50 protein-coding genes and 3 pseudogenes are annotated in these 57671 nt (G+C 67.4%); 22 read left to right on the top strand and 31 right to left on the bottom strand.

Annotated features, from left to right (window positions below):
- Window positions 1-285: 285 nt before the first annotated feature.
- Window positions 286-756, top strand: a complete 471-nt coding sequence (locus tag V8688_RS06250; protein WP_218719034.1) for an Rrf2 family transcriptional regulator — start codon at window positions 286-288, stop codon at window positions 754-756.
- Window position 757: 1 nt separating this feature from the next.
- Window positions 758-1981 carry a globin domain-containing protein gene (locus tag V8688_RS06245; RefSeq protein ID WP_342800397.1) on the top strand — a complete coding sequence of 408 codons (1224 nt, stop codon included), beginning with the start codon at window positions 758-760 and terminating at the stop codon, window positions 1979-1981.
- 58 nt (window positions 1982-2039) lie between these two features.
- On the opposite strand, the gene V8688_RS06240 is transcribed toward V8688_RS06245, so the two are convergent.
- The 5 genes from V8688_RS06240 to V8688_RS06220 form a co-directional block, all read right to left on the bottom strand.
- Window positions 2040-2810: a metalloregulator ArsR/SmtB family transcription factor gene (locus tag V8688_RS06240; protein WP_316574461.1), complete on the bottom strand. Its 771-nt coding sequence runs from the start codon at window positions 2808-2810 to the stop codon at window positions 2040-2042.
- Window positions 2811-2816: 6 nt separating this feature from the next.
- Entirely contained in the window at window positions 2817-3257 is a 441-nt protein-coding gene (locus V8688_RS06235) for an SRPBCC domain-containing protein (protein ID WP_218719031.1), read from the bottom strand.
- A 129-nt stretch (window positions 3258-3386) separates the two neighbouring features.
- A complete protein-coding gene (locus V8688_RS06230) occupies window positions 3387-4115 on the bottom strand; it encodes a metallophosphoesterase (RefSeq protein ID WP_342800396.1) in 729 nt (242 codons plus the stop codon).
- Window positions 4116-4839: 724 nt separating this feature from the next.
- Window positions 4840-5217, bottom strand: a complete 378-nt coding sequence (locus V8688_RS06225; protein WP_218719023.1) for a DUF4267 domain-containing protein — start codon at window positions 5215-5217, stop codon at window positions 4840-4842.
- 92 nt (window positions 5218-5309) lie between these two features.
- Window positions 5310-5951: a hemerythrin domain-containing protein gene (locus tag V8688_RS06220; protein WP_218719022.1), complete on the bottom strand. Its 642-nt coding sequence runs from the start codon at window positions 5949-5951 to the stop codon at window positions 5310-5312.
- Window positions 5952-6065: 114 nt separating this feature from the next.
- On the opposite strand from V8688_RS06220, the gene V8688_RS06215 reads away from it, so the two are divergent.
- From V8688_RS06215 to V8688_RS06205, 3 genes are all read left to right on the top strand, one after another.
- Entirely contained in the window at window positions 6066-9329 is a 3264-nt protein-coding gene (locus tag V8688_RS06215) for a BTAD domain-containing putative transcriptional regulator (protein ID WP_342800395.1), read from the top strand.
- Window positions 9330-9376: 47 nt separating this feature from the next.
- Entirely contained in the window at window positions 9377-10297 is a 921-nt protein-coding gene (locus tag V8688_RS06210; RefSeq protein ID WP_342800394.1) for an NADP-dependent oxidoreductase, read from the top strand.
- 539 nt (window positions 10298-10836) lie between these two features.
- Window positions 10837-12876: an erythromycin esterase family protein gene (locus V8688_RS06205; protein ID WP_342800393.1), complete on the top strand. Its 2040-nt coding sequence runs from the start codon at window positions 10837-10839 to the stop codon at window positions 12874-12876.
- 256 nt (window positions 12877-13132) lie between these two features.
- Here the strand turns inward: V8688_RS06205 and V8688_RS06200 are convergent, their stop codons facing one another.
- The 5 genes and pseudogenes from V8688_RS06200 to V8688_RS06180 all read right to left on the bottom strand — a co-directional run bounded on the left by V8688_RS06200 (window position 13133) and on the right by V8688_RS06180 (window position 18299).
- Window positions 13133-13393 carry a DUF1918 domain-containing protein gene (locus tag V8688_RS06200; protein WP_218719018.1) on the bottom strand — a complete coding sequence of 87 codons (261 nt, stop codon included), beginning with the start codon at window positions 13391-13393 and terminating at the stop codon, window positions 13133-13135.
- A 505-nt stretch (window positions 13394-13898) separates the two neighbouring features.
- Window positions 13899-14564: pseudogene (locus tag V8688_RS06195) on the bottom strand (DUF4389 domain-containing protein); the annotation flags it as partial.
- A 107-nt stretch (window positions 14565-14671) separates the two neighbouring features.
- Entirely contained in the window at window positions 14672-15001 is a 330-nt protein-coding gene (locus V8688_RS06190) for a spore germination protein GerW family protein (protein WP_218719016.1), read from the bottom strand.
- A gap of 301 nt (window positions 15002-15302) precedes the next feature.
- A complete protein-coding gene (locus V8688_RS06185) occupies window positions 15303-17054 on the bottom strand; it encodes a class I adenylate-forming enzyme family protein (protein ID WP_342800392.1) in 1752 nt (583 codons plus the stop codon).
- Between the two features lie 54 nt (window positions 17055-17108).
- Window positions 17109-18299, bottom strand: a complete 1191-nt coding sequence (locus tag V8688_RS06180) for an acetyl-CoA C-acyltransferase (protein ID WP_342800391.1) — start codon at window positions 18297-18299, stop codon at window positions 17109-17111.
- 101 nt (window positions 18300-18400) lie between these two features.
- Here V8688_RS06180 and V8688_RS06175 point away from each other — a divergent pair, with 101 nt between their 5' ends.
- The 3 genes from V8688_RS06175 to V8688_RS06165 all read left to right on the top strand — a co-directional run bounded on the left by V8688_RS06175 (window position 18401) and on the right by V8688_RS06165 (window position 22183).
- Window positions 18401-19618 carry an acetyl-CoA acetyltransferase gene (locus V8688_RS06175; protein WP_342800390.1) on the top strand — a complete coding sequence of 406 codons (1218 nt, stop codon included), beginning with the start codon at window positions 18401-18403 and terminating at the stop codon, window positions 19616-19618.
- A 19-nt stretch (window positions 19619-19637) separates the two neighbouring features.
- Window positions 19638-21170, top strand: coding sequence for a carotenoid oxygenase family protein (locus tag V8688_RS06170; protein WP_342800389.1), 1533 nt, complete (start codon window positions 19638-19640; stop codon window positions 21168-21170).
- 62 nt (window positions 21171-21232) lie between these two features.
- Entirely contained in the window at window positions 21233-22183 is a 951-nt protein-coding gene (locus V8688_RS06165; RefSeq protein WP_342800388.1) for a helix-turn-helix domain-containing protein, read from the top strand.
- 85 nt (window positions 22184-22268) lie between these two features.
- On the opposite strand, the gene V8688_RS06160 is transcribed toward V8688_RS06165, so the two are convergent.
- The 7 genes from V8688_RS06160 to V8688_RS06130 form a co-directional block, all read right to left on the bottom strand.
- Complete coding sequence (locus V8688_RS06160; RefSeq protein ID WP_218719011.1) at window positions 22269-23753, bottom strand: carotenoid oxygenase family protein; 1485 nt, start codon at window positions 23751-23753, stop codon at window positions 22269-22271.
- A 48-nt stretch (window positions 23754-23801) separates the two neighbouring features.
- Window positions 23802-24263, bottom strand: coding sequence for a PaaI family thioesterase (locus tag V8688_RS06155; protein ID WP_316574448.1), 462 nt, complete (start codon window positions 24261-24263; stop codon window positions 23802-23804).
- A 3-nt stretch (window positions 24264-24266) separates the two neighbouring features.
- On the bottom strand, window positions 24267-26006 hold the full coding sequence (locus V8688_RS06150; protein WP_342800387.1) for a class I adenylate-forming enzyme family protein: 1740 nt from the start codon (window positions 26004-26006) through the stop codon (window positions 24267-24269).
- Between the two features lie 38 nt (window positions 26007-26044).
- Window positions 26045-27250, bottom strand: coding sequence for a thiolase family protein (locus tag V8688_RS06145; RefSeq protein ID WP_308248520.1), 1206 nt, complete (start codon window positions 27248-27250; stop codon window positions 26045-26047).
- Entirely contained in the window at window positions 27247-28905 is a 1659-nt protein-coding gene (locus tag V8688_RS06140) for an aldehyde dehydrogenase family protein (protein WP_342800386.1), read from the bottom strand. Before V8688_RS06140 ends, V8688_RS06145 begins: the two co-directional genes overlap by 4 nt.
- Window positions 28906-29114: 209 nt before the next feature.
- Entirely contained in the window at window positions 29115-30032 is a 918-nt protein-coding gene (locus V8688_RS06135; protein ID WP_308248519.1) for a helix-turn-helix domain-containing protein, read from the bottom strand.
- Window positions 30033-30075: 43 nt separating this feature from the next.
- Complete coding sequence (locus V8688_RS06130) at window positions 30076-31272, bottom strand: thiolase family protein (RefSeq protein WP_342800385.1); 1197 nt, start codon at window positions 31270-31272, stop codon at window positions 30076-30078.
- Here V8688_RS06130 and V8688_RS06125 point away from each other — a divergent pair.
- The 3 genes from V8688_RS06125 to V8688_RS06115 all read left to right on the top strand — a co-directional run bounded on the left by V8688_RS06125 (window position 31271) and on the right by V8688_RS06115 (window position 36026).
- Window positions 31271-32944, top strand: a complete 1674-nt coding sequence (locus V8688_RS06125) for an AMP-binding protein (RefSeq protein ID WP_342800384.1) — start codon at window positions 31271-31273, stop codon at window positions 32942-32944. The genes V8688_RS06130 and V8688_RS06125 overlap by 2 nt on opposite strands.
- A 35-nt stretch (window positions 32945-32979) precedes the next feature.
- Window positions 32980-33978, top strand: coding sequence for a nitronate monooxygenase (locus V8688_RS06120; RefSeq protein WP_342800383.1), 999 nt, complete (start codon window positions 32980-32982; stop codon window positions 33976-33978).
- 107 nt (window positions 33979-34085) lie between these two features.
- On the top strand, window positions 34086-36026 hold the full coding sequence (locus V8688_RS06115; protein WP_342800382.1) for a hypothetical protein: 1941 nt from the start codon (window positions 34086-34088) through the stop codon (window positions 36024-36026).
- A 75-nt stretch (window positions 36027-36101) separates the two neighbouring features.
- Here V8688_RS06115 and V8688_RS06110 read toward each other — a convergent pair whose 3' ends face one another.
- The gene (locus V8688_RS06110) at window positions 36102-36587 is read right to left on the bottom strand and encodes a hemerythrin domain-containing protein (protein WP_342800381.1); all 486 of its coding nucleotides are present in this window, start codon (window positions 36585-36587) and stop codon (window positions 36102-36104) included.
- Window positions 36588-37966: 1379 nt separating this feature from the next.
- On the opposite strand from V8688_RS06110, the gene V8688_RS06105 reads away from it, so the two are divergent.
- Entirely contained in the window at window positions 37967-39010 is a 1044-nt protein-coding gene (locus V8688_RS06105; RefSeq protein ID WP_342800380.1) for a PHB depolymerase family esterase, read from the top strand.
- Window positions 39011-39691: 681 nt separating this feature from the next.
- Entirely contained in the window at window positions 39692-39895 is a 204-nt protein-coding gene (locus V8688_RS06100; RefSeq protein ID WP_218718995.1) for a hypothetical protein, read from the top strand.
- A gap of 277 nt (window positions 39896-40172) precedes the next feature.
- On the opposite strand, the gene V8688_RS06095 is transcribed toward V8688_RS06100, so the two are convergent.
- The 3 genes from V8688_RS06095 to V8688_RS06085 all read right to left on the bottom strand — a co-directional run bounded on the left by V8688_RS06095 (window position 40173) and on the right by V8688_RS06085 (window position 42452).
- Window positions 40173-40325, bottom strand: coding sequence for a hypothetical protein (locus V8688_RS06095; protein WP_218718994.1), 153 nt, complete (start codon window positions 40323-40325; stop codon window positions 40173-40175).
- Window positions 40326-40466: 141 nt separating this feature from the next.
- Window positions 40467-41345, bottom strand: coding sequence for a universal stress protein (locus tag V8688_RS06090; protein ID WP_342800379.1), 879 nt, complete (start codon window positions 41343-41345; stop codon window positions 40467-40469).
- 651 nt (window positions 41346-41996) lie between these two features.
- A complete protein-coding gene (locus tag V8688_RS06085) occupies window positions 41997-42452 on the bottom strand; it encodes an OsmC family protein (RefSeq protein ID WP_218718992.1) in 456 nt (151 codons plus the stop codon).
- A gap of 152 nt (window positions 42453-42604) precedes the next feature.
- Between V8688_RS06085 and V8688_RS06080 the strand changes: the two genes are divergently transcribed.
- Window positions 42605-42967, top strand: a complete 363-nt coding sequence (locus V8688_RS06080) for a carboxymuconolactone decarboxylase family protein (RefSeq protein WP_342800409.1) — start codon at window positions 42605-42607, stop codon at window positions 42965-42967.
- A 318-nt stretch (window positions 42968-43285) separates the two neighbouring features.
- Here V8688_RS06080 and V8688_RS06075 read toward each other — a convergent pair.
- Window positions 43286-44100, bottom strand: a pseudogene (locus tag V8688_RS06075) (DDE-type integrase/transposase/recombinase); the annotation flags it as partial.
- Between V8688_RS06075 and V8688_RS06070 the strand changes: the two are divergent.
- Window positions 44065-44400 carry a methyltransferase domain-containing protein gene (locus V8688_RS06070; protein ID WP_342800378.1) on the top strand — a complete coding sequence of 112 codons (336 nt, stop codon included), beginning with the start codon at window positions 44065-44067 and terminating at the stop codon, window positions 44398-44400. The pseudogene V8688_RS06075 and the gene V8688_RS06070 sit on opposite strands and share 36 nt — an antisense overlap.
- A gap of 453 nt (window positions 44401-44853) precedes the next feature.
- Here the strand turns inward: V8688_RS06070 and V8688_RS06065 are convergent, their stop codons facing one another.
- Window positions 44854-45525 carry a metalloregulator ArsR/SmtB family transcription factor gene (locus tag V8688_RS06065; protein ID WP_308248517.1) on the bottom strand — a complete coding sequence of 224 codons (672 nt, stop codon included), beginning with the start codon at window positions 45523-45525 and terminating at the stop codon, window positions 44854-44856.
- Between the two features lie 161 nt (window positions 45526-45686).
- Between V8688_RS06065 and V8688_RS06060 the strand changes: the two genes are divergently transcribed.
- The 4 genes from V8688_RS06060 to V8688_RS06045 all read left to right on the top strand — a co-directional run bounded on the left by V8688_RS06060 (window position 45687) and on the right by V8688_RS06045 (window position 49255).
- The gene (locus V8688_RS06060) at window positions 45687-47054 is read left to right on the top strand and encodes an MBL fold metallo-hydrolase (protein ID WP_342800377.1); all 1368 of its coding nucleotides are present in this window, start codon (window positions 45687-45689) and stop codon (window positions 47052-47054) included.
- Entirely contained in the window at window positions 47051-48334 is a 1284-nt protein-coding gene (locus V8688_RS06055; protein ID WP_218718987.1) for an MFS transporter, read from the top strand. The genes V8688_RS06060 and V8688_RS06055 overlap by 4 nt, the downstream gene beginning before the upstream one ends.
- Before the next feature lie 103 nt (window positions 48335-48437).
- Window positions 48438-48773, top strand: coding sequence for a metalloregulator ArsR/SmtB family transcription factor (locus V8688_RS06050; RefSeq protein ID WP_218718986.1), 336 nt, complete (start codon window positions 48438-48440; stop codon window positions 48771-48773).
- Complete coding sequence (locus V8688_RS06045) at window positions 48770-49255, top strand: SRPBCC family protein (RefSeq protein ID WP_342800376.1); 486 nt, start codon at window positions 48770-48772, stop codon at window positions 49253-49255. Before V8688_RS06050 ends, V8688_RS06045 begins: the two co-directional genes overlap by 4 nt.
- Window positions 49256-49280: 25 nt before the next feature.
- Here the strand turns inward: V8688_RS06045 and V8688_RS06040 are convergent, their stop codons facing one another.
- Window positions 49281-49478 (bottom strand): hypothetical protein, encoded by a 198-nt coding sequence (locus tag V8688_RS06040; protein WP_342800375.1) that lies wholly within the window; start codon window positions 49476-49478, stop codon window positions 49281-49283.
- Window positions 49472-49738 carry a hypothetical protein gene (locus V8688_RS06035; RefSeq protein WP_342800374.1) on the bottom strand — a complete coding sequence of 89 codons (267 nt, stop codon included), beginning with the start codon at window positions 49736-49738 and terminating at the stop codon, window positions 49472-49474. The genes V8688_RS06040 and V8688_RS06035 overlap by 7 nt, the downstream gene beginning before the upstream one ends.
- Window positions 49739-49841: 103 nt before the next feature.
- Here V8688_RS06035 and V8688_RS06030 point away from each other — a divergent pair, with 103 nt between their 5' ends.
- On the top strand, window positions 49842-50417 hold the full coding sequence (locus V8688_RS06030) for an AAA family ATPase (protein ID WP_342800373.1): 576 nt from the start codon (window positions 49842-49844) through the stop codon (window positions 50415-50417).
- Window positions 50418-51037: 620 nt separating this feature from the next.
- On the opposite strand, the gene V8688_RS06025 is transcribed toward V8688_RS06030, so the two are convergent.
- Window positions 51038-51799, bottom strand: a complete 762-nt coding sequence (locus tag V8688_RS06025; protein ID WP_342800372.1) for a hypothetical protein — start codon at window positions 51797-51799, stop codon at window positions 51038-51040.
- A gap of 133 nt (window positions 51800-51932) precedes the next feature.
- On the opposite strand from V8688_RS06025, the pseudogene V8688_RS06020 reads away from it, so the two are divergent.
- Window positions 51933-52265: pseudogene (locus tag V8688_RS06020) on the top strand (transposase); the annotation flags it as partial.
- Window positions 52266-52320: 55 nt separating this feature from the next.
- Here the strand turns inward: V8688_RS06020 and V8688_RS06015 are convergent.
- Window positions 52321-53139, bottom strand: coding sequence for an alpha/beta hydrolase (locus V8688_RS06015; protein WP_342800371.1), 819 nt, complete (start codon window positions 53137-53139; stop codon window positions 52321-52323).
- A 324-nt stretch (window positions 53140-53463) separates the two neighbouring features.
- Between V8688_RS06015 and V8688_RS06010 the strand changes: the two genes are divergently transcribed.
- A complete protein-coding gene (locus V8688_RS06010) occupies window positions 53464-54042 on the top strand; it encodes a helix-turn-helix domain-containing protein (protein ID WP_342800370.1) in 579 nt (192 codons plus the stop codon).
- An 85-nt stretch (window positions 54043-54127) separates the two neighbouring features.
- Here the strand turns inward: V8688_RS06010 and V8688_RS06005 are convergent, their stop codons facing one another.
- The 4 genes from V8688_RS06005 to V8688_RS05990 all read right to left on the bottom strand — a co-directional run bounded on the left by V8688_RS06005 (window position 54128) and on the right by V8688_RS05990 (window position 57612).
- The gene (locus V8688_RS06005; protein ID WP_218718981.1) at window positions 54128-54331 is read right to left on the bottom strand and encodes a hypothetical protein; all 204 of its coding nucleotides are present in this window, start codon (window positions 54329-54331) and stop codon (window positions 54128-54130) included.
- A 485-nt stretch (window positions 54332-54816) separates the two neighbouring features.
- A complete protein-coding gene (locus V8688_RS06000) occupies window positions 54817-55473 on the bottom strand; it encodes a nitroreductase family protein (protein ID WP_218718980.1) in 657 nt (218 codons plus the stop codon).
- 1273 nt (window positions 55474-56746) lie between these two features.
- Window positions 56747-57040: a hypothetical protein gene (locus V8688_RS05995; RefSeq protein ID WP_342800369.1), complete on the bottom strand. Its 294-nt coding sequence runs from the start codon at window positions 57038-57040 to the stop codon at window positions 56747-56749.
- A gap of 119 nt (window positions 57041-57159) precedes the next feature.
- Complete coding sequence (locus V8688_RS05990; RefSeq protein ID WP_342800368.1) at window positions 57160-57612, bottom strand: hypothetical protein; 453 nt, start codon at window positions 57610-57612, stop codon at window positions 57160-57162.
- Window positions 57613-57671: the final 59 nt, after the last annotated feature.

Genomic DNA, 57671 nt, shown 5'->3' with positions numbered 1-57671 from the left:
ACCACACCGACCATCGACGATTCGCGCACCCCAACCACGGTGCCGACCCGCATCTTCCCGAACCTGAGCGGGATGCCACCGCGCGACCTGTCCAGGTCGCGGCCGACGGAGCGCGCGACCGCCTCGTCCGGGTGGTCCGCCGGACCCTGATTCCCGGCTCGGCCCACCTAGCCTCAGCAAGCCGTGGTGGGGCAGGCCGAGCCCACGCCGAACCCTCCGTACGTCTTCCGGTTACCCGGCTCACAAAATTGGTATCTCGAATACGAATTATTGTAGGTTCGGGCCATGCAGCTCACCCGCTTCACCGACCTCGGACTTCGCGTCGTCATGCGGCTCGCGGTGACCTCGGACGATCGGCCGGGCAGCCGCGAGGTCGCCGACGAACTGGCGGTGTCCTACGCCCACGTGGCGAAAGTGATCACCCGGTTGGCCGAACTCGGAATCGTGGACGCCCGGCGCGGACGGCGCGGCGGTCTCGCCATCACCGAGCTCGGCCGCACCGCTTCGGTCGGCTGGCTGGTGCGGCGGCTCGAAGGCGAGAGCGAAGTCGTCGAATGCGACGGAGCCACCCCGTGCCCGCTGCGGGCGAACTGTCTCCTGCGGTCGGCCCTGCGCACCGCACAAGAGTCCTTCTTCGCCTCCCTCGACGCCCTCACGATCGAGGACCTCACCCGAACCCCCACCCGCACAGTTCTTCTCGCCCTCCCCCGCGTGGGCGACACCCACTTAGACACCGCCACAACGAACGGAGAATGACATGCTCTCGGCCCCCGCGAAAGAGATCATCCGCGCCACCCTGCCCGCAGTCGGCGCCGCCATCGGCGATATCACCGCCCTGTTCTACCGCAGGATGTTCGCCGCGCACCCCGAACTCGAACGCGACCTGTTCAACCGCGGCAACCAGCGGCAGGGCGACCAGCAGAAGGCGCTCGCCGGCGCCATCGCCGCCTTCGCCGCGCTGCAACTCGAACCGGATCAGGACCGGGTGGACCTCATCCTCTCGCGGATCGCGAACAAGCACGCCTCCTTGGGAATCCGGCCCGAGCAGTACCGGATCGTGCACAAGCATCTCTTCGATGCCATCGCCGAGGTACTCGGTGACGCCGTCACCGCCGAGGTCGCGACGGCCTGGGACGAGCTGTACTGGCTGATGGCCGACACGCTCATCGCGATGGAAGCCGGACTGTACCGGGCAGCGGGCGTCGCCGACGGTCACGTCTGGCGGCAGACGCGGGTGCGCGAGCGCCGCCAGGAGTCGGCCGACGCCGTCTCCTTCGTGCTCACCTCGCTCGACGGCGCGCCGCTGCCGTCCTTCGCACCGGGCCAATACCTGTCGGTGGGTGTCCGCCTCGAAGACGGCGCCCGCCAGATCCGTCAGTACAGCCTGTCCTCGGCGCCCTCCGCCGGAGACTGGCGCATCACCGTCAAGCGTGTCGACCCGCACACGCTGCCCGACGGGTCGATCGCCCCCGCCGGCGAGGTCTCGAACTTCCTGTACCGCAACGTCTTCGAGGGTGACATCCTCGACGTGACCACCCCCTTCGGAGATCTGGTACTCGCGGACGACGACGCGCCGCTGCTGCTGATCTCCGCGGGCATCGGCTGCACCCCGATGATGGGCATGCTCGGTCACCTCGCCGACACCGCCGACCCCCGCCCCGTCTCGGTGGTCCACGCCGACCGCGCGCCCAGCAGCCACGCCCACCGCGCCGAGCTGGCCGAACTCGTCGACCGGCTGCCCCTCGCGGTCATGCACCGCTGGTATGAAGATCTCGGCGCCCGCCGACCCGAAGACGGGCTCCGGGAGGGCCGCGCCGACCTCGGCGAGATCGCCATCGCCGACGGCACCCGCGCCTACCTGTGCGGACCGCTGCCCTTCATGCTCAGCGTGCGCGAGGCGCTCCTGGACAAGGGCGTGGCGGCTGAGAACATCCACTACGAGGTCTTCGGACCGGATCGCTGGGCGCCGGCCCCCGCGTAGATGTCGCACATCGACGAGGTGGGGACACCGAGGTGGCGCGACACCGACGCCAGGCGCCTCAGCGAACCGTTTCGGTCAGCTCGCCTGTTTCCAGCAGGGTCTTGAGGTCGGCAAGGACACGCGGCCAGCCCTGGCCGATGCTCTCCAGCACCGCGCTGCCCGGCAGGAATCCGTCGTGGACCACGGTGAGTTTCACGAGGCCGCCCGCGTCCTCGAGGTCGAAGGCCACCCTGGAGCGCGGTTCGGATGTCCCGCCGTGGCAGGTCGTGGTGCGATGCCAGGTGTAGACAAGGCGGCGGTACGGATCGGCTTCCAGGACAACCTGTTCGGGGTCGTCGGCGACGGTGCCGTCGCCAGCCGTCACGACGATGGTCGAGCCGGGCCGCCAGTCCGACTCGAAGGTATAGCCGGCCCAGTACCTGCGGGTGAAGGCCGGTTCGGTGAGGGCCTGCCAGAGCAGTTCCGGGGTGGTGCGGATGTAGGTGGTGTAGACGAATTCGTGGGTGCCGGTCGCGTCCATGTGGGTCCGTTCCAAGGCATGTTTCAGATCCGAGAGGGCCTCGACGCGGGCCCGGTCGTACTGATTGATCCAGCGTTGCGCGATCTCGTTGATCGGCGCCAGGTTGAGGTAGTGAACCTTCTCGCGGCCCCGCCGGACGGGGGTGACCAGGTTCGCCCGCTCCAGGATCGCGAGGTGCTTGCTCACCGACTGCCGGGCCATGTCCAGGCCGGCGCACAGTTCACGCAGCGTCTGCCCGTTGTGAGCGTTGAGGTCGTCCAAGAGCCGGCGGCGGGTCGGATCGGCCAGCGCCCGGAAGACGTCGTCCACCGTCGGTCAGTTCCAGCTGCTGGCGGGGGGCATCGCCGCGACGGGCTGCCAGCCGCCGTTCTCCAGCCCGTTCTTCAGACTGAACAGGAACTGCCCCCAGCGAGTGGAACAGTGGTGCATGAACTCCACCGGCTCACGCCAGTTCGCATGGGTGAACTTCACGACCGTCTCCTCCGCCACCGGTCCGGGATAGATGTCGAAGGTGATCGTAGTGCCGACCCACTCGCCCGGCCCATCCATACATTCCCACTTCACGCGCCGCCCTGGGACGAGCTCGACCACCCGCACAGCGAGGATCGGCTCGTCGCCGTCGCCGAACTCGAGCGCGTGCTCGGGGTCGCCGCTGGCGGACATCCACCACTTCGACACTCCGCTTGGCGTGCTGACGGTGTCGTAGACCTTCTGCTGTGGGGCGAAAACCCCCACACGGTGCCGGATATCGGCCATGGCGAGCCTCCTCTGCAATAGGCAGCCAATCAGCTGCCCATACAATTTAGGCAGCCAATCGGATGCATGTCAACGGCATCGCTGGCCTGCAGGGTATCCCCCACCCTCTTCGACTCGGAATCCCGTCGGTCAGCTCAGGCGGCGGTCGAACACCTGGCTACTCACACCCGCGGTCGGCTCCACGGTGATCACGCGAAGATTCACGGCGTCGACACTCAGGTCCATGACCATGAATCCCAGCTCGTGCTGGGTTTCGAAGAGGGCCGGGTGCGCCGACTCCGACTGGGTGGCGGAGAGCCCGGTCGCGGTCTTGCTCGCCGCGCCCGAGATGATCTGTCGGGTGCCTTTGGTCGAGGCGGTCGGTTCGAGGACCTGGAGGGTGTGGTCGTGACCGGAGAGCAGGAAGGAGACCTTGCCCAGCACATGGTCTTCGAGGAACCGTTTGACGTGTACACCGTTGATCGGTTCGATCGCCAGCCCTTCGTAGCGGCCCGCGTCCCCGTATGGTCCGTTGCTGAGATACGGCTGGTGGGTGCAGGCGATCTTCCACCGCGCGGTCGACTCGGCCAGCGCGCGGTCGAGCCAGGCGCGCTGCTCGTTCATGTAGGGACCGTCCACCGACCAGTACGGTTCCAGCAATGGTGGCAGGTAGGCCGCGAGCGGGTTGACATCGAGGATGAACAAATCCAGCACGGGGTTCTGTTCGGGCACGCACACCGAGTAGTAGCGGCTCGGCATCCACCAGCGTGCGGATTTGGCGTGATACTCGACTTCGTGGTTGCCGCGGGTCAGCCAGCCGCCGTCGCCGGGGAACACCCCGGAGGGGTCGTGGTTGCCGAGCACCATGGCCCACGGCATGTCCAGGCCCGCATTGGGATCCTCGAATTTTGTGATGAAACCAGCGTGCCGTCCGGGCGGCAGCACATCGCGGTTTCGTCGTATTCAACATCGACTACCGGCTGGACGCACCGCGCAATCCGCGGCAGTACCACGATGTCGAGGCAGCCATAGAATTCGCGCGTAGCCACGCTGCCGACTACGCACTGGACCCCGAGCGTTTCGGAACCTCGGCCGGCGCCCACCTGCTCATGCAGGCGGTGACAGCCGATAAGGCGCCATTGGCTGCGGTGGTCGGATGGTCAGGGCCCTATGACCTCACCGGTCGAGCGGGAACGCCGGACGCGATGCTGGCGTCAGTGGCGGCGCTGGTGTTCCGGCCACTCCCAGTTGCGCCGAGCAAGCGGCGGCGGCATCACCGGCGCTACACACGGCATCATCGAACCCGCCGATGATGCTCTTCAACTCGAGTCACGAGCTGATTCCGCTCACCCAGATGACGAGCTTCGCCGATCGCCTCCGCGCCGACGGCGTCACCGTGCACACCCAGACCATCCCTGGACGCGGCCACGCGGTGGCCTACGCCGACACCGCGATCGGCCCGACACTGGACTTTCTCTCGGAACGTCTCCAATTCCTAGAGACCCGAGACCGCCCCAGCGAATACCCGCGGATCACGGCGGCGACAGAAACCCGCTGTTCTGCCGCACATACCGCGTGGTCCTCAATGGTCGAGTGGGCGGGTTCAGGCAGTCAGCAGCAGTGCGGCGGTCGTCAGCATCACGGCCGCGGTGGTGGCGTGGACGCCGTAAGCGGCGGACTTCGGGCCTCTACTGAGCAGCACGATCATCGCGTCCCCGACCGGAATGAGCGCGAGGACGAGAATAAGCCCGCCGAGCAGCGTGGTGGTACCGGCGGCGAGGACGACGAGAATGGCCACCCCGCAGGCCATGTCACGGACACCCTTGACGCGCAGCCAGGCGCGGAAGGCGGTGTCTTGGATCGGCGAGTTCGGAATGCCGAAGCCGGCCGCACCCTGTGGCGCCCAGAAGAAGCTGGTGCCCATGACGAAGACGGCGAGGGCGATGACAGCGGCCAAAGAGTTGCCGACGATCGAAAGCATGATGAATTCCTCTGCACGATAGATAATTCCGAAATTGGAAAACGAAGACAGGAAGGGACGGCCGCGCCACCCGTCCTCGCGGAGGACAGCGATCAGGCCGCGCGGACACGGCGGATGTGACGGGCGTAGCGGGGACGGCCGATGACGTGCCAGATGGCGCGGACCGGTGCGGGGAGGCCCCCGAGCAACGTGGCGCGTTCGGTTCGGTCGGCGTCCTCCAGAACCAGTCCGAGGAGCGTGAGCAAGGTGAGCTTGGGTGTGTGGGCCACCATGTGCTCGCCCAGGGCAGCCCACTCCCGCCCCGTGATGTGCACGGCCGCGAGCGGCAACAGCGCCGCCTCTTCATCGTCGAGATGTTCGACCAGGACCGCCCGGTGGTCGACGAGCAGCGCTACGAGGGTGTCGCGTTCATCGGCGCCGGCCGTGGCCTCCCACGCCGGGACCGCAGCGTCCAGTTTGGTCAGACCGATGTCGACGCGCTCGTGCTGGGCGCGCATGCGCAGGATGACTTCCGCTCCCGGGTCGACCCGGGACAGCAGTGGCGGCCACAGCAGTTCGTCCTCGCCCTCGTGGTGGTTCTTCAATCCGAGTCGGTAGTCGCGGAAATGAGCGGCGATGAGCGCGGCCCGCGCGGTGTCACCCGGAGTTACCGCTGCGACGAGGTCGATCAGCATTCGGGATTCGCGACGGAATGCGCGGTGCACGATTTTCATATCCTGGGTGTCGATGCTCATTGTTCGTGTCCTCCAAGTGTTTCGAATGCCTCGAGCCTGCGCTCGGGCGTTTGGAACGGACTGGGAACCGACTTGGAACGCTCGGACCTCGGCGTGCGTATGATGTGACGCGTCATGGTCTTTGTGCGGGTGCTGGGTTCGTTTGCTGCCGAGAGCGGCGGCGAGTCCATTCCACTCGGCGGGCCTCGGCAGCGCGGCGTACTGGCGCTGCTGATAGCCGCTCGCGGGCAGGTGGTACCTGTCGATCGATTGATCGAGGACCTGTGGCGCGGTGAACCGCCGTCGCGCGCCCTGGCGTCATTGCAGGCGTACGTGTCCAACCTGCGTCGTCTGCTCGAACCCGGCCGCCCGCCGCGAGCGCCGGCCCGCGTGCTGGTGAGCGCGGCGCCCGGCTACGCCTTGCGGCTGCCGCGAGAAGCGGTGGACGCCTGGCGTTTCGAGGAACTGCTCGACGAGGCCCGCACGCTGCCCGATCCACGGGCAGCCCGGATCCGGCTGACCGAGGCGCTGGCGCTGTGGCAGGGGTCCGCCTTCGCCGAGGTCGCCGACGAGCAGTGGGTCACCGCCGAGATCGCGCGACTCGAGGAGCTACGCCTGGTCGCCCGCGAGCTGCATATCGCGGCAGGCCTGCGCCTCGGCGACCCGACGGCGGTCGTGCCGGACACGGAGACATTCACCCGCGACCATCCGCTGCGCGAGGAAGGCTGGCGCCTGCACGCGCTCGCGCTGTGGAGCAGCGGCCGACAGGCCGACTCCCTCGGCGCGCTCCGCCGTGCCCGTGCCCACTTCGCCGAAGAACTGGGCCTGGATCCCGGACCGGATCTGGTGGAGCTGGAAGAGGCGATCCTCACCCAGCGCACGGACTTCCTCCGCACGGCCGTCGCGCCTGCGACGGACGAGCCCCGCGCCGCGGTGATCGTGCCGCCTCCCGTCGAAAAGCCTTGCACGGTACCGTTCGTCGGCAGGGAGAGCGAGCTGGCGGCGCTGATGGATACCGCCCGGGACACCGGTCACGCGGGCGTGCGTGTCGCGCTCGTCACCGGCGAGGCCGGGCTCGGCAAATCGAAGCTGCTCGAATGCCTCGGCGTGCGGCTGGCACGGGAGGGCTGGCTGGTGGCCGCCGGGCGCTGTCCCGACCTCGACAGTGCGCCGCCCGCCTGGGCGTGGGTCGAGGTGCTGCGGACTGTCGCCGGAAGCGTTCCGCCGGGCGAGTTCGCCGACGACCTGGCGCCGTTGTTGTCGGAGTCGGTGACCGTCACCGGGGACGCGGCAGCCGGCCGTTTCCGGTTGCGGCAAGCCGTGTGGGCATGGCTGTCGGCGATCGCGGCGTACCGCCCCGTCGCCGTCATGCTGGACGACCTGCACTGTGCGGACGCCGCCACCCTGGAACTGCTCGCCGGTGTCGACACACGGCACCCCCTCCTGATCGTCGCGGCATACCGTGCGGACGAAAGCGAGCGCCTGGCCGCGACACTCGCGGCCCTCGCCCGCACCGCGCCCCTGCGGCTGGAGCTGCCCGGTCTCGATCGCGACGCCGTCACCGACCTGGTCCGCTCCGAATGCGAAGCAGACGACGCGACCGTGGCCGGTATCGCCCAGCGGACCGGCGGCAACCCGTTCTATGTGCGGGAGACCGCGCGGCTGCTGAACTGTGAGGGCGTGCTGACCGCACTTTCCGAGGTTCCGGAGGGTGTCCGCGACGTACTGCGGCGCCGGTTCGCCCGGCTGCCCGAGAGCAGTGTGTCCGTCCTGCGGCTGGCGGCGGTGGCGGGCCGGGAAAGCTCGGTGGATGTGCTCGTGCGGGCCGCCGATACCGACGAGGACGGCGTGCTGGACGCGCTCGATGCCGGCGTCATCGCCGGATTGCTCGACGAGCCCGGGCCCGGGCGGGTCCGATTCGTGCACGCACTGGTCCGGGACACGCTCCTGACCGATGTCAGCCGGCTGCGGGTCACCCGAATGCACGCCCGCATCGCCGTAGCGCTGGAGGACTCCGGTGATTTCGCCGCGCTGGCCCACCACTACGCACGAGCGGGATCGCCGAAGGCCGCAGGTTATTGCGCGCGGGCCGCCGAGCTCGCCGAGGCCCGATACGCTCACGATGTGGCGGCCGCACTCCTCGGCGACGCCGTCGCCAACTCCAGCGATCCGGACGAGCGGGTCGATCTGCTCGGCAGGCTGCTGCGCGCGCAGGTCAGAGCCGGAGCCTTCGACGCGGCCCGACGTACTCGTGAACAGGCCGTGGAGTACGCCGAGTCGCTCGGCCGCGAGGACCTGATGATCGCCGCGTTCACCGCCTGGACCGAACCCACCCCCTGGCAGGCCCGCGCCTACGGCACCGTCGACAAGCCCATCGTCGACCGTCTCCGCCATCTGCTCGAACGGCACGATCTCGACTCCGGCACCCGGTCCCACCTCCTCATCGCCTACGCCCACGAGTTGGTGGGCGAGAACGATCCGACGGTTATGGCGGCGGCGCGGGAAGCCCTCGACCTCGCCCCCTCTCCGCGCCTGCGGGCCGCGGCGCTGCTGCTCGTCGCCCGCGAGTCCGGGCGGGAAGAGTATTCGCGTGAGCTGGTGGAGATCAGCGTCGAGCACGACCTGCCCGTCTACCGGGTGACCGGTTTGCTCGAGCAGGCCGCGAACGCGGCCGCCGCCAACGACCCCGCGACCATGCGGCGCGTGACCGAGGAGGCGCTCGACCTCGCCCGCACATACCGGATGCCGGAAGCGATCGGCGCGGCCGAGATCGCGCTGGCGACACTGGTGCTCATCGAAGGCCGCTTCGCCGATGCCGCGCGGCTCTACCACGAGGCCACCGAACGCATGGAACGCGCCGGATCGGTGCATGCCGCGGGTTTCCTGCGGCTCCCGCAGGCGGCGATCTGGATCAACGACGGCACACTGGGCGACCACGTGGACGACGTGCGCGCGCTGCACGCGGCGCTCGGCCCGATAGCCGCCGACCTGCTGACCCTCGCCCTCCACGCCGCGGGACGCGGCGATGAAGCGGATCGGGTCCGCACCGAACCCGCCCCGATCCGGCGCGACTTCTTCTTCACCTTCCTGACCAGCCTGCGTGCGCTGGCGGCCGTCGCCACGAACGACCGCGACGTCGCCGCACAGAGCTACGCGGACCTGCTTCCGCATCGCGAAGGTCCCCCGGCGGGCGCGGAGAGCGTCTCCCTTGCCCTGCGCCCGGTCGCCCACACGCTCGGCGAACTCGCTCTGTACCTGGGCCGCGCCGAGGAGGCCGCAGCGCATTTCGCCCGGGCCGCCGCCATCGCCGACAGGTGGAACGCCTCCGGCTGGGCCGCGGAAGCAACTGCTCGCGCCGATCGCGTTCCAAGTCCGCTCCAAGTTCCTTCCAAAACCTGAGGCGCAGTGTCGAGCCCATCAGAACCGAACTGATGGAGGCACGAAACATGCACAACCCGCACACCTTCCGGGCCGCGGTCGTCCGTACCCCGAACGGACCCGACTCGATCGAGATCATCGACTTGCCGGTCACCGAGCCCGGCCCCGGAGAGGTCCGCATCGCGGTCGCGGCCGCGCCGGTCAATCCCACCGACCTCGGCGTCACGGGCGGATTCTTCCACCAGATGGGCATGATCAACCAGCCCTCCCACACCGGCCTCGGCTGGGACTTCGCCGGCACCGTCGTCGCCACCGGCGCGGGCGTGGAACTGGCCGTCGGTACCCGGGTGGCCGGCGTCGTCCTCGGTTTCGACCGCGACTTCGGCACCTACGCGGAACAACTCGTCGTCCCGGCCACTGATCTCGCCGTGGTTCCCGACGAACTCGACCTGGTCGCGGCATCGACTGTGCCGCTCAGTGGATTGAGTGCGGCACAGATCGTGGATCTGCTCGGCGATGCACCCGCCGAGGGCAACCGATTGCTGGTGACGGGCGCGGCCGGGGCGATCGGCGCGAACGTGGCCGCGCTGGCACCCGACCGCGGCTGGCAGGTGACCGGACTGGCCCGCGCCGAAGACGAACCGTTCGTGCGCGGTCTCGGCGCCGACTTCCGTACCGAAGCCGAACCCGGCTGGGACGCCGTCGTCGACACCACATCGCAGCAGGCATGGAGCTTGAACCCGGTCCGCGACGGCGGATCCTTCGTCGGCGTCCGACCGAACCTGACGCCCACGGCCGAGCGCGGGATCACGGTGAACATACTGATGGTGCACTCGGACGGCCCGTGCTTGGAAAAGCTGCTCGCCCGCGCCGCCGGCGGCGGCCTGCCCGCCCGGGTTCACGCGGTCCTGCCTTTGACCGAGGCCGCCGAAGCCCACCGCGCCATGGCCAAAGGCGGGACGCGCGGGCGCTACGTGCTCCGCCCCTGATCCCTCCCGCGCACAGGCAAGCGACCCCTACACCCGAAAGGGCGCTAGTCGGACACTTGATGGAAGTCAGATCCACCCACCCGCTGACGGGTGGGTGGATCTGCATGGGCATATTGGCCCGCTGAACCTGCAACCCCCGTGATCGCCGCGGCTGGATCGCCGCCCGTCTGCCCCGGCGGCTGCGGGCGTTCGTCGGCGGCGTCTGCGACCAGCATCGGACCCGAGGCCGACCTATGGCCTCCCACAAGGGGACGAAGTGCTGTATCGACGAACCGGTGCGACATCGAGACTCAGAAGCAAGCTATCCAGCGCGTATCCGCCGAAATCGGACCGACCTGACGGATCCACGCACAACCGGTAGCCCGGCCGCCCCTAGCCGGCGACCTCGAAACCATCGAGAAGGAGCCGTCATGAGTTGGACAGTCGCCGCGGTGATCATCGCCGCGATCTTCGCCGCCATGGTCATCGTCACCACCTACCTTTCCGCCAGGAAGCCCTGACGCCGAGTCGACGGTGCTCCCCATCGAATCGAGGCAGCGATGAACCCCATCAAGTTGCGCGAGGATTCCGCTCGTCGGATCTTCCGTGATCGTCGTGAGGCCGGCCAGGCCATGGCGGAACTACTCGGCCACTACCGAGGTCACGAGGAGGTGATCGTGCTCGGGCTACCGCGCGGCGGAATCCCGGTGGCGTGGGAAGTGGCCGCCGCCCTGGGCGCGCCGCTGGACGCTCTCGTGGTGCGCAAGCTGGGAGTACCCGACAACCCGGAGTTCGCCTTCGGCGCCCTGGCCACAGGTGGCCGCATCGTCCTCGCCGACGATGTCGTCCGGGCGTTGCGTCTGACCTCCGACCAGATACGTGCGGTGGCAGAGGACGAGGCAGCCGAACTCGCGCGCCGAGAAGCTGCCTACCGCGGCAGCCGTGGCCCCCTCGATGTCGCCGGACGAACGGTCATCCTCGTCGACGACGGCCTGGCCACCGGCTCGAGCATGTTCGCGGCGATCGAGGCGATCCGAGCCCAGGAACCGCTTCGTATCGTCGTCGCCGTGCCCGCGGCACCGGAATCGACATGTCGTGAACTCGCCGCCATGGTCGACGAAGTGGTCTGCGCGACGATACCTTCACCGTTCCGCGCTGTCGGCGCCTCCTACTGGGACTTCACCCAGGTGACCGACGAGCAGGTGCACACCCTGCTGAACACACCGACCACCGGATCACCGAGTTCAGCTCCCGACCCGGTGCAGGCGATCCGCGCGTGCGCGATCCACGCGCCCGACGGGATTCCGCCTCTGGAGCACTTCGACGATCTGATCGGCACCGCGAGCATCGTCCTGATCGGCGAAAGCACCCACGGGACACACGAGTTCTATTCCGCGCGTGCCGAAATGACGAAATGGCTGATCGAGCACAGAGGCTTCGACGCGGTCGCGATCGAAGGAGACTGGCCCGACGCCGCGCGCGTCAACCGCTATGTGCACGCCCGTGGCAGCGACACCACGGCGGAAGAAGCGCTCCGTGGGTTCGAGCGATTTCCGGCCTGGATGTGGCGCAATACCGTGGTCCGCGATTTCGTCGACTGGTTGCGTGACCACAACGACGAACAGGTGCGGAACGACGAGCGCACCACCGGATTCTATGGCCTGGACCTCTACAGCCTGCATCGATCGATGAACGAGGTCGTGCGCTACCTGGAGCGGACAGACCGTGCAGCCGCTCAGCGCGCCAAGACCCGATACGGCTGTTTCGGCGAAGCCGACTCCGGCGACGGGCAGGCCTACGGCTACGGTGCGGCATTCGGTGCGGGCAAGACCTGCGAAGACCAGGCCGTCACGCAATTGGTCGAGATGCAACGCAAGTCGCTGGCCGAATTCAGCACCGGCACCGACGCCGCCGAAGAGCTCTTCGACGCCCTGCGCAACGCGTGGTCGGTCCGTGACGCCGAGCTCTACTACCGCACGATGTTCGGCGATCACACCGCTTCCTGGAATCTGCGTGACGAACACATGGCCGACACTCTCGACGCACTGCGCGAGCACCTGAGCCGCGGTCAGCGCCCAACCGGCGTCACCCGAGCTCCGAGAATTGTTGTCTGGGCGCATAATTCACATGTCGGCGACGCTCGGGCCACCGAGTTCGGAGCGGAGGGCCAGATCACTCTCGGACAGCTGATGCGGCAACGTCACGGCGCGCACTGCCGAGCGATCGGCTCGAGCACGTACTACGGATCCGTCACCGCGGCACAGGAGTGGGGTGGGACCGCGGTCCACGAAACCGTTCGCCCGGCACTACCGTCCAGCATGGAAACTCTGCTGCACGATGCCGGCATCGGTGAATTCCTGGTTCGTCTGGACACCGGCGACGCCGCCGCGGACACACTGGGTCAGCCACGGCTGCAACGAGCGATCGGCGTCGTCTACCGGCCGGGCACCGAGAGACAGAGTCACTACTTCCACACTCGTGCCGCCGACCAGTTCGACGCCCTGATCCACATCGATCGCACGACCGCGCTGCAGCCGCTCGAACCCACCAGCATCTGGAGCGCGCAGAGAACACCGGAAACCTATCCGACAGGTTTGTGACGTGACCGGATGTCTTGCACGGCGCTCGCCACGCACCTGTACCGGAACACCGAGAAGGGTCCGATCGGCGGTTGATTCCCCGGGGAACCCGACCGAGGACGGCTGATCGGCCAAGAGCCGAAGCGGCTTCGACGCGGTGACCAGCACCCGGTCGGCACGCGTCGCCACGCGGCTGAGCCGGACGGCTGCATCCTGTCGACGCAGGGTAACCGCGGTTGCGCCTCGAGCACGTTCGGGGGTTGACGTCGCACGCCGCTCAGACCGGATGACCGGGCTGATGCTGCATCGAGGAGAACCTCGCTGTCGCGACCTCCTCCCGCGCCCGTAGCTCGGCCCCGGTGAGTACATAGGCGTCCGGCCCGGGAAAGGTCAGCGCCCGATGACCATCATCGGTCCAGTGCACCAGATAGGGTGGAGACCCGTCTGCCGAGCGGACTTCCTCGATCAGGCCCCGCCGGACGGCGCCGCCGACGGTATGTCCCTCGATGACGAGCCAGTCGCCTGGTTTCGCATGCATGACATTCCTCCTCGCCGATTTCCTTGTCGTCGCTCAATGCCCGAGCTCCTCGCTCGCTGTGACCGTGCCGTCGGTCCCGCGATCGAACACGTCTTGGCGCCCGGGGCGACGCACAGTGCTCAACTCCTGTGCTGCATTCTCGGACTCCTCGATCCCATCAAAATGGGGTGAACCAGCCCTAGGGCCGACCGTCCCCTGGGCCGGCGACCTGTGGCACTATTCGCTATCCCGCGCGGATCGAGGTCGACGTCCGCCTTCTCGGCAGCAGATCGACCGACGCTGGGCGTTGGCTGTGGACAACGGCTCTGCCACGATCTCCCTGCCGGCTACGTCGGCCCGGGCCCGGCTCCGACGCCCCGGTAACGCTGTGGGCTGCCGACGAACCGCACAGCAGGATCGACGCCGTCGTCATCCGGGGCGGACGCCCATGCCTCGCAGGTGTACGGCTGACCCGAATCACCGCTGCGACGCTGTTCCCGACCGGCGGCGCGGATCGCACCGTCGGCTACACGAGGGGATCCGGAGTGCCTGGCTCGCGTGGGCCCTGATCGAGCCGGAACGGTGGATACTCGTCTCGCATCAGCCCCGCGTACGCGACGACCCGGTACAGCCATCGGTTGATACCGAGCACGAAGTCGAAAAGCCGACGCGGATACTGCGCGGTGAACAGCAGGATCACCGCCGCGATCACGACCAGGACCCCGAGCAGCGGGATAGTGGTGGCACCGGTTTCACCACCGAATCCGACGCTGCCGCCGGTCATCGCCAACGCGATCGCGTAGTGCGGGATCGCCAGCAGCCACCATTTGAACAACACCGACGTCCGGGACAGGCGCTCCGGATACGTGACCTGGAAGTCGGCCGGATAGTCGGTCGAGCGCAGCGTGAACGGCGGATACCGATCCGTTCCCAGCGCCGCACAGGAATAGAACTGGACCCGCCACGACCACCGGACGACCCCGACATTGAAGTCGAAGATCGCTCTCGGGTACCGGCCGGTGAAGAGAATCGCGACCCCGGCCACCACTGTGAGCAAGAAGAACGCGACCCACAGAAAGAACAAGACGACGACATGTGGAATCACCAGGACCCATTTGACCAGCCACAGCCACCGCGACAGCGGCTCGTCCAAATCCCCCCGCAATCGCACCGGATAGGGGCTATCGGGAGCTTCCATCACGACCTCCTCGAATCTCGATACCGAAACACGGCACCGCGCCGGACCAGTTGTTCGGCGGCGTCACGTTCGACGACGCTGATGGTGAGTTCGGACCTCGGTTATCGTCTGTTCGCGTAGCGCGCGCCGACGGCGAGCGCGGCCAGGGCTACTATCCCGGCAACGACGATCAACCGATTCGCATCGACCGTCGGCTGCCACCGCACCCGGCCATCTCGGATGACGAAGGCACCGACCGGCTTTGCCCCGATCCCGAAGCCGGCGCCGGAGCCCTTCTCGCCATCCGGGCCCGACCCGCCGCCTCCGCCGGCGCCGCCGGAGATCGTGGCGACGCCGATCACCGTTGTTCCGTCACGTTCGATCGGCGGCGCGTACACACGCTCGACCGACATCGATTCCTTGACGCTTTCGACTACTTCATCGATTCTCACAGGACTCTCCTCGCCTACGCGGTCTGCATGTCGACATTCGGCGCCACGCCGAACCGCACGGGTCGGTCCGATCGGTGTCCGCGCCTTGTTGTCGAACGGACCTTTCGATTCGACCACCCGTCGGGCGACGGCCACCAGGGACCACCGACCCCGACCCGGGTGCCGTTCGTCGTCACCTGGCAGAGCGACCGACACCGGTGCTGGATCGTCGATCGTTGTGGGTTCGGTTCGGTCGCCCTTCGGACCTGTGCGAGCACGTGCCCGACACTCGAATTCGATCGCGTGAGCTGACCGACAGAATCTAGGCGGAGGGTGTCAGAGCGTCACGGATGGTCCGGCGCATGATCTTGCCGACCGGGTTTCGAGGAATGGTATCGACGATTTCGAGCCGTTCGGGCAGCTTGAAGGACGCGACCTGCCGATCCCGTAGATGGTTCACGAGGTCGGCGAGTTCGACCGAGGCTCCCGGAGCCGGAACTACCACGGCACAACACTTCTCCCCGAACACGTCGTCGGGGTAGCCGATCACCGCGACATCGCCCACCCCGGGATGCTCCATCAGCAGGCCCTCGATCTCGGCGGGCGCAATGTTCATACCGCCGCGGATGATGATCTCCTTGATCCGGTCGACGAAGATCAGGTATTCGCCGCGCTCGCCGCCGAGTTCGAACACATCCCCGCTGCACAAATAGCCCTGGTCGTCGAACGGGCTGGACGCCGCGGTGCCCTCGAGGTAGCCGCCGAAGACGCTGGGTCCTTTCAGACGCAACTCGCCCCGCTCACCGACAGCGTGGACGTCGGCGCCGGTCACCGGGTCGACCAGACGTACCGACGTCATCTTCGCGACACGCGTCGCCCATTCCCGGTCCGGGGCACCGTAGTTCGGCAGGTGCAGGGCGCGGACGGCCGGATCCGGGATATCGGCGGGCGCGCCGAGCAGGCACACCCCCTCGTTGGAGCCGAAGAAGTTGAGGACCTCGATTCCGAATTCGTCCTGCCACCGACGAACCACGCTGGGCGGCAACGGTGCGCCGCCCGAGCCGACCCGCTGTAGCGACGACAGGTCCACCGAGTCCCGGAGCGCGTCCTGCTGGAGCAGCATCGCAAGTATCGCCGGCGGCATCGAGGTGTGTGTGACGCGGTGGCGGGCGATCTGCGCCAGGAATACCGCGAGGTCCAGCGGCTGGTGCTGGACCAGGTGCCCGCCGCCGACCAGCCAGGGCAGGAACGCCGCCGCGAATCCCGCCATGTTCACCATGGGAAACGGGTTGAGGATGACCGACGACTCGTCGGTCTCGAGCCCGTCCTGAGCCGCCTGCGCGCTCGCGAACCAGTCGGCGTGACAGCGCGGGACACCTTTGGGAGCGGCCTCGGTCCCGCTGGTCCAGCAAATCGTGATCCGGTCGCCGATCGTGCGGACCAGGCCGTCGACGTAACGCCGCGCTTCCTCGGTGGCGGCAGACGACGCCGAGGAGTCCATCGACACCGCGCGTGGATCCGGATCGGGACCGAAGACGAACACGCTCTCGATCCCGTCAGCCGGTTCGGCGAGCGCGAGCGCCTCGGCGGTCATGTCGCGTCCGAGCAGGCGTGACACCGTCACGACCGCCCTGGCCTCGGTGGCCCGGCAGATGTTCGACAACTCGTGCTGCCGGTACGCGACCGGTACGGGGCTGACGACCGCGCCCAGGCGCCACAGCGCGAGGTACGTCGCGACCAGTGCCACCGAGTTGGGCACCTGGACCACGACCACGTCGCCCTGCCGGATCCCGCTCTCGTGGTACCTGGCCGCGAGTCGTTCGACGCGGTCGGCCATCGCCTTCCACGTGAGTGTCTCGGCCTCGATGCCCGCCAGGTCCGTCAGGTTCGCCGGATCGGACACGGCGTCGTGGTCGGGTCGGGCGTGGACCCAGCCGTCGAAGGCGTCCAGCAGGGTGGTCTCCCGCCACCACCCCTTGGCAACGTAGTCACGGATCTTCTCTTCCGGGTGGCAGAGCACAACCCGGCGCTGATTCGGGTCGGCATTCCCGGGCGCGGTGAACGGTTCGGACATGGCTATCTCCTGGAGAAGGACGGGTGTCGAGAGGGGACGAAGCGAGGAAGAGACTCAGCTCAACCGGCGCAGGATCAGCGCGGAGCCGAGGCCCAGCGCGGCTGGAATCGTGACCAGGGCGTGTTCGCCGTCGACGCGGCGGAGCCCGTCGAGGGCCGAGACGAGGAGGTTGCCGCCGGTAGCGCCCAGCGGGTGGCCGACGGCGTGGGCGCCGCCCGTGGGGTTGACCCGGTCGGGGTCGAGGCCGAGTTCGCGGATCAGCAGCAGCGGGCTGACGGCGAAGGACTCGTTGGCCTCGACGATGTCGAGGTCGCCCGCCCCGATCCCCGCACGGCGCAGCGCGTCTCGCGCCGCGTCGACCGGTGCGCTCAGCAGCGGAGAGCGGACCGACCGGTGCGTGACGGCGACGATCTCGGCGACCGGTGCCCGCCCGCGCAGCCGGCCGTTCGCCGCGTCGGGACCGGCGATCACGGCAGCGGACGCGCCGTCGGCGAGCTGCGGGGCCGTCGCGATCGAGTGCAGGCCACTCCGGGGCCGGGTCAGCTCCGGGAGCCGTCGGCGCACGCGTTCCCACGCCAGGTCGTCGTCGAAGAGGGCCGGGAGCGCCGCGAACTGCTGGGCGGTGGCGTCCGGGCGGGCGCCCTCGTCGACCGCGAGGATCACCTCGCCCGAGCATTTCACCGCCACCACCGCATCCGACGGCGGCGCGGCGGCCGCTCGCCGATGCGACCGCGCCGCGAACTCGTCCAGCTCGAGGCGGGTGAACCCGTGCGCGACGGCCGTCGCGTCGGCGGAGACCCCGATGGTCACGAATCCAGTGCGCTCGCCCAGCTCGTGGTCGGTGGCGATCGCGGGTGTGTCGGAGAGCATCGGTACCCGCGACATCGATTCGACACCACCGGCGACCACGACATCGACTTGTCCCGCAGTCACTTTCGCGGCGGCGGTGCCGATCGCTTCGATGCCCGAACAGCAGAGCCGGGACACCACCATGCCGCCCACGGCGTCGGGCCACCCGGCGGAGAGAGCCGCTGCCCTGGCCAGGTTTCCCCCTTGCTCCCCGGTGACCGTGCCGATCCCCAACACGATCTCGTCGACGCCCGCGGCGGCCAGACCGCGCTGCTCGAGGGCGGTGAGGAGCTGGGCGAACAGCGCGTGCGGCGGAATCTGCGCGAGGGTGCCGCCGCTGCGGCGCACCCGCCCGCGGGGCAGCCGGACCGCGTCGTAGACCAATGCCCGCGTCATGGCGTCCCCCGCCTTCTCGACAGTTGAGTGGCTTGCATCACTCTGTTAGTTGTAGTCTGACCATCACGGAACCGCAAGACCTTCAGCAGAGAGCGGCGTACATGCGTACTGACACGATTCGAATAATCGGCGGCTACCAAACAGATTTCGCACGAAACCTCACCCGGGAAGGCCTCGATGTGTCCGACCTGATCCGCGAGGTCGTCGAGGGCACCCTCGCCGACTCCGGGCTGGATGTCGGCGACATCGGCGTCGTCCACGTCGGCAACGCCTTCGGCCAGCTGTTCACCGGTCAGGGACACCTGGGTGCGATGCCACCCTCGGTGGTCCCGGACCTGTGGGGTGTGCCCGCCACCCGGCATGAGGGTGCCTGCGCATCGGGATCGCTCGCGGTGCTCGCCGCCATGGCCGACATCGAGTCCGGCCGCTACGACTGCGCCCTGGTGGTCGGAGCCGAACTCGAGAAGACGGTGCCGGGCGACCTCGGCGCCCGGCACATGGGCACCGCGGCCTGGGCGGGCCGCGAGGGCACGGACGCAAAGTTCATGTGGCCGTACATGTTCGACAAGATCGCCGACGAGTACGACCGACGCTACGGTCTCGCCGACGAACACCTGTGGGTCATCGCGGAACTGAACGCGCGCAACGCCGGCCGCAACCCCCTGGCACAGACCCGGGATTGGGACCGGACCGCGGCGTCGTTCAGCGCCGACCCGATGGCCAATCCGCCCGTCGAGGGCCGCCTGCGCAAGGCGGACTGCGGGCCGCTCACCGACGGCGCCGCCGGCGTCGTCCTGGTCCGCTCCGACCACCCGGCCGTGCGGCGGGACGCGGCACGGCAGTCGAGCATCCTCGGCTGGGGGCACCGGACCGTAGGGCTGTCCCTCGCGGAGAAGCTCTCGCGCAGCGCCGAGGACACGTTCGTCTTCCCGCACGTGCGCGACACGATCGGCGACGCGTTCGCCCGCGCCGGGATCGCCGGCGTAGACGACCTCGACCTCATCGAGACGCACGACTGCTTCACCATGAGCGAGTACCTCGCCGTCGACCACTTCGGGATCACACCGCCCGGGGAAAGCTGGCGCGCCGTGGAAGCGGGCGACCTCGAGATCGGTGGCCGGATCCCGGTGAATCCCAGTGGCGGCCTCCTCGGCGTCGGGCACCCGGTCGGCGCAACCGGTGTGCGGATGCTGCTGGACTGCCACCGCCAGGTGACGGGCCGAGCGGACGCGTACCAGGTCGACGGCGCGCGCCGGGCCGCGATGTTGAACTTCGGCGGAAGCACCTCGACGACAGCCAGTTTCGTCGTCGGGCACTGATCGGAATCAGGAGAGGAACATGGAGATCGAGGTACTCGGGCGCGCCCTGACGACGCTGCCCGCAGACGACGACCACCCGTATCGCACCGGCGCGTGGCGCCCACAGACCGTCGAGCGCAGTGCCGACGATCTCGAGATCGTCGGCGAACTGCCGGCCGACCTCGACGGCGTCTACCTGCGTAACACCGAGAACCCGGTGCACCCGGCCCTCCAGGGCCGCTACCACCCGTTCGACGGCGACGGCATGATCCACGCGGTCGGCTTCCGGGACGGCAAGGCGTTCTACCGCAACCGCTTCGTCAAGACCGACGGCTTCCTGGCCGAGCAGGAGGCCGGGGGGCCGCTGTGGGCCGGCATCGCCGAGAATCCCGAACGATCCGTCCGCCAGGACGGCTGGGGGGCGCGCGGCCGGATGAAGGATGCGTCCAGCACCGACGTCATCGTGCACAACGGTAAGGCACTCACCAGCTTCTGGCAGTGCGGTGACCTCTACACTCTCGACCCGACGACACTCGAGACGGTGGGCAAGGCTACGTGGAACGGACAGTTCCCGACAAGCCTCGGCGTATCGGCGCACCCGAAGGTCGACGAGCGAACCGGCGAACTGCTGTTCTTCAACTACAGCACCGACGCCCCCTATATGCACTACGGCGTCGTCGATGCGCAGGACCGCCTCGCCCACTACGTGGACATCGAACTGCCCGGGTCGCGCCTGCCCCACGACATGGCGTTCACCGACAATTACGCGGTCCTCAACGACTGTCCGCTGTTCTGGCTGCCCGAGGCGCTCGAGGCCGGCCGCTACGTCTCACGCTTCCACCCCGACATCCCGCTGCGACTCGGCGTGATTCCGCGTCGGGGAACCAGCGATCAGATCCGCTGGTTCGAGGCCTCCTCCACGTACGTGCTGCACTGGACCAACGCCTACGAGATCGGTGACGAGATCGTCCTCGAGGGCTTCCACCAGGAGCACCCGGAGCCCGAGGACACCGGAGACGGCGGGATCTACCAGCGGATGTTCCGATTCCTGGCCCTCGACCGGATGGGAACCCACCTGCATCGGTGGCGGTTGAACCTGCGCACGGGAGAGGTTCGCGAGGAACGACTCTCGGACAGCGTCACCGAGTTCGGGATGATCAATCCCCGGCACGCCGGTCGCTCGCACCGCTACACCTACGCCGCCACCGGCCGCCCCGGCTGGTTCCTGTTCGACGGCCTGGTCAAGCACGACACCGTCACCGGACAGGAAGAGCGCTTCGTGTTCGGCGACGGCGTGTTCGGCAGCGAGACAGCGATGGCGCCGCGCGTCGGCGGCACCGAAGAGGACGACGGCTATCTGGTCACGATCGTCTCGAACGTCGACGAGGACCTGTCGGAGTGTCTGGTTTTCGACGCCGCTCGTGTCGCGGACGGGCCGGTGGCGCGGATTCGCCTGCCGGAGCGTGTCTCCAGCGGCACGCATTCCACCTGGGCACCGGGTTCGGCCCTGCCGCGGTGGCGAACGAACGACGACCCGACGGAGGCGATAGGACTCGATCGCCCCGGGCTATAGTTCTGGGGATGTCCGATGAGCATGCACCCGACGCGGAGCCCAGGACTCCGACCGCCGGGCGCATGCTCACCCCGGGCGGGGACAACTCCATCGCTGTGGCCCTGGGACTCCTGGGAGACGAGTGGAACCTGTGGATCCTGCGCCACTCCTTCCAAGGGGCCAAGCGGTACCGCGATTGGATGGGCGCGGGTGGAATCTCGCACGCCGTGCTGTCCTCGCGACTGGCGGTGCTCACCGATGCGGGGCTGCTCGAGCGGACCCCCTACCAGGACAGGCCCGCCCGGTACGAGTATCGGCGGACCGCCTGCGGTCAGGAGCTGTGGTCGATTCTGCTCTCGGTGTGGTCATGGGAATTACGGTGGGCGCCCGATCACGGCGTACTCCCCCTCATGCGCCACACCACGTGCGACCGGCACTTCACACCGCGACTGGAGTGCGCATCGTGCGGGTCCCCCGCCGACGCCCGTGACGTCGTCGCCGAGATGGGCCCGAGCGGCGGTTGGACGCGCAGCGTCCCCGCGGCCTCGAACAGACGGCGATCGAGTGGCGCCGTCCGGATGCCCCACGTGCTTCCACAGACGATGGATCTCATCGGCAACAGATGGTCCGCCGCGATGCTGGGTTCGGCGCTTCTCGGCGCCCGGCGCTACAGCGAGTTCGCCGAACGGATGCGGGCGTCTCCGACGATCGTGGCGGAGCGGCTGCGCACCTTTACCGAGCTCGGTGTGCTGAGCGAAACGCCCAGCACCGAACGTGTCGACCGGACGACCTATCACTTGACCGACAAGGGACGCGCCTTTTTCCCCGTCGTGGTGGCCATGATCGCTTGGGGCCAACGGTGGTTCCCGGCCCCCGAAGGGGACGCGATCGCGTTCACACACGTCGCGTGTGGCGACGGATTCACACCACGGTTCTCGTGCAGCGAGTGCGGTGGTGAACTGGAGTCGACCACCGTGATGGTGGAGCCGCGATCCGCGCATGTCGATCGACGAGGCCTTCCACACCTCGATTGAACTCCTCCGAGCCGACGGGGCTGCCTGGCGCCGTGGCGGATCGCGGGATCACCCACGGCGCAAGGCCGCTCCGCGTCTCGGCGGCTCAGCCCGCTTGGGGTTCGGCAAGTTGATCGCTGCGGATCCAGCATGCATGGAAACCGGACGGCACGCGCTGCGGTAGCAGCACTCGCGCAATCGGACCCGCGGCGACATCCTGAGCGTCGAAGATGTCGATCTCGCCGCGATTCTCGGCCTCGTCGTTCACGAAGCAGACCAGGTAGCCGTCGGTCTCACCGGTCGATCCGTCGCGCGGCGCGAACGGTGCTTCGGCACCCCAGCGCCCCGCGCCGAACTTGTGCTCCTCCTTGGTTCCGGTCAGGGAGTCGAAGCGCACCAGGCCGTCGAAGAGCAACATCGGCTCGTGTCCGAGGCTCATGCTGTAGGAGTAACGATGCGACTGCCCCACGATCCGCGAATCCACGCTCGGGAACTCGAGGTTCGCGTCGTCGAGCGGGGTTTCGGTCGTCGTCCCTGTCCGCAGGTCGAACCGGTATCGGTAGAGCTGCGCATCGAGACGCATATAGGCGAGCATGCTCGCCAGTGGATGATCGAAAGTCGTCTGGTGTTGCGGATTCTTGACCCGGCAGACGTCCATGATGATCTCGTCGCCCTGCTCCCAGGAGTTGACGACGTGGTAGATGTAGCACGGCTTCGCCTCGAACCACCGCACCTGTGCGCCGGTGCCGTGCCGCGGGATGACCGCGAAGCGCGAGGGCAGTGCCCGGTCGTAGAAGATGCGGTACTTGCCCGCCCGCCGGGCATCCTGATCCTGGACCAGCGGCAGGTCCATGAGGATCGAGTAGTTCTGTGTGATCGCGATGTCGTGCGGCAGCCGCGGCGCCGGCAGGTCGATCTCGGTCAGATGCGTCTGTTGTCCGCTCGGCCCGATGATGCCGTAGCGCAGGAAGTTCTGGTCGGGACCGTAGTCGAACCAGATGAGCTCACCGGTCGACTCGTCGACCTTCGGATGGGCCATCATGTCACCGGCGAAGGTCCCCAGGAAGTCCTGGGCGCCGAGCGTTTCCAACGACAGGGGGTCGATCCCATACGGGGTGCCGCACAGGTACCAGGTGGCGAGAACCTGACCGCGGTGGAAGATGACGTCGGTGTTGGCGGCGTCCTTGATCCCCAGTCCGTGGCCGTTGCCCCACGGGTTGTTCGCGGGGTTCTCCATCAGTCCGGTCCACAGCGCGCGACCGGCCGCGGATTCCTCCGTGAACGCGCGGGTGCGGACGTATCGGTTGCGATAGCGGACCTTGCCGTTGTCGAAGTGAGCGGCGTGGATCATGCCGTCGCCGTCGAACATGTGGTACCGGCCCGGGGCCGCGAACTGCCGGTTCGGACCGTTGCGCAGGTAGACACCGTTGAGATCGTGGGGAATCTCGCCGATCACCGGCAGATCGTCGAGCGTCAATTCCTCCTGCACCGGCGCGAAAACGCCGAGGAGGTAAGGGTTTTCCGCGGTGCTGTCCGCGGGGCGCGCGACGGCAATCGGGGCCTCGCTCGCCGATGGCTTCGTGTTCGTCATCGAGTGTTTCCTTTCGTCGAATGGCCTATGCCCCGGTTCGCGGGCTCTTCAGGGGTGGAATATCAACTGAGTGCAGCGGAACAGGGCGATCGTGCTGCCTTGGTCGTCGCGAACGGTCGCGTCCCAGATCTGTGTTCGTCGGCCGCCGTGCATGCGGACCGCGGTCGCGGTGACAACCCCCGACCGCGCCGTGCCCAGGTAGTTCGTCTTGAGTTCCACCGTGGTGAAACCGGTGGCGTCGGCAGGCAGCGCCAACCGGGTCCCGATCCCGCAGGCGGTGTCCGCCAACGCGACCACGCTCGCCGCATGGAGGTATCCGTTGGGGGCGAGCACCCGTTCCTGAACGGGCAGTTCGCCGACGACCTGCTCCGCAGTGGCCGCGAGGATCCGCATGCCGATCGTGCCCGGCAAGCGGCCCGTGAGCATGTCCGTCAGTTCCTCGGCGAGGGGCCGATCCACGCCGGTCGGGGTCGGTCGCGACGCTGCCACCGGGGATGCCTTCTCACTCATGGTTCAGCCTTCTCGAGCGATCTCGCTACGCAATGTGCGGCGTTGCAGCTTGCCGATCGGGTTGCGGGGCAGTTCGTCGACCGTGACGAGTTTCTCCGGCAGCTTGAAGGATGCGACGTCCTTGGCGCGCAGGAAGGCGACGAGGTCGTCGAGTACGACCTCCTGCTCCGAGGCGGGAACGACCACCGCGCAACACTTCTCGCCGAGAACTACATCGTCGTAGCCGACGATCGCGACATCGGCGACCGCTGGATGCTCGAGGAGCAGGCCTTCGATCTCCGCCGGCGCGATATTCATCCCGCCCCGGATGATGATCTCCTTACTGCGGTCGACGAACTTCAGGTACTCGCCGGACTCGCCGCACAGCTCGAATACATCGCCGCTGCAGAGGTATCCGTCGTCGTCGAACGGGCTGCTCGCCGCCGTTCCGGCGAGGTAGCCGGCGAAGACGGTCGGCCCCTTCAGCCGCAGCTCGCCGCGACCGCCGACCTCCGTGACCACCTCGCCCGTCGCTAGGTCGACGAGCCGGACCGATGTCCGCTCAGCCACCGCCGTGACCCACGTCTTGCCGGTCGCGCTGTAGTTCGGGAGGTACTGGGCGCGCACCATCGGATTCGGCGTGTCCGACGGTGCGCCGAGCAGGCAGACGCCCTCGTTGGAGCCGAAGAAGTTGATCACCTCGATGCCGAGATCGTTCTGCCAGTCGCGGACGACGCCGGGGGGAAGCGGTGCGCCGCCCGAGCCGACCGTGCGCAGCGACGACAGGTCGAACGTGGTGCGGAGGCTCGAATTCTGCAACAGCATGCTGAGAATCGCCGGCGGCATACTCGTGTGGGTGGCTCGGTGCCGCTGGATCTGATCGAGGTACACCGCAAGATCGAGCGGGTGGTGCTGGACCAGGTGCCCGCCGCTGAGCAGCCATGGCAGCAGCGATGTCGCGAACCCCGCCATGTTGACCATCGGAAAGGGCCCGACGATGACGGAATCGGACTGTGCCTGCAAACCGTCCTGCACGGCGTGCCCGATGGCCAGCCAATCGGCGTGACACCGGGGAACGCCCTTCGGCGCGGCCTCCGTACCGCTGGTCCAGCAGATGGTGAGGCAGTCGTTCACGGTCCGTGTGAGCCTCCGCTGCGCACACCGCGCCGCGTCGACCTCGTCCGCGGTAGCCGGGTCGCGGTCCAGCGGCACACCCACACCGTCGGCGGCTGGTCCGAAGGTGAAAACGTGCCGCAGGCAGGCCATCTCGGCGGCCAGGGACAGTGCCTCCTCATGGGGCCTGCGGTCATGCAGGCTGGTCGTGGTCACGACGCCGACCGCTTCGGAAGCCGCCACGATTCGGCTCAGCTCGTGTCGCCGGTAGGACGCCGGCATCGGTGCCGCGATCGCCCCGAGTCGCCACAACGCGAAGTACGTGGCGGTGAGGGCAACCGAGTTCGGGAGCAGCACCGCGACCACATCTCCCGGGCGCACGTGGCTCGCATGGAGTTTCGCGGCGATGTCATCGACCTTCGCGGCGAACTCCGCCCAGGTCAGGGACTGCGGAGTGAGGCCGGCGAGTTCCGGCAGATTCCCGGGGTCGGTGACCGCAGGCGCGCCGGGCCGGTCCCGGACGTGTCCGTCGAGGAGGTCGAGCACGGTGCCCCGGCGCCACCACCCGCGAGCGAGATGGTCCTCGACCCGGTCTTCCGGATGACACGCGCGTAAGCGGTTGGAGGACAGGTTGTCCGCAGTGACGTTCATGGGTTCCACTTCCTTGGACGCTCGACGGGGGCGGGCGCTCATCCGAGTCGCCGGACAACTGCGGCGCCGCCGAGTCCCAGCGCCGCCGGAATGGTGATCAACGCGTACTCGCCGTCGACGCGACGCAGCTGATCGAGTGCGTTGACCAGCAGTGCGCCGCCGGCGGCGCCGAGCGGATGGCCGGTCGCCATCGATCCGCCGTTGGGGTTGACCCTGTCCGGGTCGAGCTTCAGCTCCCGCATCATGACGAGCACCGAGGCGGCGAAGGATTCGTTCGCTTCGACGACATCGAGTCGGTCGGCGGAGATCCCGGCGTTGCCGAGGGCACGTCGCGCTGCCACCACCGAGGCGGTCAACAGCGGAGAGCGCACCGCTGCCTGCGCGACGCCGACCACCTCCGCCACGGGTTCGGACCCGATGCGGGTCGCCGCGGCTGCGGTGCCGAGCACGGCAGCAGCCGCGCCATCGCAGAGTTGCGGAGCCGTCGCCGCGGTGTGCAGCCCGACGGCGGGCCGCGGCGCACCGGGTAGCCGCTCCGCCACTCGCTCCCAGAGCGGATCCCGACCGAACAGCGGCGCCAAGTCCGCGAGACCGGCCAGGCTGATGTCGTCGCGGGGTCCCTCGTCCGCGGTGAGGATCGTTCCGGTGTCGGAACGCACCGGCACGATCGAACCGGACCGGGGTGCGGCGAGTGCACGGCGGTGCGAGGTGACGGCGCACTCGTCGAGTTCGGCTCGGGTGAATCCGTACTGCGCGGCGGTAAGATCCGCCGAGACGCCGATCGTCACGAATCCGGTCCGTTCGCCGAGGTCGGCGTCTTCCGCGAAGGCGGGCCGGTCGGACATCATCGGCACGCGCGACATCGATTCGACACCACCGGTCACCACGACGTCCGCGATGCCCGCGGCGATCTTGGCGGACGCTGTCTCGATCGCGTCGATTCCCGAGCAGCACAGTCTCGACACCACGCCGGCGTTCACGGCGTCGGGCCAGCCTGCCCAGAGCACGGCGGCGCGGGCGACATTGCCGCCCTGGTCTCCGACCGCGGTGCTCGTCCCGATCACGACGTCGTCCACCACGTCCGGCGACAAGCCACGCTCCTGAACGGCCGAGAACAACTGGGCCAGAAGGTCGTAGGCGGGGACGTCGGCGAGGGTGCCGCCGTGTCGGCGGACCCGGGCCTTGGGAGTGCGAACGGCGTCGTAGATGTAGACGCCGTCGGAGAACTGGGACACGGACTTCACCCCCGCACCTGGCGGCGATCCTGGACCATACGGAATCGGCCGGCCACGAAGGACTCGTCGGTCAGCGTCGCGTTGCCCGCCGGATTGAGACCGGTGACGTGATAGTCGCTGTAGGCGGCCGCGTACTGCATCGGCATCGAGGAGACCAGATTTGCCGACAGCGACGCGCCCGCATCCGCGTAGGCGTCGGCGATGGCGTCGACGGCCGCGTCATCGGTGCAGTACAGGTACGAGCTGATCGCGCCGTGCCGACGGACGCTCGCGGTCGCGTGCTCGACGGCGGATTCCCGGTCGGCGCAGTCGATGACGAACGCCACGGGTCCGAATTGCTCGCCGTCGGGCAGCGGGTCGCCACGCCGTGGATCGACGCGGACCAGCAGCGGGGTCACCGCCCGCGCCTGCGGGTACTCGGGATGGACGTAGGCCGAGGGACGACGCACCAGGGTGCCGTCCGCCGCCGCCCGGTCGGTGAGGGCGTCGAGCGCCTGCCGGGTCGCTTCCGACTGCAGCGCACCGCAGACGGCGGCGGCGCGGCGCGGCGCGCCCGCGAGGTCGTCTATCGCCGAGCGGAGGGCGGCGACCACGTCGTCGCGGGAGACGGGGCCGTGGTCCGTGCGGACTCCCGCGTCGGGGATGTAGATGTTCTGCGGCGTGGTGCACATCTGCCCGCTGAACAGCGACAGGCCTCCGGCCAGAGTGCGCATGGCGGCGGGCAGGTCCCGGACCGAGTCGAGGATGACGGTGTTGACGCCCGCGGTCTCGGTGAACACCAGAGTGTTGTCGACGTTGCGCTCGAGCCATGTCCCGAAGGACTGGCTGCCGGTGAAGTCGACGATGCGCGTCGCGGGATCTGTGGCCAGCCGGGCGGCGACGGGATCATCGACGGTGTCGACGACGAGTTGGATCGCGTCGGTGGGCAGCCCGGCCTCGGCGAGGACCTCACGGATGACGCTCACGGCCACTGCCGTTGCCAGCACCGAGCGCGGGTGTGGTTTGACCAGGGCCGGATTGCCGGTGGCGAGGTTGGCGAGGATCGCCGGGTAGGCGTTCCAGGCCGGGAACGATGCGCAGGCGATGACCAGTGCCGTACCGAGCGGGCGCGCACGGAACCGCTTGCGCAACGTCACCTCCGACGTGCCGAACGTCTGCTGCCAGGTCACTTCCGGGGGCACGCGGCTCATGGCCGCCCACGCCATCGCGACGGCTTCCAGTCCGCGGTCCAACGCGTTGGTCCCGCTCCCGCTGCAGGCCATAGCGAGACTCTGCCCGGTGGTGTGGGACGTGATCGCGGCGAATTCCCGACCCCGCAGATGAATTCGGTGCAGAGCTTCGAGACATACCCCGACTCGCAGCTCTACGTCGGCGTCGCGGAGGGCCACCGCCGCTCGCGCAGCGCCGCCGAGCGCTTCCTCCGCCGAAGGGGCGCTGTAGGTGACGTTCAGAGCCTTGCCGGTATAGGGCGACACCTCGTCGGCCGTGATCCGGCTGGGTGTCTGCACCGAAAGGCACAGGGTTGCTCCATCGTAGGAACCGACGATGTCTTCCGCCTGCCCGCATTCGGGCGGGGCGATGGCGGTGTATCCGGTCCACGCGGAGCGTGTCTGGTTGGCATCTACTGCGGCCTGCAGTAGATCGCGATGTGTTTCGAAGAACATGAAGGCTCGTTCCTGTCGACGGGGGTGCGACTGGGCGACATCGGCGGGTCCGCTGCGGAGAGATGAGCCGCGGCGTCCCACGCGCCGGTCACTACTATTATTGAAGTGAAGCAAGTCGCACAAAGTTTGTCAACGGTCGACTTCTCGGCAAGGCGGCGCTGCGCCGATCGCGCGCCAACCGCGGCAGGCAGGGCGGCCGGACCGCGCTGTCAGGCTTCGAAGATGACGGTCGTGCGTTGCAGATTCACATCGCAGCCACGGCAGCGCAGGGCGGGCCGCAGTGGGTTGCCACAGCCGTCGTGGCGCAGCCTCGGCCCCAGCTGCTCGGCCGGTACACCCGGGTGCGCCGTCGGTGTCCAGGCGAGAAGAAAGGCGAAGATCGGGAACAGCGCCCGCCCCCGGGGCGTCAGCACGTACTCGCGGCCGCCGTCACCGCGGGCGAGTATCTGCACGTCGGAGAGACGGGTCAAGCGTTCGGTGAGGGTCGTGGGTGAGATCTTCAGGATCGACTGGAACTCACCGAAGCGCCGGACACCCGACAGGGCGAGGCCGGTGACCAGCGCGCTCCACCGATCCCCGATCGCCTCCATCACCTCGGTGAACTGGAGATCGGCCCGGCTCAGGGCCGGCGAGTTCCGGGTCGACCGCCGACGACTGCCACGCGCCACCATGACCAGAGAGTCACGGTCCAGCTCGAGCCTCGCGTCTCGCGGCTTGACGGTCTCCCCGCAGTGCCCGCACACCAATTCCGGCGGGCCTCGATGCCCGCAGTCCACATGGACCATTTCGGGCTGGAGCAGCCCCTCGGCGGACCATTCGCGTTGCCACGACCACACACTGACCAGGAACTCCCACGTCGCGAGACCCAGGTCGGTGAGCATGTAGTCGTGCCGCTCGTGGCCTCCCGGCTGTGGGCGCCGCACCATCAGCCCCGCCTCGACCAGCGCGTTCAGGCGCGACGACAGCACCGCGGGCGGTGCCCCGGTCCGGTCGATCCACTGACTGAATCGCCGCACGTGGTCGACGAACGCGTCGCGAAGCACTGCGACGGTCAGACGGTCGCCCAGGAGGTCGATCGTCTGCGCCACCGGGCTCGGCGCCATCGCAGCCCCAGCCTCGTCGACCACAGCCACCCGCCTTCCCGAACCGGCGCCCGTCGCACCGATCGCGTCAGGCCTCCAACACAATAGCGATGCCCTGCCCCACCCCGATGCAGGCCGAGGCGACGCCGATTCCACCCCCGAGCCGTCGCAGGTGCCGCAGGCAGTCGATGACCACGCGAGCGGCGGACGCACCGAGCGGATGTCCCATCGCGATCGCCCCACCGAAGGGGTTGACCCGATCTGCCGAAATGCTGGGTAGCTCACGCAGACACGACAGAACCACCGCCGCGAACGCCTCGTTCAATTCGAGGACACGGACGTCCGCGGGCTTTCGCCCCGCCCGCTCCAGCGCCTTCCCGATCGCCGCGACCGGGGCCAGCGCGAACAGTTCCGGCTCGATCCCCACGACGGCCGACGCCAGAACCCGCCCGAGCGGCTCGACACCGAGTTCCTCGGCGACGGCTCCGCTCGCCACCAGCGCGGCGACCGCACCGTCACTGACCGGCGACGAGTTCCCCGCCGTGACGCTGCCGTTCGGGGAGAACGCCGGCTTCAGCGCGGCGAGCGCGGCACGATCGGCCGCACGGATCGGCTCGTCACGTTCGAGGCCCGCTTGCCCAACCACGAATCCGTCGTGCACACCGTCGGCCCACCCGCGGGTCGCGAGTTCGTGGGATCGCAGCGCCCACTCGTCCTGCTCACCGCGACCGACGCCCTGACGTGCAGCCACCAGTTCGGCGGAGCGGCCCAGGGATTCGACCCACGGTGCGGGAAATCGCGGGTTCGTCATGCGCCATCCGACGGTGGTGGACACCAGGTCGAGCGCGCGCGGGAAGGCCGAGTCGACCGGAGGCAGGACATAGGGTGCCCTGCTCATACTCTCCGAGCCTCCCGCGAGCACGATATCCGCGTCACCGACCGCGACCCGCCGGGTCGCGGCCAGCACCGCTTCGGCGCCGGATCCGCACAGTCGATTGACCGAGACACCAGGGATCGTGTGGGGCAAGCCCGCGAGCAGCAGCGCCATGCGAGCGATATTGCGATTGTCCTCACCTGCGCCGTTGGCGTTTCCCCAGACGACGTCATCGATGCGGGCAGGATCGAGCCCGGGGTGTCGGGCGACCAAGCCCGCGATCGGCAGCGCCGCGAGATCGTCCGCGCGGATGGACGACAGCGCACCTCGAGCGGAACCGAACGGCGTTCGAATCGCGTCGATCACCCACGGTGTCCGCCCATCCCCTGCCGAAGTCGCAAATCGGGTCATGCCGCGCTCCTCTCCTGCCGGCGCCGAACTGTTGTTGCGTAAACCGGGCCGACTGATGTCTACTTCAATAAGTGTAGCGAAATGGAGGAGTAGGGCTCACATGACTATCGCCAGTGTGGTGCGCGTCGCAGCCGCGCGCTTCGGTCCCGACGTCGCCGTGGAAGACGGCACGACCTCGCTCACGTTCAGGGAACTGTCCGACCGTGTCCACCGCCTCGCGGCAGGCCTCGCGCAGATCGGGGTCGAGCCAGGGCGCACCGTCCTCGTGCTGTTGCCCAACTCGACGGCCGCCGTCGAGATCGACCTCGCGTTGACCATCGGGGGCTATGTCCGCGTGGCGCTCAATCCACGGGTGGGCGAGCGGGATTGGGTGCGCATCATGGCGGACTGCGCACCCGCGGCGCTGATCTTCGATCCAGCGGTCGCCGGTGCGCGGGAATTCGCCCTGCGGTCGCCAACCGAGATCGTGATCGCGGCCGGCGCGGGAGATGACCTTCCATCACTCGACGACGTCCTCGCCCGGGCACCGGAGAGTTTCGCACTGCCCGACCTGGACCCCCGGTCGCTGTGCGCCCTCCACTATTCCTCCGGGACGACCGGAGTACCGAAGGGCGCGCAGCGATCGCACGCCAACCGACTCGCGTCGCTTCGCGCGATGCGTGAGCACGTCCTGGCGGGCACCCTGGACGGTGCCGAGCGCCCGGTCTTCGTCCACGCCGGGCCGATCATCCACACGAGCGGACTGTTCGTTCTCCCGCTTCTCGAGGCAGGCGCGCGCCAGGTCATTCTCGATCACGCTCGTCCCGCGGACGTGATCGACGCTGTCGAACGCCACGCCGCGACACACACCGCGCTCGTGCCCACCGTCATCGCGCGGATGCTCGACTTCGACGACGCCCGGCTCACACCGATGCGGAGGTTGCGCATGCTGGCGTACGCCGGAGCGCCGATGCCGGTCGAGCACATCCGCCAGGCGTACCAGCGGATCACGCCGAATCTCGTCCAGTACTACGGAATGGTCGAGGCGATCCCCCCGCTGACCGTGCTCGATGCCGCCGACCACCACCGCGGGATGACCGACGATCCCCGCCTTCTCAGCTCGGTCGGGCGGCCCTGCCCAGGAATCGAGATCGAATTCAGGGATGGCGACCGCCCCGTTCCCGACGGTGAGATCGGCGAGCTCGTGGTCAGCGGCGCGGCGGTCAGTCCCGGATACCACAATGCGGGTGCGCGAACGGATCTCGGCAAGAACCACGCGGACGGCGTCCTGTACTCGGGCGACCTCGGCCTGCGGACAGCCACCGGCTGTATCCATCTGACCGGCCGGAGCAAGGACATGATCATCACCGGCGGCTACAACGTGTACCCCCGCGAGGTCGAAGAGGTCATCTCCGGCATCGCCGGCGTGAACGACGTCGTCGTGGTGGGACTACCGGATTCCGTGTGGGGACAGCGCATCGCCGCCGCCTACACGGTCCACTCCGGTGCCGCCCTCGACGACGACAGTCTCCTCGCCGAGTGCCGAGACCGCCTGCCGGACTTCAAACGCCCCAAATCGGTCCACCGGGTCGAGGCAATCCCCCTGACACACCTGGGGAAGGTGGACCGCACGAACGCGGCACGCATGCTCGAGCGCCGCACGCAGGGCGCCTCTTCCCCATTCACCCACTGAACCGCTGACACCCCACTCCTGAGCAGGACACTATGATGAACACCCTTCTCGACTCTCTACGCCTCCCCGTGGTCGCCGCACCGATGTTCCTGGTCTCCGGCCCGGACCTCGTGGTCGCGGCGTGCCGATCGGGCATCGTCGGTTCTTTTCCGACCCAGAACTGCCGAACCGTCGAAGATCTCGACGCCTGGATGGGGACGATCACCGACAGCCTGCGCGACGACGACGCGTCGCGACCCACCGGCCCCTGGGCGGCGAACCTCATCACCCACAGCAGCAACGCACGATTGGCCGAGGACCTTCGACTCATCGCCGAGTACAAACCACAGATCGTCATCACCGCCCTCGGCTCGCCCCGGCCCGTCATGGATGTCGTCAAGAGCTACGGCGGTGTCGTCATCGCCGACGTGGTCAACATGAAGCTCGCGAGGAAGGCCGCGGAGGCCGGCGCCGACGGCATGGCCTGTGTCTCGGCCGGCGCCGGGGGCCACACCGGTCACCTCTCCCCGTTCGCCTTCACCTCCGCCGTGCGTGAGTTCTTCGAGGGGATGGTCATCATCGGCGGCGGCATCAGCGACGGGTACGGCGTCGCCGGTGCGATCACCGCGGGCGCCGACCTGGTGTACATGGGTACCAGATTCCTGGCTGCCGCCGAAAGCACAGCCCCAGCGGCGTACAAACAGATGGTCGTCGACCACGGACCGGACGACCTCGTCGTCAGCGCCGCGATCACCGGAACCCCGGCCTCGTGGCTCAAGCCGAGCCTGATCGCGTGCGGCCTGGACCCTGACGATCTCGAACCGCCGACCGTCGAGAAGAACTACACCGCGGGCACCGCCTCGCTCAAGAGGTGGAAGGACGTCTGGGCCGCCGGTCAAGGTCTACAAACCATCCGAGCCGTCGAATCGGTGAGCACGATCGTCCACCGTATCGAAAAGGAGTACGACACTGCCCTCAGCCGAGTTGCGGGCCGAACGGCCACTCGTCTTCGGGCCGGAGGCGGATCTGCACGAGGTCGATCTCGGGGAGCGTAGCCAGAACCGGGACGGAGTCGGCATCGCTTTTCGATAGGTGTGTACTGGGCCACCACTGCACATCGCACGTATGCTTCCCACACCTGCGGAGAACGAGGGGGGAACAGGTGGGTGACACTCTGCATGTCGGCGACACGATCGGCCACGGCCAATTCCTGAGCAATGGGCGATTCCGCTTGACTCTACAGTCGAACGGAGTCTTGTCGCTCTCGGAATCCGCACGCGAGGTGACCGCGATGGCGCAGCGCGAAGATGGTCTCGTCACACAGATCATCGAGATGACCGCCGGTGGGCTCGTCGCCTACGATGCCGCCGGAACCGTGCTGTGGGAGGTCCCGTCGAGAGCGCCGGTCAGCTATGTGAAACTCGAAGGCGACGGGGACATCGCCATGTACGACGCGCGGGGCGAGGTCATCACTGCCCAGCACTCGGGGCGCTTTCGCACTGTCGGCGCGGAACTACGCGTCGGCGAGAGCCTGACGCGTGGAGAATCCATCACGCGAGGGGGGTTCGAGTTCGCCCTCGCCCGGGACGGGGTTCTGGTTCTGCGGAAGGGGATCGATACGCTGTGGGTCTCCCCTCCAGACATCGTCCCTGCGACACGAGCCACCCTCCAGTTCAACGGACGATTCACGGCGCACGGTGACGAAGGAGAGAACTGGAGCTTCGGCCCCGGCAGCCGCGACATCGACCGGTTGACTTTCCGCGATGACGGCGAGCTCGTCATCCTGTCGCGCACCGGCAGGCAACTGTGGTCCCTGCGCACCGGAACAGGATCGACAGCACCGATCGACATCGGGCGGAAACTGGACAGAGGCGAGTCGATGCACATCGGTGAGCAGCTCCGAAAAGGAGTCTGCACGGTCACCCTGCACGAGAACGGGAACCTGGTGTGGCGGATGGGTACGCAATTCTTGCGTGAATCCTTCACCGGCGAATACGGATTCGAACGTCTCAGCATGAACTTCAACGGCAGCGCATCCCTGGACACCGCCGACGACATGTTCTTCGATCTCTCCGAAACCGCGGGCAGCGCCGCGACGCGGCTGTCGCTGCACCGGGACGGACGCCTGGTGCCCACCAGCGATATCGGAACGGCGGTCAGCGACGACATTCGGGGATTCACCCCGTACGATCTCGGCTACTCGTTCCTGCCTGTTGGTGACGGGTTGACGCGTGGCCGGTATCTGAAGAACGGCACCACCACACTCACGTTCGGACCGGACGGAAACCTGACCCTGCACCACGGCAGCTCCATCTCCTGGAACACCGAAACCGCCGGCACCGGAGCGGATATCGTGCTCCTCGACGACAGCGGAAATCTCAGGCTGTCATCGAGCGGCGGCGACGTGTGGCAGACATATACGGTCGGATATCGAATCGACGCACTGGAGATCAACAGCTCGGGCACCGCCGAACTCAGATCGGAGAACTCGGTTCTCTGGTCTTCGGCACATGGTCGGCTCGTCAGCGAGTTCCATCTCGTGGGGCACTACTTGCCGCGCGACGCCAGCTTGCGCTGCGGCGACTACCTCAGCAACGGAAACTACACGCTGACCTTTCGTTCCGACGGCGCCCTGGAACTGCGCTCCAGCGAAGCCGACAACGCCACCGGATGGGTGCGAAACGCCGGCTGCGGTGCGGTTCGGGCAACCCTGCAGGGGGACGGGAATTTCGTCGGCTACGACGCGCGCGGCCGTCCCATGTGGGCTACCGGCACCAACGGCGTGGCGGTCAGCTGGCTCGTCCTGTACGCCGAGGGAACGGTGGCCCTCGTGAACTCCGCGGAACAACAGGTATGGTCGATAGAACCGTCGCGAACACCGCCGGTCCAGCGACCACCGGCCGAACAATCCCCTGCCGTCGCCGGTGTCGTCCAGGAACCCGCACAGGCCGGCGTTTTCGCCACGATGCTGGAGCCGTATCACCAGGAAGCCATGGCCCAGGCCGAGGAATTTCGGGCAGAGATGATTTCCCGTGGCACCGAGATAATCGGCGAGGTCGTTCGAACCGGGTTCCAGACGCTCGGAGACTTCTTGAACGAGTAGGAGCGCCGCCGTCGGAAGCGCACGTCAGCGCGTCCTCGGAGAGTCAGAGGCGCGGGCTGCGCACCGGTCATGACGTCATCGCCTGCGGCTGAACAGCTCCGCTGCGGTGTATTCGCGACTCGGCAGGGTGTCCAGGGCCGCTACGATCCGACGTTCCTCCCACTGGAAATGGGACTCCAGAATCGCCGACAGCCCAGCGATCTCCCCACGCACCGTGTCGAGTCTCTCGACGCTGAGCTCGGCGAGCGCGGCAGTCATCCGGGTCAGGATGTCTGCGACCAGATGGTGGTCGGCGGCGAGTTCGGCCAGTACCGGTGCCAGATCGGGGAAACGCTGGGCCAGAAGGGGAAACGCCGTCCGATCCTCGCTCGTATGGTGGTCGGTGAGGGCCTGGCAGAAGGCCAGGCAGTGCGTACGCAAGTCTCGCAGCGGGCCGATCGGTTCGTTGTCCGGATACTGCTCCAGTGCGCGGGCGATGCGGCGCAGTTCGCCCCGCAGCCAGTGGTGGGTGTCGATCAGTTCGCGGCCCAGGGCGCCGACGTGCTGGGATTCGGTGGACATGGCGATCTCTCCTCGTGACGGAGGCCGGATGCGGCCATCGCTGCCGACGAGGACACGCGAAGGCCGAAAAATGCTGGGGCAGTAGAGTTATGCGCCACGCACGGCGCGAGCCGTGGTGTCAGCAGGGCAGGAGAAGTGGTCCCATTGGCTGCCTTCCGAAAGCGGTGCCTCCATGCCGACGCCGTCCACCCGGCGTGTACACGCGACACCGCATCTTATGCTGCGGCAGCGAGGGGTCTGTTCGCCATTACCAATTCGGCATCGTGGCCGCCCGAGCGCGGCGAGTGCGCGGGCGGCCGAAGTCCTCGCCGAATGTCGCGACACACAATCACATGCCCGATGTGCTCACCCTGGCCGGTTGATGGGTTGCGTCGAGAGGGATCAACGAGCCGAGGTGAACTCGGGCCGTTTCAGTGCACGCTCAGGCCGACTACTGCGTGGTCGGGAATCCTGCAGGCAGCTCGGCGGAGTCGAGGATCGCCGAGGCGGCAAGGACCGCGAGTGGGCTGAAAGCCGCTGCGACCTGCCTGGAGAGGGGCCTATTGATCTCAATGTCGTCAGCCCTAGACGACTAGGAGACACTGGTGATCGAAGGGGCAGTGGACGTGGCGCTAACGCTGGGGTGCGAGGGGCGCCTTGCTGGATCGGGGCGAGGATCGCGACCGAACCACGGTGCCGATCAGCATCACGCCGAGCGCGGCGGCGACGTTGTGCCGAGCATGTTCGATCTTCCCTTTCCTCAACAACATTCACGTTCAGCCAAGCATGCCGGAACGAACGTCAGCCGCAAGGCCGCGGCAGACTTGCTCCCGGCTCCGGCAACACCAGAAGCGCCCGAGATCAGTGATTGCACCAATCCCTGGAACATCAACCCGGTGAAGTGCGGCTCGATGTGGATCACGCGGCGGTGGCCGGTCACTCGCTGGGTTGCCGCCGCGCTACTCGCCGCCGCGCAGGACAACCGATTCGACGCCGCGGTCAACGTGGAGGCCCTCCTCGCACTGCTTTCGACGGGCGGGCCCCCGTCCTCGCCCTCGTATCGGGGCAGGGAACCGGCGGCACCGATGGGGACGAGCGCTACGCGGATGCGCTCAGGCATGTGCTGGCCACCGCCGCCGAACCCAACTACCGACTCACTGTCCCTGGCGCGGCACACCGCGGGTTCACCGACGCACCGCTGTATCTCCCGCCTATACCTGCGCTACTCGGCACGCTGAAACGTGAAGAGAGCCTGCGGATCCCAGCCGGGGCTTCGCGCGCGTACCTGGACGCCGTGGTCCGCGGACAAGACAATGGGCTCACGAACGCTCACCGATCTTGGAACGCTGGATCAGCCGCCACAGGTGCGGCACTGTAGGGCGAACCAGGGAAGGGAATCTATGAAGTCGATCGACACAAGTCTGCGGACGGACGCCTCGCGAAAGCCGGCCCTCGAATCCATCCGCGCCGCGCTGCGGCGGATCGGCGGGCACGTCATCTCACCGGGCCGTCTCACTGCCCCGGTCGCCCTGGCGGTGCTGGTATCGGGCCTGGGCGCGCTGAGCGGCCCGGAGGCACACGCGTCCGAGGTCACCCAGCGCAGCTACACCAATGCAGCGGGCACCCGCGACTACTACCTACACGTCCCGCCCGGTGATCTTGCGGGCAAGCCCCTCATGATCTACCTGCACGGCTGTACCGATCCGGAGGCGCAGCTGGCCGGCAACGGGTTCGCGCTGACGCGGGTCGCCGACGAATTGGGCTTCGTTCTCGCGTACCCGATCCAGACCCGAGCAGCCAACGAGCGCCACTGCTGGAACTGGTTCGATCCGGCCAACCAGCAGCGCGAGACCGGTGAGCCGTCGATTGTCGCGGGCATCACCACCACCCTGATCGAGGAGTTCGGGCTCGATCGCGACCGGGTCTATGTCGGCGGCTACTCTGCGGGCGGCGGGATGAGCACGGTCATGGCCGCCACCTACCCGGACCTGTACGCCGCGATCGCACCGATGGCCGCAGGGCCGTACGGGATCAACCCGCAGCCGCCATACACCGACATCACCGGCGCCGGCATCGTCGAGGCCATGGGCCCGCACGCCCGCCCGGTCCCCGCCTTCTTCCTCCAGGATCTGGCCGACCAGACCAGCCTCTACCCGATCGGACGCGCGAACATCCTGCAGTGGCTCGGCGCCGACCGGCGGGCGGGCATCCGCACCCTCGCGGACACCCCTACCGCCGTCACCACCACCGCCGACCCGGTGCCCGCGACTATCGAGCACTACTCGAGCCAGGGCTGCGAGCTGGCCCAATTCGTCACACCGATCGGACCGGATCACATCGGCGGCGGACTACTGATGCAATCGACCAGCGGTCTGGCCCTGCAACGCAGAATGATGGAATTCCTGCTGGCGCACCGACTTCCCGGCCTGCAAGGAGCCTGCTGACCCGGCCGTCCCGCGCCCCGGCTCGACGGTGGTGCACGCAGTCACCCGAAGCGATCATGGGATTCTGGCAATGAAACACGACTCCCCCACAGTCCTGGAAGCACTCGACACAGCCTGGGACCCATAACGCGGATACCTCGGCAACCTCCGCGACGGCAGATTCGTCCCCGAGCTGGGTGACGCGTACCTGGAGCTCCTCCAGACGATCGAGATACCCGAACGAGTACGGCTTCACCCCGACTTCGTCCGACTGCTGTGGTTCGCCCCGCGGTTCTCCGAATGGCAGACCCAACGCACCGTAGATCGAGGAGCCGACCGGGTCGAACTATCGAAGTACTCGAACCTGATTTGGAACGCAATCATAGAACTGCTCGGTGCTGAAGTTCCCCCGCCTTCTCGGAGAAGCCCCTCGACGTCGCCACGCCCGAGGGCACACCGAGGTAGGTACTGCGGCAGCCGTTCCAGTTCTGAGGTGACTGACCGAACTGTGGTATTTCGGTGGGGTGACCACGCGAGCGTGCGAACCACCCCGCCCGCGAGTCGAGGTAGAGGTCGATCGAGTCGAGTACGTGGATTCGGCCACGTGACGGTCTTCCGCGTGGGCCGAACGATGACGAAAGGCATTAATCTCAGAGCCTTTTCGACCATGTGTCGAACACCACACTCCGAAAGAATCGACCCATGGACACCATTACCCCCGCCGAGAACATCGAGCGCCAACTGCTTCGCATCAGCTGGGATGTGTGCTGGTCACACCCCCGACGCGCATTCATCGCTTACTGCGTCGACTTTCCAAATCTGTCGTGCTCGCACCCGACGTCGTCCGATGCGGCGCTGGACGGATTGGAGAACATGGTCCGGATCGAGCTGCGCCGAAGCCAGTGACGATGTCGTCCCAGGCGATGCCACGCCTCGCCGGCTTCAGGCCCGAGTCGCGAGAAATTCGACGCACGTGTGGATGGTCGCCAGACGCGGATAGTCGCATTCATCGATGCGGATTCTCGTCGCTGCCGAGATTCGTGACGGTGATACTCGCCGGCGCGGCATCCGAGGACAGGAGTCGTGCCGAACGCGCCCGGTCTACGGCACCCCGGAGCCGCACCATGAGCTCACCGAGCGGGACCGGTTCGTCGCGTGCAACCAATCGGTCGCGGCACGAAGATCAAGGATCCGGGTCTGACCCGCCGCCACCGGCACCTCCGGAGATCGCGGCGACACCGATCACCGTCGTTCCGTCATGCTCCACCGGCGGGGCGTACACACGTTCGACCGACATCGCTTCTTTCACGGTTGCGACCACGTCATCGAATCTCATCGGGTTTCCTCCGCGCATCCGCAGGGCTGGTAATCGTTCCGCGCTGTTGAACACTGTCTTCCGATTCGACCACCCGTCCTCGGCGGTCGACGGGGACCGCCGACCCTGCCTCGGGTGCCGTTCGTTGTCTCATGTCAGGCATCAGTGGATGACCGACGCGCGTGGCCGCGCGATGATCAACGGGCACTCGATGCCGTGCAGAACCGCGTGGGCCACCGAGCCGAGAACGGCGTCGGACAGCCTGGCGCGGCCGTGACTGCCGACGACCGCCAGTTGAGCGCGGGAGGCTGCGGCGAGAATCGCGTTGGCGGGTCGATCCTCGACGACGATGCGATCGACCTCCACGTCGGGATAGTTCTCAGCGAAGCCGGCGAGGCTCTCGGCGAGCCTCGCCGCGGCAGTGGCCCGCAACGCGGCGGGCGACTGCGAGCGGCCGAATTCAGACCAAGCGTGCACCGCCCGCAGCACGACCCCACGACGGGCGGCTTCGTCGAAGGCGATGGCGAGCGCCGCCATGCTGCGGGCCGTCCCGTCGACTCCGACCACCACCGGGCCGTCCCGTGGGACCGCCGATTCGGGAATCACCGCTACCGCGCACCCGGCGTGTCCGGCGATCGACGAGCTGATCGAGCCGAGCAGCGTCCGGCGGAACGCGCCGAGGCCGCGGCTACCGACGACGAGCAGGCGCGCAGATTCGCTGCGGTGGCGGAGCGCGGCACGCGCTGAGCCGAGGACGACTTCCGAGGTGATCGTGACCTCGGCGATCGGCGCCGTCACCACCACTGCCACGGCCGCCGCCGACGCGACGATCTTCTCACCGTCGCGGCGTAGTGCCTCGAGATCGAAGTGCGGACCACCCAGACCCGGACCGGAATCGACCGGGACATCGACAGCGCAGACGAGCACCAGTGAGACTCGATGGTGGGCAGCGTATTCGGCGGCCCAGCGCAGTGCCCAACCTGCTTGTTCCGAACCGTCGACGCCGACGACAACCGGCCCCGGATGCGCGACAACGCTCATAGTCGATTCCCCTTCCGCTGCTGCCAGCATGCGTGCACCGCCGGGCGGGCGACAGGGGCACACGACTCACGTCGGGGGGCCATTCGTCGTTCGTGTCCTCGTCAGCCGGGCGACGGCATGTCATGGTCACCGCCGCGTCGATGACGGGGCTAACGAGGGCGTGACCTGTGGCGATCCAGGAGGGTCTTCCGACCCTGTTCGCTTTGTTCCCTGGACGCGCACAGTCGAACGGTGAGTCGCGCACTCCGCGCGACCGGAGGAGGAAACACGCGATGCTCGGATACCAGATCCATCAGATCCTGCACGCCATGATGATGCTGATGCACGAATGGGGCGTCTTCCCGCCGATGGAGCCGATGTAGCCACGGCTCGCGGTACGGATGACGTCCACGAGGGCATCGCCCACGCCATCCGGCCGAGGGCGAGTATGTCCGACTGCGAACACGACCGACCTGGGCGAGTCACCAGCCGCGGCCGCGCTGGTCGTCGCGCGATACCTGCGTCATAATGCCGAAGGTGGGATTGCCCGGCTCATGCGATCGCGACTTTGTGCCTGATTCGGCGACGCCGATGAACGCCGGGACCCCGGCCAGGTCTGCTGTCCGGCTGCTTCGTACTGCCACCGTGCTGGATTGACCGATTCCGACGGTGTCAGGAGCCGCTCGGTACGGCGACAACGGAGCCGTGGACCTCGCAGGTAGCCGCGAGGGTGTTGTACACGGTGCCGTACCCGGCCAGATTGCGCTGCAACAGGTCCAGACGTCGTTGGGGCTCGTCGGTGACCAGTCGCAGCTGGTAGGTGAACTCGGTGAACTTCGGCGGGACGTCCTGACGACGGGCGGTCACTTGTACCTCGGCGCGTTGGTAGCTGAACGACAGCAGATCCTCCGCACGCGCCAGGTTCTTCAAGAGGCAAGCCGCCAGTGCCGCAGCCAGCAGGTGCGCCGGACCCGGCAGCCCTGACGGCGCCTTTCCCCAGCTGGTGTCCAGATCGATAGTTTCCTGGCCGGCGTGCACCTGAGCGGGCCCGGCCCCGGCAATCGAGGCGGCAGTGACGGTGTAGATCGTCGGCGCGGCCGACGACGTCGTGGTATCGGCGTTTTGCATGCCCCGAGCTTGTCGCACGGCCGTGCAGACCGGCCAGGGTCCGACGTCACCAGTCCAGGGGCGCTTCGGCCGTGTCGCCGCACCTGGACAGGGCCATACGATCACCCCATCGACGACGAGACACGCCACGCACCACGTGGAAGGGAGCCGAGATGACAAGCAAGGACTATCCGGAGATCAACGACCACCTGCGCGCGGTCATGAACCAACTCGGTCGCGAAATCCCCTCGACCATGCGGTCTTTCGGCGGACTACACGCTGCCGCAACCGGTGCGGGAGCGCTCACCGGTGCGACAAAGGAATTGATGGCCCTGTCCATCGGCATCGCCGTGCACTGCGACGGCTGCATCGCCTACCACGTCCACGACGCCCTCGCCGCGGGCGCCACCCACGCCGAGGTCGTCGAAACCATCGGCGTGGCGATCATGATGGGCGGCGGCCCCGCAGTCGTCTATGGCTGCGAGGCGTTCGAAGCCCTCGAACAATTCGAAACCGCCGCCCGCCGACAACGCTGAGCTGTGTAATCGCATCCGACTAGGACTGTGATCGGCAGCAGCGCCATCGGGGACGCCAGATCGATCGCCCCACCACACCCGAACGGCGACCTTGCCGGCACGGGCGCCGACCCACTGGAGCCCGATCAGAATCGACATTGTCGAGTTTCTTTGGAGTTTGACCAAAACCACGTCAAATCTTCGGGTACGAGAAAAACCGAACCGATTTGGGACCGCTTCCGTCTTTGAGGAAGATGGTTTCGTCTCATGTCGAAGCGTGTACCCGCCCGAGGTTCGCGAGAAGGCCGTGCGTCTGGCTCTCGAACGGCTCGATGAGTAATCACCACGCACCGCCTCGGTCTTGCAGAGCCCGATCGTGGTCTCGGCGAGCGGATTGCCGAAGGCGTCCCCAACCGAGCCGATCGACGGGAGGATCCCCGAACGAATCAGTGTCTCAATGTCTTTCACTGACGCGTGTTGAGATCCGGCGTCGCTGTGGTGAATCGTGGACCCGGTCCACGGCCGTCCCTGACGCACCCGCCGCGCGGCAGATTGCCGGATCGCCGACTCCACGAACACGGCCTGTTTGCTGGGCGAGCATTCCCAGCCCGCGATCCGCCCGGCGTAGGCGTCGACGACGAACGCGGTGTAGACGAACCCGCCGCTGACCAATCGCACGTAGTTGAAATCGGCGACGACCAGCAGATTCGGAGCCGGAACCCGGAAATTCCGGTCCACCAGATCCGCCGCCCGCGTCCCGCCCGGTTCGGCCTCGGTAGTGCGAATTGCCCTGCGCCGCGACACACCCCGCCATCCGTCGACACGGATTGACCGCTCCGCCGCGCTCCGGGCGACCGGGATGCCTTCGCGTCGCAGATGGCCGCCCCATATCTTCTCCGCGCCATAGAGCGATTCGGGTTTGCGACGACCATGCTCGTCGGGTTCGTCGAAACGCCGTCGGACTAACCCTCATCGACCTCGGTTTGGCGGAACCACTTCCGCGGCGTCTCCGCGGTCATCCCCCACCGGGACGACACGGCCTTGATTGCCGCCCGCTCGGTGGCGTAGTCCTCACGGTGATCGAGAACCAGCCGCACGGCCTTCGCACGGGTCGCTGCATGACCAGTCTGGTGTTGTGTTCGGTGCCCGACCAGTCGGCCGCCCTGAGCGAGATCGCCCGAGTCCTCGAGCCGGGCGGGACGCTGCGGTTCTTCGAGCACGTCCGATCCGAGTCGGCGCGGATGCGGCGAGCGCAGCACGTCCTCGATGCCACGATCTGGCCCCCGCTCAACGGCGGCTGCCACACCGGCCGCGACACCCTGCGCGCCCTCGCCGACGCACGCTTCACTGTCACCGAATGTGAGCGAGTCCGGTTCCCCGACAACAGTTTTCCGTTCCCGACGGCCGAACACGTCCTGGGCACCGCCGTGCTGCCCGATCGGCGTCCGTCGTGACCGGCCCCGTGATGCCCGAAGCCTCGCCCGGAGTATCTGGCGCTGCCGAAATGTCGGTCCAATCGCTGGAACGAATGCTCGACAGACTGGGAGACAACGCCTACGCGGCAACGGTTTTCGGTGCGCCGGTCACCGTCGACGCGGTCACGGTGATACCGGTCGCGCGGGCAGGGTTCGGCTTCGGCGGAGGTCTCGGGCGCGAATCCGGTGCCGACAAGATCGGTGAAGGTGGTGGCGGAGGCGGCGGGATGGACGTGCGGCCGTTGGGCTTCATCGAGATGCGCGACGGCGTCGCTCGCTATCGTCCGATTCGCGACCCGTGGGTCGATGTCGTGGTCCCGCTAGCCGCGATCGCCGCCGGATTGGGCGCCCCGAGGTTGTTTCGCGCAGCCCTTCGACTGCGCAGGACGCGACGCCGCTGCGGGCCCGTGTCGATGCCGGGCCGTGCGCCCGTCAGGCGGATGCAAAGGCGAGGGGGAGTTCGGCCAGGCGCCATTCGAGCATTCCGTCGTGGAGGCGAATCGCTCGGCGACCATGGTCGGTGAGCAGGCGCACGGCATCGTGGGCTAGTACGCAGTACTCGCCGCGGCAGTAGACGACGATGTCGGTGTCGCCGGGGAGCTCGGCGATGCGGTCGGCCAGCTGGTCGACGGGGATGTTGACCGCAGCGGGGATGTGGCCTGCCTGATATTCCGGCGCGGGGCGCACGTCCAGGACGATGATGTCTCCGGATTCGGCGCGGGCCAGCAGTTCCTCGCGGGTCATCTCCGGGCTGTCCGCGGGACCTAGGTAGCTCTCGCGGGCCGGCGCCACAGCAGGCTGGTGAGCTTCGGCGACCTTGCGCAGCAACGCGAACAGTTGCGCCACGTCCTCACCGGCGAGGCGGTAGTGGATGCGCACCCCTTCACGGCGGGTCGCGACGAATCCGGCCTGCTTGAGAGTCTGCAAGTGCGCCGACGCGGTCGTGAGGTTCAGCCCGGCAGCGGCGGCGAGCGATTCGACACTGCGCTCCCCCTGGGCCAGCAGATCGAGCAGCTCGAGTCGTTTGCCGCTGCCCAGAGCCTTACCGCTGGCAGCGAACGACTCGTACAGCGCCGCCTTCGCGGCGGTGCGATCAACACTCACGGCTCCTCCAATCATCTGTGGAATATGGTACGTGCCTGCATCGCGGGCGTACCGATTGCCACGGAGAGTTGTCTTCCATGAAACCATGGAATAGTCTCTACTATATTCCATGGTTGATTGGAATATCAGCACGGAGACGAGCAGCGACCGAGGAGTACGCGATGCCCACCGACTTCACCCTGATCCCTGTCATCGATGAAGGACTGGGCAACTCGACCTATCTGCTCGACCTCGGCGACGGGCGCGCTCTGGTCATCGACCCGGAACGCGACGTGCGGCGGGTGCGGGCCGAAGCTCGCCGTCACGGCCTGCAAATCGCCTATGCCGTGGAGACCCATCTGCACGCGGACTTCATCTCCGGCGTACGGGAACTCGCCGAGACCGAGGGTGCCATCGTCATCGCCCCGGAAGTCGGGGCTCGCGGGTTCGCCGTGACCGCGCTCGCCGACGGCGAGACCGTCGCCGTCGGCGCGTTCGTCCTCGAAGCGCTCGCGACACCGGGGCACTCGCCCGAGCACCTGTCCTACCTGCTGCGCGATGCGGATCAACAGTTGCAGGGTGTGTTCACCGGTGGCTCGCTGATGGTCGGCACCGCCGGGCGCACCGACCTGGTCAGCCCTGAGCAAACCGTCCCCCTCGCCCGAGCGCAGTACCACTCGCTGCAGCGATTGATGGAACTGCCCGACGACACCCAGGTCTGGCCCACCCACGGCGCAGGCTCGTTCTGCTCGGCAGCCACCGGCACCGACCGCACCACCACCATCGGCCACGAGCGCGCGACCAATCCGCTGTTGCAGGTCGACGGCGAGGACGCCTTCGTCGAGGCCCTGCTCACCTCGCTCGGAACCTTCCCCGACTACTTCCTGCGCCTCGGCGAAATCAACCACCAAGGCCCCGCCGTCCTCACCGACTCCCCCACCCTGACCCCGCTGACCAGCGACCAGGTCAGCGAACTGATCGCCGACGGCGCGCAGATCGTCGACGCCCGCCCGGCCGCCGATTTCGCCGCAGGCCACATCCCGGGAGCACTGTCGATCACCCTGCGGCCGGTGTTCGCGACCTGGCTGGGCTGGCTCGCCGACCCCGACCGGCCCGTGATCATCGTCCGCGACCGCGCGCAGGACAGCATCGACATCGCTTGGGAGGCAGCCAAAGTCGGATTCGACACCCTTGCGGGTGAACTCACCGACGGGATGAGCGCCTGGAGCGGTCCGGTCGAGAAGGCGCAGCTGGTCAGCGCCGACCAGCTCGCCGCACACCCCGCTCCGACCGTGCTCGATATCCGCCAGCGCGGCGAGTACCTCGCCGGCCACGTGCCCGCCGCCCGAAACCTCGAACTCGGCACTCTCGCTGCCCATCTGGTCGATGTTCCGGCCGGGCCGCTGGCGGTGATGTGTGGGCACGGCGAACGGGCCATGACCGCAGCCAGCATCCTGGAACGCAGTGGCCGCACCGACATCCGCATCCTGGAAGGCTCACCCGCCGACTACGCCGCCGCACTCGGCCAGGATCTGGCGGCCGGAGCATGAGCCTGCGCCCGAGCGTGCGGACCCCTGTTCTCGGCCTGCGGGAGAACGCCGCCCAGTTCACGCTGCTGGTCGCGGTCAACGCGCTCGTCGGTGGCATGGTCGGCCAGCAGCAGACCGTGCTGCCGCTGCTGGCGGAGTCCGAATTCGGGCTCACCGGTTACACATTCATCTTCACCTACGTCGCCGCGTTCGGGATCACCAAAGCGATCGCGAACTACTTCGCGGGCACCTTCTCCGACCGCTACGGCCGCAAACCCGTTCTGCTGATCGGCTGGCTGTTCGCGATCCCGGTGCCGCTGATGCTCATCACCGCCCCCAGCTGGGGGTGGGTCGTGGCCGCGAACGTGCTCCTCGGCATCAACCAGGGCCTCACCTGGTCCACCACCGTCGTCATGAAGATCGACCTCGTCGGCCCGAGCCGGCGCGGACTGGCGATGGGCCTCAACGAAGCCGCCGGATACGGTGCGGTCGCGATCAGCTCCCTGCTCGCCGGATATCTCGCCGAACACTTCGGGTTACGCCCTGCCCCGTTCCTGCTCGGCCTGGCCTACACCGCACTGGCCCTGGCCATCTCGGGCTTCTTCATCCGCGAAACCCGCGACTACGCCCGCCTGGAAGCCGCCGCGCACACTCCGCGAGCCGACGGCCTGCACGACCACCTCCACGCCGACCTGACCGACCGCCAGATCGCGATCGCGACCAGCGTGACCGAACCCGCGCTGTCCTCGGCCAGCCACGCCGGACTGGTCAACAATCTCAACTTCGGGTTGTCGTGGGGACTGTTCCCACTACTGTTCGCCACCGCGGACTTGTCCGTGGGCCAGATCGGGCTGTTGTTCGCTCTCTACCCCGGGGTGTGGGGCGCCGGACAACTCCTCACCGGAGCGCTGTCGGACCGGTGGGGCCGCAAGCACCTCATCACCGGCGGCATGACCCTGCAAGCCGCCGCGCTGGCGATCATCGCCACCAGCGACGGGTTCACAGGATGGGCTCTCGGCGCCGTCTTGCTCGGCGCCGGAACCGCGATGGTCTACCCGACACTGCTGGCGGTGATCGGCGATGTCGCGCATCCGCTGTGGCGGGGGCGCGCGGTCGGGGTGTACCGGGTCTGGCGCGACCTCGGCTACGCGGTCGGCGCGATCCTGGGCGGCATCGTCGCCGACCTGCTCGGCCTGCACGCCGCCGTCTGGGCCGCCGCCGCCATCAGCGCCGCCACCGCGCTGATCGTCGGGGTCCGCATGTATGAAACCCATCCCCCGGCCCATCGACAACCCTCCTGACACCTACCGGTACCGCTGCCCTCGTTCGCGCCATCACGCGACCGAGGGCAGCGCCGTATCCCAGGTCTTGCGCGTCCGCTATTGAAAGCGCACACTTACGCAAATGAAGGCTTTCAAAGATGTGGATCTCGCGATTCTCGGCGATCCGACCCGCAAGGCGATCTTCGAACGACTCGCCCGGCGACCGTCGTCGGTGGGCGAACTGGCCGAGTCGCTACCGGTCACCCGCCAAGCGGTGTCGCAGCATCTGCGTGTCCTGAAGGAAGGCGGTCTCGTCGTGGCGACGCCGGAGGGCACCAAGCGCATCTACCGCATCAATCCCGCAGGCCTCGCCGCGATCCAGGCCTATTTTCAGAACATCTGGGACGAGGCGTTGACCGCTTTTCAGAAGGCCGCCGAGCAGACGGCGACCGACCCCGAACAGGAGAATCGACCATGACCAGCACCGGACAACTGAACGTCCTGGAAGGCACAGCCACCGTCGCGATGACACCGGAACGCGCGTTCGCCTTCTTCACCGAATCCTTCGGCCGCTGGTGGCCTGCGGCCTATCACATCGGCACGTCCGAGATGGCCGAGGCGATCCTCGAACCCGGCGAGGGCGGACGCTGGTACGAACGCGGTGTCGACGGCACCGAATGCGACTGGGGCCGGGTACTGGCGTGGGAGCCACCGCACCGGCTCGTGGTGACCTGGCAGATCAACGGCCGCTGGGAATACGACCCCGACCCTGCGCGGGCCAGCGAGATCGAGGTCCGCTTCACCGCCGACGGGCCGGAGCAGACCACCGTCACCCTCGAACACCGCCACCTCGACCGGCTCGTCGACGGCAAAGCCATCCAGGACACCATCGTCGAACGCGGCGGCGGCTGGAGCACCCTGCTCGAACTGTTCGCCGAGACCGCGCAATCACCGTCCTGACACTCGTCCGAAACTCCTGACCAAATCAGGGGTTTCGACCCCCGGCCAACGCCGCCGCCGGCAACACCACCGAATCCGAGCGCGCGAGCGCGGCCAGCAACCCGGCGGCGAGCAACGCGATCCCGGACGCGCCCGCGACCAGCAGCCGACCAAAACGGTCAACGAGCCACCCGGTCAGCGGCGAGGGCGGATACATCGCACCGACATGGACCGCGATCACCATGCCCGCAGCCGCTGTGCCGTGACCGTGGGCGAGCATGTACACAGGAGAGCACCAAGGTGGTCGCGACCAGCACCGCCGACACCGCCCGACCACGGGTGCGCGGTGGCGGCCAGATCCGCTCCGGCATACCGGGCCTGCGAATTGGTGGCTGTGCGCGCGCCGTAGACGAACAACGCGACGAACAACAAAGCCGGATTGTCGGCCACCGCTGCGGCGATCATCCCGACACTGCCGATCGCGCCGAGATGGCCTGCACTCACCCCGCCCAGTACGGAACCCACTCCTCGCCCGGTTCATCGACTTCCGACTCACCAAGCCGACCACCGGGGACGACAGACCGCTGCCAAGGCCTGACATGCGAGAGTGCACCATGGCCATGTCACCTGGGGCGCCCACGCTCGCCGTCGTTTCCGGTCCCCGGGATCGGGGAAATCCACGCTCGCCCACGCCCTGGCCGACAAGATCGGCGTTCCGGCGATCATCCGCGACGAGATCAAGCAGGGCATGGTCGCCGCCACCGGGCCGCGCGACGCAGGTTACGGAGACCTCGACATCCCCGCCCTGCACGCCTTCTTCGACACCCTCACCGTACTCGCTCGCGCAGGCGTCACCGTCGTCGCCGAAGCGGCGTTCCAGGACAAACTCTGGCGCCCCAACCTCATACCGCTTACAGCGCTCGCGCAGGTCCGCATCATCCACTGCACCTCGCCACAGCATGTCCGTCACGACCGCATCGCCCATCGCGCCAACCGCGATCTTCACCGACGCGCGCACAACGACGCCGACATCCTCGCCGAGATCGCCACCGGAACCCGCACCGCCGACTCTTTCGTCGCGGTGAATTTGGACGTCGCGCAGATGACGGTCGACACCACCGAGGGATACCAGCCGGGTCTGGATGCCATCGTCGGCTTCGTCATCGCGCCGCCAGGCAACTGATCCGACAGCCACCGGCTTGCCCCGCCGCGCGTCCCTGGAGGACCGACACAGGTCGATCTCGGCGAGACGATGCACAGGCCGGCGGCCAACATCGGAAGCTGATCTAGATTCGCTGCGACAGTGCAGGATCGGTCGCAATGAACGCGGCCTGGCCTGGCACAGTGTCATGTCGTCGTCGGGTGGGCTGCTCGCCGAGCGTGGAGAAATGGGGAGGCAGTGAAGATTCAGGTTCCGTTGCAGATGTACGTCCGGACGGCACCCACGAGCCGTTGTTCCCGAGTCACTCGGTCCACGACATTCGAGTCTCAGACAGCGCCTACCGGTGGTCGAAGCTCCCGCGAATCTTCCTGCGGCTCGAGCACAACACCGTGGCCGAGATCGTCCAGAATTCGATGGACGACCCGGACGCACTGGCGTTTCGATCATCCGGCGCTCTGCTGGAAGGAACCATATTCGGCGGACTCTACCTCGCCCCGATCCTGGGCAGTCTTTCACCGAACGTTTGGGGAATCGGCGCCTCGCGTCTCGGACAGATCATCGTCTATACCCCTTCGCTGGTCGCTCAGGACTCCTTCTCCCAGATGACCGCGGTTGGTGGCTGCCGATCCGTGCGCATCCAGCTATGCCGGACTCTGTCCGCTCAGCAGCTTTTCTGCGTACGCGTCCAGCAAATCGTCCTCGTCGTCGGGGAGCCCCAGGACGCGGGCCGCGGCTGGGAAGTCCCAGTCGGTTACCCGCTCCCGGACGGCGACACGGCCGAACGCGTTGTAGCGCTCGAAGTCGACGAGGACGTCGCCGTCGTACGACGCTGCACGTGCGGAGTAATCGTTGTGACCGAAAAAGAAGGTGCCCGGACACCGGATGCCGCCCAGCGCCAAGACCTCGCCTCCGGTGGCACCATCGGCACACTCGATCTCCCTCGCGGCGACCACGGAGTAGCACGGCCTGCACACCAGCGCCCCACTCACCGACAGTCCGCCCAGGACGAACAGCACTGCCCCTTCCTCCAGTACGAGGTCCCCATCGACCTGAACGTCGCCTGCGACAACATGGACCGCGTTCCCCTGCACCAGGACAGGTCCTGCGAGTTCGTGCCGGTCGGCTGACGGATACGCCTCTACCAGAACCCGCAACACAGCCCATCGATAGTGCTCCGGACCGTCGAGCCAGTCCCACGACGTTCCGCTGTCCAGCCGGGCGGGCGGCTGCTGCATTCGCTGGTCGAGCTCGTCGACCGTGACGCCATACCGGGCTGCGTCCTGGATGAACAGTGCGTCATCGATGAGTGATGCCCTGACGCGGGCGTACGCGTCCTTGACCTGCTGTGCCGAAAGCGGGAAGGCTGCGGGCTGCCAGAGAAGGGCACGCGAGGATCTGACCATCCTCCGAAGCTATCAATGCAGAGTGGCGAAACAACGGTATATCCACGTAACCGCATGCCTAAGGGTTGTCCCGTAAGCCGTTGAGCAGCAGCAGGTATCGTGCCAACGATGGTGATCGGCGGCTGATCCGGTGATGGTGGAATTGTTCTCCGGGCTGCGGCCACGCACGTTCGCTCGTCTGATCACCCGGTTGCGGTGTGACGGCGCTGATCGGCCGTTGCGGGTAGGCCGTGGGAGCGTGCCGCAACGTGGTGGTGATCGCCGACGGCGGTTACCAGGGCGTGCGCACCGCCGGGCACCCGGTGCCGAGCTGTCGGAGTGGAAACAGGCCGACAACAAGTCCCACCGCAGAGTCCGTGCCCGTGTCGAACACGTCTTCGCCCGGATGAAGACCTGGAAGATCCTGCGGGACTACCGCCTACGCGGCGACGGACACTCTGGCCAAGCTCGCCCACACCCACTAACGCAAACGAGCACACCGACGCGACTATTCCGGACTTACGGGAAAACCCTTAGGCCCTCTAGAGCGTGTAGTCGAGTATCGCGCGGGCGAGGGCATCGCTGTCCTCGAGCATCGCCATATGCCCGACTCCGCGAAGGTATCGGAGCTCGGCACCCGGCACCGCCTCGTACTGGTGTGCCGAGGCCGGGTCCCACCGGGGGTCGGAATCCCCGAAGATCACGAGGAGGGGCTTCCGGGTGGCGATGAGGCGCTCGGGCACAGTCCCCGCGGCGATGTAGTCCATGTTGGCGGCGAGAATCGCGCGGAACGTTCGATAGGTCGTCCTTCGCAGATCGGCTACAGCGGTGTCGGGCACCGTGATCGGGGCCGCCGCAGTCGCTGCCAGTCCGCGGCGGATCATCGAATCGGTACGAATCGCCCACACGAGCGGGCCGAAAGGTGGCGAGGCGAGCGCCTTGATGATCGCCGGCTCGGGCAAGAGCGCTGTGAGGCTCGGCCCTGTGCTGACCAGGACCAGCTCGCCGACCAGGTCCGGGCGACGCTCCACGAGGGCGGTAGCGACGTATCCCCCGCTGGAGTGACCGACCACCTTCAGATTCCGGAACCCGAGCTCGTCCAACACTGCCGCCGTCCGATCCGCCTGCTGTGGAACGGCATACGTGGACGCCGGCTCCGATCGGCCGCATCCCGGAAGGTCGATCGTGATCACCCGATACGCCGTGGTGAGCATTGGCACCACCGGCGACCACGTCGAACCGGTTGCGCCCGAACCGTGGATGAGCAACAAGGGCGGTGCCGCCGGGTCTCCGTCGATGACAACGTGCAACCCGTGGACTGTCGTTTCATTGCGTGTCCGGGTGGGGCTCGATTCGTTCATGCCGACAGCTTCGTCGCGGGCTCGTCGCACCGTCTTGTACGAATGTCACGTTGTCCCGATCCGGCTAGCCTGGGATGCATGAGCGCAACTGGCCTACTGGACTGGAGCCGGGTCGAGGTCGCTGTCCCGGCCGGTCGCCCGACTCCAGGAGTCCGGATGGCGGGTTTCCGTTACTACGACATCGGCCCCGTGGACCTCACGATGATCCCGCATCCCTCGGTCACGATCCTGCTGGATCTCACCGAGCACGGAGTCGCCTACACCAGCCGCGGAGGTTCGGTCGCGGGGAGCGCGGTCATCGGACTCCGTGCCGGCGCCTTACGAATGACCAGCGCGGGGGCCGGCGAAGTCTTACAGATCCGCCTGTCCCCCGTCGCCGCAGCAGCGATTCTCCGAGACACCGAGATGATCGGCGGTACCGTGACATCGTTGCCGCAACTGTGGGGCAGCAGCGCCACCATCTTGACCGAGCGGCTCCGTTCGACACCGTCGTGGGACGACCGTTTCGCCCTCACACGCGCCTTCCTTCGAAGCCGGGCGCCCGGCGAATTCGCGGTAGCACCCGAATTCGTCTACGCCTGGGACCAGACGGTCCGGAGCAGAGGGCAGCTGCGCATCGAGACAATCGCCACCGAGACCGGCTGGACCCGCCAGCGACTCTGGTCCCACTTCCGGAACCGGATCGGAGTCTCGCCCAAGCGGATGTCCGAACTCGTCCGCTTCGACCATGCCGCCCACCTGCTGGCGGCAGGTCGCTCGCCCGCAGATGCCGCGGTCGAGGCAGGCTATACCGACCAATCCCACCTTCACCATCGCACCAAGGCGATCGCCGATATGACCCCGCCCCGCGTCGCCGGCGCACCGTGGCTCGCGATCGACGAAACTGCGTGGCCGACGAGCTGATCCCGCAGCCGACCGTACAACAACCGCCGGCCCGACGGGCACGAGACCGCCTCGGCCCGCCAGCCTAGCGTGCGGCCCGCGTCGGTCAGACCGCGCTTCGCGCCAGCAACGTCCCGAGCGCGCGCATGGCCTCCGCGGTCGCCCACTGGGCTTCCGCCTGCGCGAGGGCAGCATGCGCCTGTGCCTGAGCGATCACGTTCCGCCGCTCCGCGCCGCTCACCGCGTCGCCGGCGGCAAGGCCACCGAGCAGCGCCTCGGCGCGCTCCTTGTGAGTGGTGTAGTCATCCATCGCTCAATTCTCGCACCCCTGGAACTGCGGGCGAATTCGGCAACCACACGCGGGACATGATGTGCGCCGGAAGAATTGCGGACATGCAATGGCCGAGCCGAGGATCGCCGCATGGCGACCTCGACCATCACGATCGCACTGATGTGCTCCCTCCGTGAAAGCCGACCTGGTCGGTTCTCGTGGCCGCGGAAGCGGCACAAAGGGCTCGGGTAGTTCGCTCGCGCGAAGGATCGGTGTCGACAGTCAGCATGGTCATCGCCTGCAGGCCCCGTGTAGTGCAGATCGTGCAACGCAATGCCGCGGGCGGCTCCCGGCTCACATGCCGGTCGCCGCCCGGCGGGGGTTGCTATTACACCGTCTACTCGCAAGCCCACCGGCACGTCAGACGAGCTGGGACGCACTACACAGGCAGGCAGAAACGTACGTAGAACCTCTCGATCGCCAGCCCTGGTCGATACGGTCGCGAATCGGCCTGTCGAGACGCATTACCACTTGTTGACGTGGAGTACGGTCTCGAGCGGGGCGCGTTTGGCGAGCTTGAAATCGGTGCCCTTCGTGTACGCGACAGGCAACAGCACGCCCTGCCGGACACTCCCGGGAATTCCCAGTGCCTCGGCAACCTCCCGTTCGTACTCCAGATGCAGTGACGTCCACGCTGATCCGAGGCCCCGTTCGCGCAGCGCGAGCGCGAGGCTCCAGGCAGCGGGAAGCAGCGAGCCCCACAGACCGGCCTGGTTACCCTCCGGCAGCTGCCCACCCGGCACGTGGATCGCACCGATGACCAGCACCGGCACCTGCTCCATCACCTCCGCCAGATACGTCGCACTCGAGGCCACCTTCTCCGCGGTCTCGAGATCCTTTGGCGGCTTCGCTGCCCGTGCTGCCGCACCCGCCGCGGCGTAGGCGGTGTAGGACTTGCGGTAGTACTCCGCGACGATCTTCTTGGGCTCGGGATCGGTCAGCACGATCCAATGCCAGCCCTGCATGTTGCTGCCCGACGGCGCCTGCAGCGCCACCTCCAAAGCGTCGGTGATCACCTCCAGCGGCACCGGCCGTTCCAGGTCGAGCCGTTTGCGCACTGACCTGGTCGTGGTCAGTACCTCGTCGGCAGACAGGTCGAGATGCGGGAATTCGACGGTCATGGCCTCTCCAATCATGCAGTCGGTCTGGGGATCGCAGCGTCATTTGGTCGGCGGCGCGGTTATCACGAATGCGGCGATCCGTTCACGGGCCTCATCATCGCCGATCGAGTCGGTCATCCTGGCCGTCAGGGGCCGCACCGGGCAACGCCGCATCGACGGCGGCATCGATCAACCGTCCGCCCTCGGACACAACTGGCAGTGTGGTACCCGGGCGAGTTGCCCAGAACCGAGCGATCTGACAGATCCGCCTCACGCGTGGCCGGGTCCGTCTTCGCTGGCCTGCCCCCCTTTCCATTTTGGTTCCAGCGCGTCCATGCCCTTCTCGTCGAAGTCGTGGATCACCATCGGGCGATATCTTCCAAGTGCGGGCCTTGCCCTTCAGTACAGCCTGCCGAGTCGGGTAGGCCTTCTTCTCCGGATGAGGGCACAGCGCACGGTTCAACCCCAGGGCATGGGCGGCGGCCTTCGCTTCGGTCTTACCGCGGGTATGCCCAGTCCAGGACCGGCCACAGGAACAGCTCACGACATACTGGTCCGGTCCGAGCTTCTCGGTCGTGAACATGTGGGCTTCCAATCCAGCCTACCGATCGGCAAGTGTCCGGCTTGACAAGCGCGCGGTACCACGAAACGCCGAACACCCCTCGCTCGAACCCGAACTCGCTCGTCGGGCCCCTTCGTTCAAGCAACCGCATAGTCGCCACCGCGATAGCCGGCACGTTCGGGTTGCTCGACTGCTAGCTGTTGCGGGGCTGGAGGTTGGTGACGCGCGCATGAGCGTAGATGTATGCAGATCACATATATTCCAGTTGTGGACTCAAGCCTCGAAGCAGAACCCACGAGTGGCACGCGAGCGTCAATGCCGGCGACCTGGAACCATCTGCGAAGATGGTCGTCGTCCTGGGCTGCCGCGGTGGTAGGAACGGGCGTACGCACTGGGTCGACCGAGCTCACCCCGGGCACTGAACGGTAACGCATGGCGTAGCTAGGGCCCACCACGCAAGATGCGTATCCTCACCGTCACCGCCATCGCAGAAGGAATCGTGTTGAACGGCAACGGGTTTGCGCGCGCCACCGAACCAACGACGCCGCCCGCCCCGGCCATGTCTGATGGAGGGCGCACCATGCGTGCAGCATGTACACATCGACGCATGCCGAATTCAGGAAACGGATGCGGGCGTGGATCGTCCGACAGCTCGCGAACGGTAGGCCCCTGGAGTGGTCGAATTCCCGAAGAGGGACTTCCACTTCGAGATCGATCGGAAGCCGACAACCCTCAGCCCTCTACTTCTGTCGGTGTTGCAGCACGTTCGAGGTCGGCGACGATGACCGCGTACTCAGGGTCTTCTGGATCGGGGACGTCATTGGCTCTGAAGGCAGCGACGACCGCGGGGTACTTCGCGAACTCGGCGAGGGAGCTGAGCGCACCGTCATAGCCCCAGTCGTTTCGGAAGAGTTCGCGAATGACGACGGTCAAGATAGGGGTGATGAATTCGGGCGATGGTTCGCTGTCGAGCAGAATCTCGGCGATCGGCCCGAACACGGTGTCGCCTGCGGAATTCCAGGCCATGAAAGTTCCTTCCGATTGTCGTGTGTCTGGTCCCGGCTTCGGTTCGAAACCGGTGAGGCCGCAGTCGATACGCGACCTGAACTAGCGGATCATCGCAGGCTGCCCAAGAGCGGCTACCTCTATCGGTTGATCGGTCTGGATACTCCGGTAGCGGACGTGTCCGTCGGAATCTTCCCCCACGTACCGTGCGAGAACCGCGCGTGGATGGGTCGGTGTGACCTTGATGTGGTCGTCGTCTTGGTGATCACCCAGACGTCCCCGTCGACCATCACCGCCGACGCGGCCGTCAGCCCGCGATCGCCAGCAGACTCGTGCGATGGCGCCCGGTGGCTGACCTCAACGGCATACCGGTAGTGCGGATCGTGCGCGTTGATCGCTTGATAGATCCCCACCAGATCCGATCGCACATCGAAAGGCGTCAGCGGTGCACCGGGCTGGCGATTCTGCCGACCAGCCAAGATCGCCGCGAGCGAATCGACCGCGTCTGACAGCCGCTGCCTGCCGTCATGCAGATACCAATCGACTACGTTCGGATACGAGCTGGCAAGCAGATTGAGTCGGTCCAGATCCATCCAGCGGCACGGGAAGCTGAGGTTCCCCCGTTTTCACGGAGAGCTCCAACCCGTGGTCC

Origin of the sequence: Nocardia sp. No.11, assembly GCF_038752175.1 — a bacterium.
Classification (GTDB): domain Bacteria; phylum Actinomycetota; class Actinomycetes; order Mycobacteriales; family Mycobacteriaceae; genus Nocardia; species Nocardia canadensis.
The sequence above is the reverse complement of the archived record's forward strand: the minus strand, read 5'-3'. Positions and strand labels throughout refer to the sequence as shown.

Excerpts from the sequence above, each read along its gene's own strand:
- V8688_RS06250 (WP_218719034.1), top strand. The coding sequence starts at position 286 with ATGCAGCTCACCCGCTTCACCGACCTCGGACTTCGCGTCGTCATGCGG.
- V8688_RS06245 (WP_342800397.1), top strand. The coding sequence starts at position 758 with ATGCTCTCGGCCCCCGCGAAAGAGATCATCCGCGCCACCCTGCCCGCA.
- V8688_RS06235 (WP_218719031.1), bottom strand. The coding sequence starts at position 3,257 with ATGGCCGATATCCGGCACCGTGTGGGGGTTTTCGCCCCACAGCAGAAG.
- V8688_RS06230 (WP_342800396.1), bottom strand. The coding sequence starts at position 4,115 with ATGCCGTGGGCCATGGTGCTCGGCAACCACGACCCCTCCGGGGTGTTC.
- V8688_RS06225 (WP_218719023.1), bottom strand. The coding sequence starts at position 5,217 with ATGCTTTCGATCGTCGGCAACTCTTTGGCCGCTGTCATCGCCCTCGCC.
- V8688_RS06220 (WP_218719022.1), bottom strand. The coding sequence starts at position 5,951 with ATGAGCATCGACACCCAGGATATGAAAATCGTGCACCGCGCATTCCGT.
- V8688_RS06215 (WP_342800395.1), top strand. The coding sequence starts at position 6,066 with ATGGTCTTTGTGCGGGTGCTGGGTTCGTTTGCTGCCGAGAGCGGCGGC.
- V8688_RS06210 (WP_342800394.1), top strand. The coding sequence starts at position 9,377 with ATGCACAACCCGCACACCTTCCGGGCCGCGGTCGTCCGTACCCCGAAC.
- V8688_RS06205 (WP_342800393.1), top strand. The coding sequence starts at position 10,837 with ATGAACCCCATCAAGTTGCGCGAGGATTCCGCTCGTCGGATCTTCCGT.
- V8688_RS06200 (WP_218719018.1), bottom strand. The coding sequence starts at position 13,393 with ATGCATGCGAAACCAGGCGACTGGCTCGTCATCGAGGGACATACCGTC.
- V8688_RS06185 (WP_342800392.1), bottom strand. The coding sequence starts at position 17,054 with ATGTCCGAACCGTTCACCGCGCCCGGGAATGCCGACCCGAATCAGCGC.
- V8688_RS06180 (WP_342800391.1), bottom strand. The coding sequence starts at position 18,299 with ATGACGCGGGCATTGGTCTACGACGCGGTCCGGCTGCCCCGCGGGCGG.
- V8688_RS06175 (WP_342800390.1), top strand. The coding sequence starts at position 18,401 with ATGCGTACTGACACGATTCGAATAATCGGCGGCTACCAAACAGATTTC.
- V8688_RS06170 (WP_342800389.1), top strand. The coding sequence starts at position 19,638 with ATGGAGATCGAGGTACTCGGGCGCGCCCTGACGACGCTGCCCGCAGAC.
- V8688_RS06165 (WP_342800388.1), top strand. The coding sequence starts at position 21,233 with ATGCTCACCCCGGGCGGGGACAACTCCATCGCTGTGGCCCTGGGACTC.
- V8688_RS06160 (WP_218719011.1), bottom strand. The coding sequence starts at position 23,753 with ATGACGAACACGAAGCCATCGGCGAGCGAGGCCCCGATTGCCGTCGCG.
- V8688_RS06155 (WP_316574448.1), bottom strand. The coding sequence starts at position 24,263 with ATGAGTGAGAAGGCATCCCCGGTGGCAGCGTCGCGACCGACCCCGACC.
- V8688_RS06150 (WP_342800387.1), bottom strand. The coding sequence starts at position 26,006 with ATGAACGTCACTGCGGACAACCTGTCCTCCAACCGCTTACGCGCGTGT.
- V8688_RS06140 (WP_342800386.1), bottom strand. The coding sequence starts at position 28,905 with ATGTTCTTCGAAACACATCGCGATCTACTGCAGGCCGCAGTAGATGCC.
- V8688_RS06125 (WP_342800384.1), top strand. The coding sequence starts at position 31,271 with ATGCCGCGCTCCTCTCCTGCCGGCGCCGAACTGTTGTTGCGTAAACCG.
- V8688_RS06130 (WP_342800385.1), bottom strand. The coding sequence starts at position 31,272 with ATGACCCGATTTGCGACTTCGGCAGGGGATGGGCGGACACCGTGGGTG.
- V8688_RS06120 (WP_342800383.1), top strand. The coding sequence starts at position 32,980 with ATGAACACCCTTCTCGACTCTCTACGCCTCCCCGTGGTCGCCGCACCG.
- V8688_RS06110 (WP_342800381.1), bottom strand. The coding sequence starts at position 36,587 with ATGTCCACCGAATCCCAGCACGTCGGCGCCCTGGGCCGCGAACTGATC.
- V8688_RS06105 (WP_342800380.1), top strand. The coding sequence starts at position 37,967 with ATGAAGTCGATCGACACAAGTCTGCGGACGGACGCCTCGCGAAAGCCG.
- V8688_RS06100 (WP_218718995.1), top strand. The coding sequence starts at position 39,692 with ATGGACACCATTACCCCCGCCGAGAACATCGAGCGCCAACTGCTTCGC.
- V8688_RS06095 (WP_218718994.1), bottom strand. The coding sequence starts at position 40,325 with ATGAGATTCGATGACGTGGTCGCAACCGTGAAAGAAGCGATGTCGGTC.
- V8688_RS06090 (WP_342800379.1), bottom strand. The coding sequence starts at position 41,345 with ATGAGCGTTGTCGCGCATCCGGGGCCGGTTGTCGTCGGCGTCGACGGT.
- V8688_RS06085 (WP_218718992.1), bottom strand. The coding sequence starts at position 42,452 with ATGCAAAACGCCGATACCACGACGTCGTCGGCCGCGCCGACGATCTAC.
- V8688_RS06080 (WP_342800409.1), top strand. The coding sequence starts at position 42,605 with ATGACAAGCAAGGACTATCCGGAGATCAACGACCACCTGCGCGCGGTC.
- V8688_RS06070 (WP_342800378.1), top strand. The coding sequence starts at position 44,065 with ATGACCAGTCTGGTGTTGTGTTCGGTGCCCGACCAGTCGGCCGCCCTG.
- V8688_RS06060 (WP_342800377.1), top strand. The coding sequence starts at position 45,687 with ATGCCCACCGACTTCACCCTGATCCCTGTCATCGATGAAGGACTGGGC.
- V8688_RS06055 (WP_218718987.1), top strand. The coding sequence starts at position 47,051 with ATGAGCCTGCGCCCGAGCGTGCGGACCCCTGTTCTCGGCCTGCGGGAG.
- V8688_RS06050 (WP_218718986.1), top strand. The coding sequence starts at position 48,438 with ATGAAGGCTTTCAAAGATGTGGATCTCGCGATTCTCGGCGATCCGACC.
- V8688_RS06045 (WP_342800376.1), top strand. The coding sequence starts at position 48,770 with ATGACCAGCACCGGACAACTGAACGTCCTGGAAGGCACAGCCACCGTC.
- V8688_RS06040 (WP_342800375.1), bottom strand. The coding sequence starts at position 49,478 with ATGGTGATCGCGGTCCATGTCGGTGCGATGTATCCGCCCTCGCCGCTG.
- V8688_RS06025 (WP_342800372.1), bottom strand. The coding sequence starts at position 51,799 with ATGGTCAGATCCTCGCGTGCCCTTCTCTGGCAGCCCGCAGCCTTCCCG.
- V8688_RS06015 (WP_342800371.1), bottom strand. The coding sequence starts at position 53,139 with ATGAACGAATCGAGCCCCACCCGGACACGCAATGAAACGACAGTCCAC.
- V8688_RS06010 (WP_342800370.1), top strand. The coding sequence starts at position 53,464 with ATGACCAGCGCGGGGGCCGGCGAAGTCTTACAGATCCGCCTGTCCCCC.
- V8688_RS06005 (WP_218718981.1), bottom strand. The coding sequence starts at position 54,331 with ATGGATGACTACACCACTCACAAGGAGCGCGCCGAGGCGCTGCTCGGT.
- V8688_RS06000 (WP_218718980.1), bottom strand. The coding sequence starts at position 55,473 with ATGACCGTCGAATTCCCGCATCTCGACCTGTCTGCCGACGAGGTACTG.
- V8688_RS05995 (WP_342800369.1), bottom strand. The coding sequence starts at position 57,040 with ATGGCCTGGAATTCCGCAGGCGACACCGTGTTCGGGCCGATCGCCGAG.
- V8688_RS05990 (WP_342800368.1), bottom strand. The coding sequence starts at position 57,612 with ATGGATCTGGACCGACTCAATCTGCTTGCCAGCTCGTATCCGAACGTA.